A 56,058-nucleotide genomic window follows, 5' to 3' on the forward strand; every position below is an offset into this window, starting at 1 on the left:
CGCGCGTCCGAACCCCCGGGACGCGCCGGTGATGATCCAGGTCTTTGTCGTCATGCCGGCGACGCTACGACTTCGAGCGCGCTCGAACGCAAACCCGTAGCCGCTCCGAAGGAATCCATAACTCCGCCGCCCCAGGGTGAGGGTCAACCGATCGCCGCACCGCGGTGTTCTTGCCGACGTCCCTCCCCCGGTCCCCTGGAGCCCTTCATGACTACCCGCCGCTGGGCGGCACTGCCCGTGCTGCTGGTCGCGGTGTTCGTGACCACGCTGGACTTCTTCGTCGCGAACCTGGCCGTCCCGTCCATCCGCGCCGACCTGCGGGCCGGTGACGCCGCGGTGCAGTTCGTGGTCGCGGGGTACGGGCTGGCGTACGCTGCCGGGCTGATCACCTCCGGGCGGCTCGGCGACCTGTACGGGCACCGGCGGATGTTCCGCGCCGGGCTGGCGCTGTTCACGCTGGCGTCGGCGGGGTGCGGGCTCGCGGGAGACGCGGCCTGGCTGGTGGCCGCCAGGGTCGCGCAGGGCGTGGCCGCGGCGCTGCTCGCGCCGCAGGTCCTCACGCTGCTCGGGGATCTCTACCGGGGCGCCGACCGGGCCACGGCCTTCCGCTGGTACGGCACGGCCGTCGGCCTGGCCGGGGTCAGCGGCCAGGTGATCGGCGGCGTGCTGGTGGCCGGCGATCCACTGGGGCTGGGCTGGCGGGCCTGCTTCCTGGTGAACGTACCCCTCGGCGCCGCGGCGCTGGCCATGACGGGACGGCTGCTCCCCCGGCCCCTGCCGTCGCCGCCCCGGCGAGCCGCGCCCCACACGCCCCGAGCCGGGCTCGACCTGGGCGGGGCCGGGCTCGTGACCGCCGGGCAGGTGGCGATCGTGCTGCCCCTGATCGAGGGCCGCGAACAGGGCTGGCCGCCGTGGGCCTGGTGGTGCCTGGCCGCCTCCGGCCCGATCCTGGCCGCGTTCGTGCGCCGTCAGCGGCGGCTGGCGGGCTCGGGGCGGATCCCGCTGCTCGACCTCGACGTGTTCGCGGACCGGGCGTTCGCCTGGGGCCTGGTCGCCGTGGCGCTGCTGTTCGGCACCTCGGCCGGGCTGTCGTTCGTGCTCGCCCTCTACCTGCAGGACGGCCTCGGCCTTGACCCGCTCGCCGCCGGAGCCGTGTGCACCGCGCTCAACGCGGGCTTCTTCGCCGCCTCCCTCCGACCTGGACGCTTCGGCGCACCCGTACTGCTGCTCGGGCTCTGCCTCCTGTACGACGTCGTGGCGCGCGCGGCGCAGCCGTACCAGGTGGCCATGGCCCTCCTCGTGGTCGGAGCCGGGATGGGACTGATCATGTCGCCGCTGCTCTCCTCGGTGCTGTCGGCCATACGCCCCGAGCGGGCGGGAGCCACGGCCGGGGTGCTCGGAACCGTTCAGGAGACCGGGGGCGTGCTCGGCTGCACGATCACCGGCACCGTCTTCTTCGGCACGCTGGCCGGCGGCGACTGGCGGTCCGCGACGCTGGCCGCGCTGTCCGTGCTGGTCGCGGGCGCGCTGGGCATGCTGGCCCATGCCGTGCTACGTCCCCGCGCCCGCACCCCGGTGACGGCGACGTCAGGCGGGCAGCACGATCGCCGGCCGGACGGCCTGGAATGCGGGCGACCATAGCCGAGACCGTGCTGCCCGATCATCCATCGGGCGTTCAGGGTGTCGCGGTTGAGGACGGCGCAAGCGGGTGCCTTGGGCTGGATCAGTCATGGTCTGCGCCGCTGAACTCAGCTGGGACGAGTTCGCAAGGTGCGACCGGTCCGCGGATGACCCCGACGCCGCCTCCATAGCTCTTGTTCAGGTCGCCGTTGGCGGAGTGCATCACGACGACGAGCGTCTCGTCCGGCCCGAAGTCCTTCGGGTCGATCCAGAAGTCTCTCGAGTCCTCGGCTCGTCTCAGCGGCATCCGGTCCGGCTGGGGCACCGTCTGCCCCCGGGGCTCGCGACAGGCCTGGCCGTAGGGGACATAGTCGATCACCGCTCGCACACCCTCTTCCCGCAGCCTTTTCTCCAGGTCCTTCGGCCTGACGAACTCGTTGATCCGTACGGTGACGGTCCCGTCGGGGTTCTTGACGACGGCGAATGCCGGCGCGTCCGACATCAGCGGTACGGCGACCGCCACCGCTGCGGCCACCACCACGGCCAGCCCCACCGCGGCCACCAGATCGCGTGCGGGCCGGCGAGCCGGCCCGGCCTCCCACGAGACCGTGGCGGCCTCCGCACGCAGTTCCTCGAACAGCTTGTCCCTGAACGACACCGCCATCACAGTCCTTCCGTCACGAGAGCCGCCGCCACGCCGGGTACCTTCCGCAGAGTCCGGCGGGCGCGATGCAGCCGGACCCTGGCCGTCCCGACCCTGATGTCCAGGGCCTGGGCCGCCTCCGCCACCGTCAGCTGGTCGATGACCACGAGCTCGATCAACGCCCTTTCGCCCTCCGGCAGGTCGGCCATGGCCGACAGTGCCCGCCGGGCGGGCTCTTCGGCGTCGATGCGGTCGGTCAGGTCGGCGATGTCGTCGCCGTCCAGCAGCCGGCGCGCGACGATCCGTTCGACCGCTCGGGCCTCGCGCTCACTGCGACGTCGTTGGGTCGACAGCACGTTGCGCGCCACCCCGTACAGCCATCCGGTCTCGCTGCCCCGTCCCGGCCGGTAGGTGTGCCGGGAGTGCAGCGCCGCGAGGAATATCTCCGCCGTCAGGTCAGCCACCGCGTGCGGGTCGGCCACCCGCCGTGCGACGAACCGTGTCATGGCGTCGAAATTCCGCAGGTAGAAGGCTTCGAACGCCTGTGTCCGGGCTAACGGGTCCGCCGGTTGCGCCTGGTCGAGCCGCACGAGCCGGGCTCCCTTCGTTCAACAGTGCTTACACCTTGTACTTGGCCGAACCTCGGAATGCATTACGAGGCGGTGCGGGGCCGAACACGTGGATCTCGTTCGACGACGGCCGCTCACCGGACCGATCTGATCGCCTCGATCACCAGGTCGGGCTGGGCGTGCTGCACGTAGTGGTCTGTGGTGCCCGCCACGACGACACGGCCGCGGCTGGACAGCGCGGCGAGACGTCCGGCCTGATGGGCCGCCGTCGCGGGCTGCCCCGCGGGGATGACGACCACGACGGGCAGGTCGCGCCAGGCGCCTGGTCGTACCGTCGCGCGGACCTGGGCGGCGCTGTCCGCCGCGGCCCAGGCCTCGGCCCGGGCGGCGCCCATGCTGCCCGCGCCGTAGACGACGGGAGCGCTCGCACGCGCCGCCGCGGTGGCGTCGGCGGGCACCAGCGCGTCGCCGAACAGCCGCAGCACGCCGACGCGCGCCAGGGCCTGGTTGACGGTGAACTGCGCGGCGAGGAGCGGGCGGGAGATCTGGAGGGCTTCGGTGGCGTTCTCGTCCGTGACGTCGATCAGCACGAGCCCGGCGGTCAGCGCGGGCCAGTGATGCGCGAAGAGTCGCACGATCGTGCCGCCGTAGGAGTGTCCGACCAGGACGTACGGCCCCGCCTCGCCCGCCGCGGCGAGCAGCGCGCGCAGGTCCGCCGCGGCGCGGTCCGCCGTACGAGGGGCCGGGCCGTCCTCGCTCCAGGCGTATCCCGCGCGGTCGTACGCGCACACGCGGCCGGGCAGTCCGCGCTGGATCACGTCCCAGCTCGCACTCGACTCCGCCAGGCCGGCCTCCAGCACGACGGTCGGCGTTCCCGAGCCCGTGGTTCCCGAGCCCGTGCAGTGGACGTGCAGCCGGTGGCCGCCCACGTCCACCAGCCGCCCAGGCACGGGCGGGTCCCCCTGCCGGGCCACCGACTCGTAGCAGAACCCGGTGACGGCCGCCAGCACGACCACCGCCGCGCACCAGGCGGCGGCCCTGCGCAGCGCTCGGGCGACCACAGCTCTCTTCGACACGTCACGAATCTAGGGACGCGATCGCCCGGCCACCTCGTCCTCCAGGACGAGCCGCCTGCAGGAACAGACGCCAGAGAACCTCATCCATCAGGACGAGATCGCCGCCGCGGCACAGGCCTGGCAGGACTTCGGCGTTCACACCGCCACGCTGGTCCCCGCAAAGCGGGCGGATCCGGGAGAGGACCTGCTCAGCCGCCTGGTCACCGAGCCACTCACGGACGACGAGCTCGCCGCGATGATCATCACCATCGTCACCGGCGGCTACCTGTCGGCGAGCAATGCCATCGGCGTCGCCGCCATGCGCGTGATCATCGAAGGCCGCCTGCCCGACCTCACCCCCGCCGTGGTCGACGAGGCTCTCCGCATGCAGTCGGGCCGCACCGGCGAGCATTCACCGACCCCGACCGCTTCCTTCCGGGGCCGCCGCTCCTCCCCTGGTCTTCGGCCAACGGCCCGCACTACTGCCTGGGCGCCGTCCTCGCTCGCGCCGAGATCGGCGCAGCCCTGTCGGCGTTGTCACGTCACCTTCCCGGCGTACGGCCGGCCGAGCCGCTCGAGAGCGTGGAATGGACCACCGACAGCGTCGACGTCGGCCCGCGCGCCGTACGCGTCACCTGGTAGGCCTCGCGACCGCTCTCTTAACACGAAGCGGTGAGAGTGGCCTTCCAATAATGTTCGGAACCGGCCGGAGAATAGCTCGTGCTGATCTCCTGACAGCTACTGCTGTACGCCTGCATGGCGGCCACCGCGCTGGCATGAGCATCCGAGGGGAGATAACCGTAGCCGACGAAGGTCCGTTGATCCGCCACGGCGACGTCGGCCAGGCCGACTACGACTGCCGCCGCCAATGTCATGGTCGCCAACGCGCGGGTTACGCGTCGATGCATTGTTCCCCCAAGGGCAAACAAGATCGGTTTGACTTTTCAGTCAAACCGATCTTTCCATCAAGGTCAATGGTCACCCTGGTACGGCAGCTGCCTCCGTCATCGAGGGAGTTCGCACGATGCGCCGGTCCAGCCAGGGGCCTGGCCGACCGGCCTCAGCCTGCAGCCACCCGGCCAGGCAACGGCACGAACCCGGCAGGCAGGACCGGTGATGCGCCACGGCGGCAGGCGAGTCGAGGCCCCGGAGTCCGAGGCTGCGGCGGGTCAGGGAAGTTGCGATCGGGTGTGCGGTGTGGATTCCCGGCCGGTGCCGGACGGGCGCCGGGACACGTCGGACGGTTGCATGGCAGCAGGGCGGCATACGAAGTACGAGAGGGACAGCAGGAGAAGGGCAGCGGCGGGAACCGCACCGGCGAGCGCCAGACCGATTCGGGGCCCGAGGTGCTGGTTGATGGCGCCGATCAGGGGTCCGCCGAGGGCGCCGCAGCCAAAGAACACGAGAAGGTAGACACCTATCGCCCTGCCGCGAAGCTCGGTTCCGGCAGCGACCTGCACGGTGGCGTTGACCGCGGTGAACAACAGTGTCGTAGCCATGCCGATCCCGGCGAGGGCGCACGCGAGGCTCCACGGTGTCGGCATGGCGGCGGCGAGTAAATACGTGGCGGCCACCGCGCACCCGGTCCAGGTCAATCCGTTCATGGTGGTGCGGGTTCGACCGGCGGCGATCAGCGCGCCGAGCATGGAGCCGAGCGCGACGACGAAGGTGAGCGTCGCGTAGCCGGAGGGTCCGATGTCGAGGGTGCGGGCGTAGGAGGACAGTGTGACCGGCAGGCTGCTGGTGAACATGCTGAACGCGCCGGCCAGCGCGATGGGCCGCCAGATCTCCGGTCGCCGTACCAGTCCGCGCATCCCACCTGGAACGAGTGCGGCGGCGCGCGCCGCGGGGCGCGGGTGCGGGAGCCGGTCCGGGTCGATGCAGGCGAAGGCGATGAGCGGGACAGCGTAGGAGACGGCGTTGAGAGCAAAAGCCCAGCCGGGACCGACGGCGCTGATCAGCGCACCGGACACTGCCGGGCCGGTGAGGGCGCCGAGTTGGTACGTCGAGGAGTTGAGACTGATGGCGCTGTGCAGGTGATCGCGTTCGACGAGGTCGGTGACGAACGCCAGCCGAGCAGGCTGGTCGATCGCCGCGATGATGCCGAGCACTGCCGCCAGGAGCTGGATGTGCCAGGCGGTGACGTGGCCGGTGAGGGTGAGCACGGCGAGGATCGCGGCCAGGGCGCCGGTCGCGGCCTGGGTGGCCTGCAACACCCGGCGCTTCGGGTAGTGGTCGGCGATCCACCCACCGGCCAGGCCGAAGACCAGCATGGGGGCCAGTTGCAGAGCAGTGGTGATTCCGACGGCGGTGGCATCTCCGGTGAGGCTGAGCACCAGCCAGTCCTGGGCGATGCGCTGCGCCCACATCCCGGTGGTCGCCACTGTCTGGCCGAGCAGCAGGAGCCGGAAGTTCCGGGAACGCAACGCGGCAAGCCTGGTACGTCGCGGGATAGGTGGTTTCGGCCGGGGGCTGGGGGGCTCTGGCCTGGCGGCCGCCCTGGTCACGACGGAACTCCTCCTTCGGTAACGGGGCTGTGTCTCCATCGTTGGGCACCGGGATGAATTCACGAAAGGGAATTGATCAAATAAGTCTTATTGCGAATCATGATGAGCCGGCCTAGCGTCGGGTCGTATGTTTCCTCCCGAGCAGGTGCGGACTTTCCTGGTAGTGGCGCAGTCATTGAGCTTCAGCCGGGCTGCGGCGGCGCTGGGCCTCGGTCAGCCCACAGTGAGTCAGCACATACGCAAGCTTGAACAAGCGGTCGGTCGGCCGTTGCTGGTCCGGGACACTCGCAGCGTGACGTTGACCGTCGACGGAGAGGCGATGGTCGGCTTCGCCCGCTCGATTCTCACCGCACACGCTCAGGCGGCGGACTATTTCACCGGCGGCGGCGTGCGGGGCCGGTTGCGATTCGGGGTGACCGACAATCTCGCGCTGAGCCAACTGCCACGGATTCTGCGGGACTTCCGGCACCTCAACCCCGGCGTCACTCTGGACCTGACCGTGGTCCAGCAGGGCGTGCAACTGCAACGCCGAGTCGAATCCGGCCACGTCGACGTCGCCTTCCTCCAGACCACCGCCGGAGAGGGACGGGGCCGGCTGGTGCGCCGGGACCGGCTCGTATGGGCTGCCGTCGAAGGCAGCGGCCTGCGATGGGACGACGGACAGCGGGTGCCGCTGATCGTGTATCAGGCGCCCAGCCCCAGCCGGGCGTTGGCGGTGCAGGCGTTGGAGCAGGCAGGCGTCAAACACCGTGTGGTCTGTACGGCGCGCGGGGTCAACGCCGTGCTGGCCGCCACCCGTGCCGGCCTCGGCGTTGCGATCTTCGCCCGCAGCCTGCTGCCCGCCGATCTGGTCGAGCTTCCCAAGAGTGCCGGACTACCCGAACTGGGCGAACTCGACCTCGTCCTGCTGACCAACCCGCGCGCCCCCTCCGAACTCGCGGAGGCCTTGACCAGCGCTATCCTCGCGCACGCCAACCCCACCGGCTCCATCCACGACACCCGTCACCGGCCGGAGGCCCCGGCAGGTGCGGAGATCCGCCGAACGCGCCAGTAGAGGGCAAGGCCTCGATGTGTTCCCATGACCTGGTCGCCGGAGTTCCGGCGTGGGCACGGCGCTCCGCTCAGCGGGCTCAACCACGGCCGGACCCACGGGGATCCGGCCGAGGACCTGGAACGGCCCCGGTCCGCGTGGATGGACCGGGGCCGTTCGTCGTCGGCGGGCTTGGTCTGCCTCTCCTTGGGAGGCTGCGGGTCACAGGCTGCGGGCGGTGATGTCGCCGTTGGAGGTGGTGGCGTGGATGTCGAGTTCGGTGCTGCCGTTGTTCTTGAGGGCGTTGGTGATGCGGCCGTAGGTGGTGCCGGCGTCCAGCGCGGCCGAGACCCCGGCCGCGGCGGCGATCGCGATGTCGCCGGACTGGGTGCGGAGCACGACCTTGCCGCCGGTGGCCTCGGCGATGCGGATGTCGCCCCGTGCGGTGTTGATCTCCGCGGGGCCGGCCAGCCGGCCGACCTCGACGTCGCCGTCGGTCGCGGTCAGGCGCAGGCTCGCGGTCTCCTCGAGCGTGATCTGGCGGTACGCGCCGTCGAAGGCGACCTCGCCGAGGCGGCCGAGGGCCCGGAGTTCGGCGGCGGCCGCCTTCGCCTCGATGCGGGAGCCGGTGGGCAGCTGGACGGTCACGTCGATGGACCCGGACGGACCGAGGTACTGGTTCTTCACCGAGGTCTCGATCCGCAGGACGCCGTCGGCGTAGGCGACCGTGGTCTCCTCGGCCGCCTTCACGTCACGGCTCTTGGAGGGGTTGGTGGGCTGGATCTCGACCGTGGTGTCGGCCTGGTCGGCGGCGATGAGCTGGACGCGTCCCGCGGGGATGTGCAGGACGGCGGCGATCGGGGCGGGGGTGTCGAACTTCTGCATCGTGTGCTCCTTGTGCGGTGTTCTTTCGATGCCCCTACGATCGCCGACCGCTCTGATATGGGGCTGTCGCCGTCCTGACGCCGCCGCTGACATCCGGCAGGCCTCTTGCGTGCGTTCAGGGCGAGGCCGGAGGAACTTCGAGAGGGTCAGGGTCGTCATCTCTAACATGGGCGACAAGGAACATAACGATCGGTTCCGGCACCTGCCGGAGCGGCCGGACCCGGCGACGTGGCGGTCTGGTCGGGATGAATCGCCGTTGCCGCAGGCGATCGCCGAGCCGGCGGAAGTGAAGGACACCGGCCTGCGCTGGGTGGCGCCCGAGCTCGAAGCGGCACGGCAGATCAGCGATGCGATCGTACGCCGCCGCGGTTCCCGCGACTGAGCCGCCGCTGTCCACCATCACCGCCTCTCCCGCGGCGGGCCACCGGTGCCAGGCCATCGTGGCGACGGTGACGGCTCGGGCCGTCATTTCAAGACCGGGGTGTGATCCGGGCCTCGATGGCGTCCAGCAGCGCGGCCAGGCCGAACTCGAACTCGTCACGGCTGCCCACGCGTGACAGCTCCTCGGCGTGAGCGACCAGGACGGGATACTGGTGAGGGGCCAGACTCCCGTAGAGCCTCCGGCGCATCCGCTGCTCCTCCGGGTCCCCGGAGTCCACGCCCAGGTTGAACTGCACCGAGCCGACGCACAAGGCGCGATGAGCGCCCGCCATCTGCGAGACATCGTGGCGGCCTACTTCGCGACGTTCGTGAGGAGCTTGTCGAATTCGCGGTCCGGCAATGTCCTGTTGAGCTCCAGGAGCCTTTCGGCCATGTAGCCGACCGCGTAGCGCGTCTCGGGCTTGCCGGCTTCGATGGCCTGCCGGATGGCGGTGGCGACGACACCTGGGGCGCTGGCCGGGGTGTTCTCGCCGAGCTGTGTCTCGGCGCGTTGGGCCATGGCTTCGGCCATCTCCCCGTACGCGGTCGTGCCGGAGATCTCACGGAGGTCCTGTGCCGTGTGGTCTTCGAACTCGGTCTTGATGATGCCGGGTTGGATGATCACGACGTCGATGCCGAACGGCTCAACCTCCATGCGCAGGCTGTCGGAGTAGGCCTCCAGCGCGTGCTTGGTCGCGTAGTACCAGCAGCCGAGCGGCAGCGCGATCTCGCCGCCGATGGAGGAGACGTTGACGATCGTGCCGGACCCCTGCTCGCGCATGTACGGCAGGGCGAGCTGGGTCAGCCGGGCAGGGGCGAAGACGTTGACCTCGAACTGGTCGCGCGCCAGGTCGATGGGGATGTCCTCGGCCGCGCCGTGCAGGACGGTGCCGGCATTGTTGATCAGGACGTCGATGCGGCCCTGTTCGGCGACGATGGCGCCGATGACGTGTTCCAGGTCCTCCGGCCGGCGTGCGTCCAGCGCCAGGGCGTGTCCGCCGGCGTCGCGGATGTCGTCCATCTTGTGTACGCGCCGCGCGGCGCCGTAGACGATGTGGCCGGCGCGGATGAGTTCGAGTGCGGTGGCCTTGCCGATGCCGGCGGAGGCGCCGGTGACGAGTACGACCTTTTTCATGGTGGAACTCCCTCTTCGGTCTGGGTGAACGCTAGGGTCGTGTTCTGGGATGAGACAACTCGAAGAATTCATTTGAGCAGGTCAGAGGCCATGTATTGGTGCAATGACCTTGTAGCTGAGTGCAACTGCCTTGCAGCACCGAGGGCTCGACCGGGGAGGATGACATGCCGGGAGACCGGCTGACCGCCGAGGATCGTCGCCGCATCGCCGAAGGCCTGGCGGCCGGCCTGACCTACGCGGAGATCGCCCGCCGGCTGGGACGGTCCAGGTCCACCGTCACCCGCGAGATCGCCAGGAACGGCGGCCCGCACGGCTACCGGGCGGCGCGCGCCCAACATGCGACGAACTGGCGCGCCCGCCGCCGCAAGCGCGCTCCCCACGCCGGCGTTCCGCACACCACCGACAACCGTGACGTCCGCACAGCCCGGGAGTTCGAAGAACAGTTCGTCGCCATGATGATCGAGGGCGGGATGGCGCCCATGACCGCCAAGGTGTTCGCCGCGCTGTTCCTCAGCGAGGGCGGCAGCCTGACCGCCACGGAGCTCGCCCGGCAACTCCATGTCAGCCCGGCGACGATCTCCCATGCCATCAAGTGGCTGGAGCGGCGGCAGATGGTCGCCCGGGAGCGGGAGGCGCGCCGGGTGCGGTACTTCGTGGACGTGGACGTCTGGTACCACACGTGGGCGGCCAGCGCCAGGTCGATAGCGATCTGGGCCGACACCACGCGGCACGGCGTCGGGATCTTCGGCAGCGACACACCCACCGGCGACCGGCTCCGTACCACCACCCAGTTCTTCGAGCTCCTCGGCCACGACATGGGCCAGGCGGCCGAGCACTGGCGGCAGGCCCTCTCCATGCAACGCCAGCGGTGAACTCCGGCGGTCGCGTCAGGAACCGTCGAGGCTCGACAGCCCGTTGACCGCGACCTCGATCCCTCGCCGGCCGGCGGCCAGGACGTCCTCGTTGGAGCCGCCCTGCTGCTGGGCGACGAGCCCCGCCACGGACAGCGCGCCCATGAAGCTGCCGACCGCCGCTCCCGCCGACACGGGATCCAGCTCGGGGTAGACCTCGCACAGGGCCCCGGCCAGCACGGGCTGCTCCTGGAGGATGAGCGTCAGCCCGCGTGCCTGCAGCGCGGGCTCGGTGAACACCAGCCGGGCCCGCAGCGGCGACAGCGCGAAGTCCAGCTCGTCGCCCTCGGCCAGGCTGCGCACCAGGGCCTCGAACATCCGGCCCAGCAGATCCCCCAGGGGCTCCCCCGGTTTCCGCCCGGCGATCACCTCGAGCATGCTCTGCCCGCGATCCCCGGCGTTCAGGAAGAGCACTTCCTCCTTGCTCGCGAAGTACGCGAAGAAGGTCCGGGGTGCCACGTCGGCCGCCGCGGCGATCTCGGCGACAGTGGTCTGCTCATAGCCCCGTTCACTGAACAGCCGCACCGCGGCCTCCAGCAGCGCACGACGAGTGCGGGCCTTCTTGCGTTCGCGATGACCTTCCACAGCGCAACCCTACAGCATGCTCTGCGTTTATGCATAGCTTGTAATTTCGCAGTCTATGCGCTTTTCTGGCAGGCATGGACATCCTCGAGAGTCTGCCGGTCGAACGGGAGGACCCGTTCGAGCCACCTGCTCTACTGAAAGAGCTCCACGGACCGCTGCACCCGATGACCTACGCCGACGGGCGGCTCGGCTGGCTGGTCACCGGCTACGCCGAGGCACGCGCGGTGCTCGACGACCCGCGCTTCAGCAACACCCAGCAGGGCGCCGCCCCGCCGATCAAGGAGCTGGCGCCGCCCGAGGGGCTGACGGATCTGGTGATCCCGCCAGGCTTCTTCATCGCGATGGACGACCCTGAGCACTCCCGTTACCGCAAGCTGCTGACCGGGCACTTCAGCATGCGGAAGATGCGAAGGCTGGAGCCCAGGATCCAGGAGATCATCGACGGCCAGCTCGACGAGATGGCCCGCTCCGGGGCTCCCGCGGACCTGGTCAGGACGTTCGCACTGCCGATCCCGTCGCTGGTGATCTGCGAGCTGCTCGGCGTGCCGTACGGCGAGCGTTCACGCTTCCAGGACGCCACCGCGCGGGCGGTGAACCTCGACAACCCCATCGAACAGCGGGGCGCCGCGAGCGCCGAGCTGATGGGCTACCTGTCCGAGCTGGTCGGGCGCAAGCGGGCCGAGCCCGGCGAGGACCTGCTCAGCGAGCTGGTCACCGGCGGCGAGCTCAACCACGAGGAGCTCACCGGCGTGGCCACGCTGCTGCTGACCGCCGGGCACGAGACCACCGCGACCATGCTGAGCCTGGGCACGTTCCTGCTGCTGTGCCGCCCCGAGCAGGCCGACCTCGTACGCACGGATCCCGCCGTCGCCGAGACCGCGGTCGAGGAACTGATGCGCTACCTCAGCATCACGCACATCGGCCCGATCCGGGTCGCCAGGGCCGACGTGCCCCTCGCCGGGCGGACGATCAAAGCCGGCGAAACCGTGACGATCTCCCTCCCGGCCGTCAACCGCGACGCGACCCGCTTCCCCGCCCCCGACCGCTTCGACGTCACCCGCCAGGCCACCCAGCAACTGGGCTTCAGCCACGGCATCCACCAGTGCCTGGGCCAGCAGTTGGCCCGGCTGGAGATGCGGCTGGCCTATCCGGCGCTGCTGCGCCGCTTTCCCGGGCTGCGACTGGCCGTACCCGCGAAGGAGGTGCCGCTACGGCCTCGGGCCGCCATGTACGGCGTGGCCGCCCTGCCGGTCACCTGGTAGTGGCGCCCGCCGGCAGCCTCCTCCGGCGCTGCGACTGACCCGGGGGCCTCGGCCGGCAGGCTGGCGACGGCCGCGACGTCGGTCCGGCCGAGACCGTCGCCGCCGAGATCCGCGCCCGCGGCGGCGACGCGATCGCGGACACCGGCGACGTGGCGACGCCGGACGGCGGCGCGGCACTCGTCCGCGCCGCGCTCGACACGTACGGCAGGGTCGACATCCTCGTCAGCAACGCGGGCATCCTGCGGGACGCGCTGCTCGAGGACACGACTCCCGGCGTGCTGGACCCGGTCCTCGACGTGCACGTCAAGGCTCTGTTCCACGTGACCCGGCCGACGTGGAAGGTCATGCGCGAGCAAGGTTACGGCCGAGTCGTCAACACCACCTCGGCGGCCGGACTGCTCGGCAGCCCGCACAAGAGCAACTACGGCACGGCGAAGGCGGGAGTGGCCGGCTTCACCCGCGTCCTCGCCGTCGAGGGCGCCGAGCACGGGATCAAGGTCAACGCCATCGCCCCCATCGCCGCCACCCGCATGCTCGTCAAGCACCTCGGCGAAGGCTCCCGGCTCGACCCCGCGAACACGGCCATGGTCAACGCCGTCCTCGGCAGGCTAGATCCCGAGCTGGTGGCGCCGGTGGTGGCGTTCCTCGCGCACGAGGACTGCCCGGTCACCCGCGAGATCTACACCGCGGGCGCCGGGCAGATCGCTCGCTTCTTCATCGGCAGGACGCCCGGCTACCACCACCCGGAACTGTCCGTCGAGGACGTCCGGGACCACCTCGCCGAGATCCGCGACGAGACCGGCTACACCGTCCCGGCCGGTCCCGGCAAGGAGATCGCGCAGTTGCTGCGGGTCACCCAACCGGGCGTCGTGCCCGACACCCTTCCGATCCTCGGCGCGTTCGCGTCACCTGACGTTCCGCGCGCACCGAGTTCACCGAGGACGTGTTGTCATGACCACCGATATGCCCGTTTTCCCGGCACGCGGATGCTGCGTGCGAACGGCGAGGGCGCGCCGGACGCCTTCCCTCGTTCCACGGCGTCAGGTTCCGACATGACATGTCCGTCTACGGCGTCCACGAACTCCCCGTCACCTGGTGAGGCGATGCGTACCGACATAACCTGATCCTGATCGCTCTCGCCATGACGGGGGTCGCGTTCGGTGTCCCGGCATCCCCCGTCCGCGCTCCGGGCCGCATCGACGTGCCGGGGGTGCTGCTGCTGTCCGCCGGTCTGGTCTGCCTGCTGCCGGCGCTCAGCAAGGGCGGCGGCTGGGGCTGGGCGAGCGGCCTGTTCCTCCTGCCCGCGACCGTGGCGATGGTGGTGTTCGCGCCGCTGTCCGGTGCCCTGAACCGCCGCTTCGGCGCCAGACTCCCGCTGGTGACGGGCATCCTCATGGCGACGTCCTCGTTCGCGCTGCTCGCCGTCGCTCACGACGCGGCGTGGCACATCCTCACCGCGGTCACCCTCATGGGCATCGGTATCGGTCTGGCGTCCGCCGCCATGACGAACGCGATCCTCGCCACCGTCCCGCCGTCCCGGACCAGCGTCGCCACGAGCATCGACACCCTCGCCCGCACCATCGGCACCGCAGTCCTCGCCGCGGCCGGCTCGGCGGCAACGACTTGCCTGCCGAAGCCGAACGCGCCGCCACCGGATCGCTCACCATCGACGTCGGCGACCGCTACCCGATCGAAGAGGTCGCCAAGGCACGCTGTCGGCAGGACGCCGTGGATCTTCGACCGCCGGCCGTCGCATAGGAACCTCATGAGGTCCCCGTCCGGAAACGTCTGGTGGCGCGTGGTCAGTCGGCGGAGTGCCGGAAGCCGCGCAACATCGCGGTGACCCCCATCTCGAAGTGGTCGTCGAGGGTGGTGGCGTCGGCGGCTTCGGCGAGCACGTTGTAGTCGGGACTGCCGGGCCGCGGTTTGCGGCTGCGCCGCTCCGCGCCGAGCCGGGTCACGGCGATGGCCAGAGCATGGCCGATGGTGAACTCGCGCAGGCAGCGGGTTATGCGCAGGGCGTGTGCCGGGGGGATGCCGTCGGCATGGAGTTTGGTGAGCATCTTGACGCCGGTGTCGATGGAGGCGGGCGAGCGCACCGGCCGGGTCGCGAACACCTGCACGGCGTGGGGGTGGCGCAGGAGGGTGTCGCGCAGCCGCAGGCAGTATTCGCGCGCCAGGTCCTGCCAGGGGCCGTCCCAGGGCAGGGTGTCGACGTCGATCTCGGTGAACAGCGCCTCGGCGACGCCGTCGAAGAGCGCCTCCTGGTCGTCGTAGTAGCGGTAGGCGGCCATCGGGTCGAAGCCGACCGCGGTGCCGAGCTTGCGCATGGAGAACTTGCGCAGGCCGTGGGCGTCGATGAGGGTGAGAGCGGCGACGGCGAGGTATTCGCGGGTGAGAGTGGGCCGGGTGGGCGGCTCCGGCAGCGTGCCCGGCGGTCTGGGGTCGGCCGTCATGCTGCGAAGCCCTCCAGGATCGTGGTGAGTGTCTTGGTGAATTCCTCCGGGTGCTGCATGTACGGGACGTGGCCGCCGGGGAACTCCTGGCAGGGTATGCCAAGGCGCTCGGACAGCACGTGCGCGGGAGTGTAGTAAGGCTTGCCGACGCTGTCGCGCCCGGTGGCCAGGCACCACGGCGCCGTGGTGGCGGCCGGCGCGGACAGGTCGGGCTGGTAGTCGAAACAGAAGGCGGGTAGCTCGCGGCGCAGCATGAGCTCCGCGTTGTGGAGTTGGCGGGTCATCGCATCCGGCTCGCGCCGGGTGAGCCTCCGCGCCAGGTCGCCGGCGGCGAGCACGAGCTGGGTGCCGGCGGCGATGACGGTCTGGCCGGTGGGCGACAGGAAGATGCGCGGGGGGTCGGGCAGCGTCATCGCGCCGAAGGCCGCGAAGGCCCGCATCAGGTGCCCGTCCTGGCCGAGGCGGCCGATGTGTTCGATTTCCCGCCGTTCGGCGGAGCCGGCCGGCAGGAGCTGGACCAGCGGCGCCTCGTGCACGACGGCGCCCAGCAGGCGGCCGGGATGCCTGATCACCATCTCCAGGGCGATGATCGCGCCCCCGCTGTTGCCGAAGACGTAGGCGCGTTCGAGGCCGTGGTGGTCGAGGACGGCGACCGCGTCGTCCGCCTGCGTGGCAGGCGTGATCGAGGCATCCGGGTGGGTGAACGGGCTGCGTGAATTGCCGCGCCGATCGTAGGTGATCACGGTGTACGTCCGCGCCAGCAGCGGGACCACGTCCGCATACATCCCGGCATCGCCTCCGCCGCCGGAGATCAGCAGCAGCGGGGGCCCGTCACCGGCAAGTTCGACGTGTAGCCGAGCCCCGGGCACCTCAACCGTGTCGCTCGTCATGGCTCTCCTTCCTGATGACGTCAAGCACGCGTCTACACTGTAGCGCCTGTCTACAGCGTAGACAGATGACAGACGGGAGCTTCGCCCTTGCCCGGCCACTGCTGACCCGCCCGATCTCGCGGCGAACAACAGGAGGGCTGCCGTCGTGTTCCAGGGATTCAAGGCGAGTGCAGCACTACGATCTTGAAGGTCTCCCACCCCCTGTGAAAGAGGCCGCCAGTGGTCACGCACTCCGAACTCGTCCGGGTCTTCGGCACGGACGGCATCGTCACGCTCGACCGCGACCAGGTGGAGGAGCGCGGCTTCCGGCCAGAGGACGTCGAGCTGCTGTGCGAGGTCGGCCTGCCGGTCACCGCCGACATTCTCTTCACGATGCACGTGAACGGTCCGTTCGATGCCTTCACGGTCTTCGATGCCGAGACCCCGAACCGACCCGCACGCTTCATGATCCTCGGTAGGGGCCGTACCGACGACCGGATCCGCTACGCCGTGGAGCTGGAGAGCAGCAACGTCTACCTGCTCGCGCTGGAGGACGGCGTGCCCACCCCCGAGCCCGAGACCATCAACACCTCGCTCGGCGCGTTCGTGGAGTTCCTGTACCGAATCGAGCTGTGCGCGCAGGAAATGGGCGGGGCCGACCTCGAAGAGTCGCGCCCGTACCTCGAGAAGCTCGTCGCCGACCTGAGGACACATGACGAGCGCGCTCTCGCGCCGGACACGTTCTGGGGCGGGCTGATGGACGCCTACCTTCACGGCGGTGTCCCGCGAGGGCGCAAAGGCAGCCGACAGGCGATCGTCACCGCGCTGGAGGCGCACCTCCCCGATGACGAGCCGCTGCGCTGGGCGACCGACATCCCGGTGGGTGAGGGCGTCCAAGAGCTGAGCGCGCACCGCGCGGACGGCTACTGGCTGCTCGTCACGTGGGGTTTCAGCGACCTGGACGGTCTGCTCGACGTCGACCCCGAACCGGGTGCCAGCGGCCTCGGTTTCGAGCTGACGATGCGCGTCCCGCGCGACGAACTGCCGCCTGGCTGGGCACTGGCGACGCTGCAGAATCTCGGCACGTACGTGTTCGGCGAGGGCTACCCGTTCGCCGATGGGCACCGGATGGGTGTCGGCGGGCAGCTCGGCCCCGAGACCAGCAGACTCAACGCGCTGGTCTTCGTCACCGACCCGCACCTGGGCGTGATCGATGCCCCTGACGGCCAGATCGCGTTCATCACCGCCGTGGGCGTCACCCGAGAGGAACTCGCCGAAGCGAAGGCCACCAGCAACGACGCGGTGCTCGCCCGCCTCACCGGGGCGAACGGTGTCCCGCTCACCGACGTCACTCGGTGAGCCACGATCGACGTCGATGGCGACCGTTCATCATGAGGAACCGCCGGAGTCCCCGAGCGGCCCTCCGAGAAGTGGATCCGGCCGGCCCCAGCGCAAGACGGTGACCTCGGTGCTCGGGTCGCCGGCCCGCGACAGGCCCTCGGCCGCCTGGCCGCGGACATCGCCCGTGGCCGGCGCGCAGCGTAACGCGATCTCGTGCGTGGTGTGCCATTCGTCGTAGAGGCCGCGGGTCTCGAACAGGTGCATGGCGGTGGAGGCCAGCTCCCAGCACAGCGGGCCGGCGCCCAGGGCGGCGCTCTGTCGTACGGCGGCGACGATGCCGGCGCGCTCGGCGTCCACCCAGTCGAGCGGGTCGCGGCGGACATGGCGGTCGGCGGCCTTCGCCTCCGGTGGCCCGAGCGGGCCGCGGCCGTGCGCCAGCCGGTGGTCGCCGCCGCGCAGCCGGATGTGCGCTTGCCGGGTCAGGGCGAGCCAGGCGCTCAGCGCGCGGCGCACGGCGGCGTCGCGCTCGTGTTCGCGCTCGTCGGCTTCGGCGCACTCGCGGGCGTAGACGCGAGTCAGGTCGTGGAAGCGGAACCGGGTCCGGCCGGAGGGGTCGCGCCGGGCGTCGAGCAGGCGTACGTCCACGAGCTCCTCGAGGAGGTCCTCGGCCTCGGCGTCGGGCAGGTCGAGCAGGGCGGCGGCCACCCAGGCCGCGAAGTCCGGCGCCTCCAGCATGCTGAGCAGGCGGAACAGCCGCCGCGCCGGGGCGGTCAGCCTGTGGTAGCCGACCGCCAGGCTGGCGCGTACCGTCTGGGAGCCGTGCGAGAGCTGGCTCAGCCGGTCGCGGGTGTCGCTCAGCCGCGTGACGAGCTGGGCCAGGGCCCAGTGCGGGCGGGCGGCGAGCCGGATGCCGGCGATGCGCACCGCCAGGGGCAGCCCGCCACACCATTGGACGAGCAGGTCGGCGTCCGTGGGCGCCCCGGCTGCGCGCTCGGCGCCGATCAGGCCGCGCAGCAGTTCGAGCGAGTCGCCGGGCGGCATCACCGGCAGGTCGATCAGCCGTGCCGCGGGCAGGGCGGTCAGCCGGCGCCGGGCGGTGACCAGCACCGCGCATTCGGGCGTGCCCGGCAGCAGCGGCTGGATCTGGCTCTCGTCGGCGGCGTCGTCGAGCACGACCAGGTAGCGGCCTTTGGCGAGGATGCTGCGGTACAGCTCGGCCCGCTGGTCCAGGCCCGCGGGGATGGCGGTGCCGTCCACTCCGAGCGCGCGCAGGAACCGGCCCAGCGCCTCCTCCGGATCGACGGGACGGGCGTCGCCGCCGCGCAGGTTGACGTAGAGCTGCCCGTCGGGGAACTCCGGGCGGACCTGATGCGCGGCATGCACGGCGAGGGTGGACTTGCCGATGCCGCCCTGACCCGAAACCACGCACAGCGGCAGGGGCGTTTGATCGCCGCCGGGGCACAGTGCCTCGACCGCCGCCGCCAGCTCGTCCTCCCGGCCGACGAAATCGGCGATGTCCGCCGGCAATTGGCAGACACCTCCTTCGAGCGGCGCGCGGTCAGGCTCGCCGCCCACGACCCTCAGCCGCCGCGGATCCCGGCCCGGCTCGACGCCCGGCTCCTCCACGAGCACGCCCCGCGCCCGCTGCTCTTCCTGCGCCAGGGTGAGCATCAGCAGGTCCCCGGCCCGCTCCCCCCACGGCTGGTCGCCGATGACCTCGTGGGCATGACCGAGACCAGGCGTCGTCTCGGCGCGGTCGAGCCGGTCCTGTGTGCTGCGGCCCGGCGCCCACTCCAGGGCGGACTCCCGCTCGCCCTTCTCGGCCGCGAACCGGGCAAGCCGCGCTTCCTGCTCGAACGTGAGCGGATCGGCTTCTTCGGCGTCGCCCGAGGAGTTGAGCTCCGGGGGAGCCTGGCCCATCGGCGATGCGCGCCTGGCCGTAGGTTCGGTGCCTGCCAGGACCGCGACGTGGAGCTGCTGGAGTTCTTCACCCGGCTCCACACCGAGCTCGTCGACGAGCACCGATCGGGCGCGCCGAAAGGACTCAAGGGCTTTGTCGCGTTGCCCCGCTCGTGCGTACCCCAGCATGAGCAGCCACCAGGCGTGCTCGTTCATCGGCTGCTCGGCGACGAATGGACGCAGGTCCTCGATCACTTCCTTGGGCCGGCCGAGGGCGAGTTTCGTCTCGGCCCAGTCGAGTCTCGCGATGGCAAGTCGCTCCTCCAGTCCGCTGATCTGAGCGGCCAGGAAACCGGCGAGCCAGGTATCTTCCGCGGGCCTCCCACGCCACAATGCGAGAGCTCTGTGAAACTGCCGGTCCGCGGCGTGCAACTCTTCCTGTGCGGCATGGCTGCGGGCCGCACCTATCGCCTCCTCGAACTGCAGGAAATCCACTTCCGCGACGTCCGCCTCGAGAAGGTATCCATGCTCCTTGGTGAGCAGTCGCGAGCCGAATGGCGCCACTCTTCGTAACTGAGCGATGTAGGTATGCAAGTTATGGACGGCCGAGGCGGGAGGGGTGTCCCACAACGCCTTCACCAGCCGTTCCTTGGACACCCGGGTGTTGGCGTTGATGACCAGAGCGGCGAGCACCGCCCGCTGCTTGCCGTTGAGATGGACCGGCCGCCCGTCGGCCCCGCACACCTGTACGGGCCCCAGAACCTTGATCGTCATGTCCACCTAGGTGATTCCTCTCCAGCGGCAGGTTTTCGCGAAGAGCGGGTGGATGAATTTCTGTTCGGTGCCAAGAAAGCGTGTTTTGCGCAGGCAATTCGGCGCTCCCGGACGACCCGTCGGCGGGTGGGCCGGGAAACCCCGGCCCACCCCAGATGGGAATGGCGGCTCGGTCAGATTCCGTCGATCAGCCGGATGGCGATGTCCGGGCTGAACGTTCCGGCGGGCACGTTCGGCGCGATGCCGCAGTTGCCGTCCGAGTCGCCGGGGACCTTGACCCAGAGCAGCATCTCGGCGCCGCCGCCGACCTGTGCGGTGGTGCCGAGCTTGCGGCCCGACGGGTTGCACCATTCGCCGTTGGAGCCGTTGCCGTTGCGGCTGGTGTCGATCACGAATTTGGCGGTGCCGCCGAGCGCGGAGTTGATCGCGTTGGCGTAGGTGGTCGACTGGCTGGTGGTGTAGTAGTTGGAGACGTTGACCGAGAAGCCGCGGACGTTGGCGACGCCCACGCTCTGCAGCCGGGAGGCCATGGTCGCCGGTGCCGTCCAGCCGGCGTTGCCGGCGTCGAGGTAGGCCCAGGTGTTGGCGGCCTTGTCGCGGAACTGCTCGGTGGCGTAGGTCAGCATGCGGATGCGTTCCTGCCGGGCCGTCTCGCTCATGCAGTCGAAGTCACCCAGCGAGTCGGGCTCGATGACGACGACCGCGGGGCGGTTGCCGATGCCGGAGGCGAACGCGGAGATCCACGTCTTGTACGCGGCTTCGGTGCCGGCGCCGCCGCCGGAGTGGCCGCCGCACGCGTCGCGGCCGGGGATGTTGTACGCGACCAGGACCGGCAGTTTGTCGGCGCTGTCGGCCGCGCCCACGAAGCTGGAGACGGCGGCGGCGATGTCACCGCTCCAGTTGCCGAACCACCGGGCCATCGGCTTGGAGCCGATCGAGGACTGGATCCGGTTCGCCCGGGAGTCGCCGGAGTTGTTCCTCACCCACACCGCGGGGTTGGAGTTGGGATCGACGTAGAAGCCGCTCGTCATGCTGATCGGACCGGACCCCGACGTCGTCTCGGTGAGGGAGACGTTGTCGAGGTAGACGGTGTGGGCGGCGTTCTTGCCGAGCTGGAACGACACCTGTCCGGCCGCCGTGCTCAGGCTGGAGGTGAAGGGGAAGCTGAAGCGCTTGCTCGTCGTGGTGAGCGCGATCGGCTGCGTCAGGGTGTTGGTGTACGGGCTGTCGGCCAGTTGCACGGTGGTGACCGCGCCGACCGAGGCGGAGGCGGTGGCGTCGAAGGACAGCGTGTAGGACTTGCCGCTGGTCAGGGCGATGTTGTTCTGGGCCACCATGGCGTCCCACGGGTTGACCGTGCCACCGGTCACGTTGACGCGCAGCCGCCCCGTGTCCACCGCCATGGAGGTGTTGGCGGAGTTCCACCACGGCGTGGTGCCGGAGCTGAAGGTGCCGTTGACCACCAGCTCGGTCGCGGCTGTGGCGGGCGTCGCGACGGCCACCGACAGGGCGGTCACCGTTGCGGCCGTGATGGCCGCCAACCGGGTTAATACTCGCATGTACTGCTTTCCTTTCTGGGATCCCCTGTCACAGGGAGTCGGCGAAGGCGGCGATCCAGGCGAGGGATGAGTTCCAGTTGATCGCCACCTCGTTGGTGGACCAGGAGCCGATGTCGTCGATGTAGCACTTGGCCGGTGCGCAGCCGGCGAGGTTGCGCTGGGCGACCGGGTCCTGGAGACCGGAATTGGGGCCTCCGGCCAGGGAGCCGGGGGCGGGGTTGGGCAGGCTCGGGTCGATCTGGTGGGCCCAGAATCGGTGGTGCTGGTTGTGGCTGGCCCGCTCGCCGTACCCGGTGACGTAGGACTGGTTGAGCGCGTTGCGCCCGAGCAGGTAGTCCATCGACTCCAGGACCGCTTGGCGGTAGCGGCGGTCGTGGGTGAGGTCGTAGGCCGTCGCCATGATCACTGCGCTGTTGGTCGTGGCGCTGGTCGAGCCCCAGACGTACGTGCCGTCGGCCGGAAGGTAGGGGTTGGCGTACCCCTGGGCGTTCATGTCGCGCACGTAGCCGTCGGCCACGGACAGCACCCGCTTGCGCGCCGCGGCGAACATGGCGGAGGGGAAGCGGCCGGGCAGCCGGGCGACGGTCAGGTCGGCCAGCGCGCCGGTCGACTGCCAGGAGAAGCCGTCCGCGGTCAGTTTCGTGGTGACGAAGGGCAGGTAGGAGCGCTTGCCGGTGGTCGCGTACAGCTCGGCGGCGGCCCAGGAGAACTCGTCGGAGACGTCGGTGTCGTCGTAGGCGCCCCCGCCCTCGCCTCCCGGTGGTGCGAAGAGGTCGGGATGCGCGCGGGCCGCACGCCAGGCGGTCTCGGCGGCCTCAAGGCAACGCCGGGCGAACGCGCGGTCCCATGCCTTCCAGATCCGGGCGCACTGGGCGCCGGCGGCGGCGAGGTTGAGCGTCGCGGCGGTGGAGGGCGGATAGAGGTAGCGCGGCTGTGCGTCCAGATGCGGGATCGTCGGGTGCCCGGTCCACGCGGCGTCGTGCACCTTGTGGTGGACCAGGCCGCTGCCGGGCACCTGCATGCGGAGCAGGAACTCCATCTCCCAGCGGGCCTCGTCGAGCACGTCCGGGACGCCGTTGCCGGCCTCGGGGACGCGCAGCAGGCCGTCGCGCGTCCCCTCCCGGTCGCCCTGCCCGCGCGAGCGCTCGTAGAGATCCATGAGCTGCCAGGCGGCCAGAGCGCCGTTCACGACGTATTTGCCGTGGTCTCCCGCGTCGTACCAGCCTCCGCGCACGTCCAGCGTGTGGTCGCAGGTGCCGGACAGGCACGGGACACGGGTGTCCCCCTGGTTCGGTGCGACGCCGAGGTGCCCGGCGGGCCTGGCGTAGGCGTCGCCGACGTACTCGGCCTCGATCGGGATGCCGCTGCGGTTGTGGTAGAAGTACGCTAGCGCGTCCCTGCGCAGCCCGTCGTACACGTCGTCGCCGATCTCGAACGGCAGGCTGACCTGGTCGCCGACCGCGAGCGTGTAGCCGGTGCCCGCCTTGCGGACCGACGAGAAGTCGGCCACGTGCACCTGGTCGCCGGACATCGCGTCGGCGCCGTGCACCCGGGTGCGGCCCTGGGCCACGGCGGCGCCGCTCGGGTCGAGCAGGCGCCAGTCCAGCGGCTCAGTTCCGGGGTTGACGATCGTGGCGCGCTTGGGGCCCGAGATCGCGTAGCCGTGCTGGTTGACCCGCACCGGCGAGCCCAGGTCCCGGCCGCCACCGGGTGGGAGCACCCCGCCGACCAGGGAGATCTCGTCCAGGCAGAGCGTGTACGGCTCCGTCGCGCCGCCCATCTGGAAGGTCACCTGTCCGTGCGCGTCCGAGACGTTCGACGTCGCGGTGTACTCGAACGTCCGCGGCGTGGCCGTCAGCTCGGGCCGCCGGTCCAGAGGCGTGGTGTACGGCGGGCCGGCGAGCTGGACGGTGGTGCGGATGGTGACGTCCCGGCTGGCGGAGGCGGTGAAGCGGAGCGTGTACGGCTGGCCGTCCTCCAGCGGGACGTCGTTCTGGCCGATCATCGAGTCCCACGGGTTCGTCGTGCCGGCGGGGACGTCGGCGCACAGCCGGCCCGATTCGATGCGTGACGGGGTGTTCTGGCCGCTCCACCAAGGGTCTTTGCCGGCGTCGAAGCCGCCGTTGAGTAACCGTTCGTAGGAGTCGGCGTGCGCGGGGGTCGCGAGGCCGGCGAGGAGGAGGACACAGGCTGCGGACAGCCTGAGTATGGCGGACATACCGGGACCTTTCAGGTCGCTGGACAGATCGTCCCCGGCACACCGCGGCGTCAGTGCCGGATCTTCCGCCACGGCGTAACAAGCTGTCAACCGTTTCGCGGAGATTGATCCTTGTTCTCTCCGCCCTCTTCTCAGCCGTGCGACAATCCCCTAACATCGGCTGGGAGCGCTCCCAATAATGCACGGATTTCGCACAGGAACACCGGCACAATCCGCGGCGTCAACGCAGGTAGTCGAGTGTATCAAGCGGATCAGTCCCCACTGGAACCGCTCCCGGAAGCAGGGAGATATGACATGACGACAAGGCTGGCGCGGCCGCTGCTTGCCGCCACCCTCACCGGCCTGCTCGCGGCGTGCGGCACCGGCGCACAGACGCCGGACACCGCGACCCAGGGAAAGATCACCCTGGTGGTCAAGACCTTCAGCGAGTTCGGCTACGAGGAGCTCTACAAGCAGTACGAGGCCGCTCATCCCGGGATAACGATCAAGCAGGAGAACATCGCCCAGCTGGGCGACTACCTGCCCAAGCTGCAGCAGTGGATGGCCTCGGGCAGCGGAGCCGGAGACGTGGTCGCGCTGGAGGAGGGCATCCTCATCCAGTTCATGGCCAAGCCCGAGCAGTTCGTGAACCTTCTCGACCACGGAGCCGGGTCGCTGAAGGCCGACTTCCTGGAATGGAAGTGGAAGCAGGCGCTCACGAACGACGGCTCCAAACTCGTCGGGCTCGGCACCGACGTCGGCGCGCAGGGCATGTGCTACCGGACGGACCTGTTCGCCAAGGCCGGGCTGCCCACCGACCGCGAGAAGGTCGGCGAGCTCTGGCCGACCTGGGACGCCTACCTCGCCACCGGGCAGAAATTCGCTCAGGCCAAGACGGGAGCGCACTTCTTCGACTCGGCCGGCGGCATCTATCAGAACATCCTGATGCAGCAGGGCGACCACACCTACTACGACACCTCCAACAACCTGGTGATCGACACCAATCCCGGGGTGAAGGCGGCCTGGGACCAGACGGTCAAGATGATCCAGGGCGGGCTGTCGGCGAACCTCGCGCAGTGGAGCCCGCAGTGGAACGCCGGGTTCAAGAAGGGCACGTTCGCCACCATCCCGTGCCCGTCCTGGATGCTCGGCGTCATCAAGGAGCAGGCCGGGCCGGAGAACACCGGCAAGTGGGACGTGGCGCGCGTGCCAGGCGACGGAGCCGTTCGCGGCGGCTCGTTCCTGGCGGTGCCGACGCAGAGCAAGCACCAGAAGGAAGCGGCCGAACTGGTGAAATTCCTCACCAGCCCGAAGGGCCAGATCGCGGCGTTCAAGGCCAAGAGCAACTTCCCCTCGTCACCGCAGGCCATCGACGACCCGGCGGTGCAGAGCTTCGTCAACGACTACTTCAACAACGCCCCCGTCGGGAAGATCTTCGGATCGAGCGCGAAGGCGCTCAAGCCGGTCTACCTGGGGCCGAACAACAACCCGGTCGGTGACCGCGTCGGCAACGCGCTGATGGCCGTCGAGCAGGGCAAGCTCCAGCCGGCCGAGGCGTGGACCAAGGCAGTCGAGGACGCCAAGCGTGCTGCTAAGTAGCAAGGTGCCATCCGCCGCGCACGCGAGGTCGCGGGCGGGGCTGCTGTCCCGCCTCGACCTGGTGGGCTCGCCCTACCTCTTCGTGGCGCCGTTCTTCGTGATCTTCGGGGTCTTCGGGCTCTTCCCGCTGCTGTACACCGCGTGGGTCTCGCTGCACGACTGGGACCTGGCGGGGGACGCGGGGTTCGTCGGGCTGGCGAACTACGCGGATCTGTTCGCCGACCCCGACTTCTGGAACGCGGTCGTCAACACGCTCGGCATGTTCGTGCTGGCCACGGTGCCGCAGCTGCTCCTGGCGCTGGTCGTGGCGAGCCTGCTCAACCAGCGGCTGCGCGCGCTGACGTTCTTCCGGATGGGGGTGCTCGCGCCGATCGTCACCTCGGTGGCGGCGGTGGGCATCGTCTTCAGCCAGATCTTCGACCGCGACGCCGGCATGGCCAACGGCCTGCTCGCCCTGCTGGGCGTGGACCCGGTGGACTGGCGGGCGGACAAGTGGTCGTCCTGGCTGGCGATCTCGGTCATGGTCGACTGGCGATGGACCGGCTACAACGCGCTGATCTTCCTGGCCGCGATGCAGTCGGTGCCGCGCGACGTGTACGAGGCGGCGGCCATCGACGGCGCCTCCAAGGTCAGGCAGTTCTGGGGCATCACGGTGCCGCTGATCCGGCCGGCGATCCTGTTCACCGTGATCATCTCGACCATCGGCGGCATGCAGCTGTTCACCGAGCCGCTCATCTTCGGCCAGGGCGGCTACGCCATCTCCGGGGGCAGCCTGCGGCAGTTCCAGACCGTGGCCATGTACATGTTCGAGAAGGCCTTCAAGGACTTCGACTACGGCTACGGCTCGGCGGTCGCCTGGATGATCTTCCTGCTCATCGTCGTCTTCGCCCTGGTCAACTTCCTGGTCACGCGGAGAGCGAGATAGCCCATGCGAAACTCCGGCCCCCTGGTCTACCTGACCCTGCTGGCGGCGATCGCGCTGTCGGTCTTCCCGCTCTACTGGCTGTTCGTCGTGGCCACCAGGGCCAACGACGTCGTCGGCGACTGGCCGCCGCCGCTCACCCCGGGCGGCAACCTGGGCGAGAACGTCACGCGGCTCTTCGCGGCCGAGGACGCCAATTTCCTGCTGGGGATGGTCAACTCCGCGATCGCCTCCGGCACCGTGACCGTGTCGGTGGTGTTCTTCTGCTCGCTGGCCGGCTTCGCGTTCGCCAAGCTGCGCTTCCGCGGCAGGAACGCGCTGCTGCTCGTCATCCTGGCCACGATGATGATCCCGGTCCAGATGGGCATCATCCCGCTCTACATGATCATGGTGGAGCTCGGCTGGCAGAACCGGCTGCAGGCGGTCATCGTGCCGTTCCTGGTCTCGGCGTTCGGCGTCTTCCTGATGCGGCAGTACGCCGAGCGGGCCGTCCCCGACGAGCTGGTCGAGGCGGCGCGGGTGGACGGCTGCTCGACCTTCGGCATCTTCTGGAAGGTCGTGCTGCCGGCCCTGCGGCCGGGCGCCTCCGTGCTGGGGTTGTTCACCTTCATGGGCACCTGGAACGACTTCCTGTGGCCGCTGGCCGTTCTGGAGGCCGACAACCCGACCGTCCAGTTCTCGCTCAGTCAGCTGTCCAGCACTTACTACACGGACTACACGCTCATGTTCTCCGGAACGCTGATCGCCACGCTGCCGCTGCTGGCCGTGTTCCTCGTATTCGGCCGCCAGATCATCGGCGGCATCATGGAAGGAGCCGTCAAGGCGTGAACACGTTCGATCCTGGCTTTCTCTGGGGGGCCGCCACCTCGAGCTACCAGATCGAGGGGGCGGTCGCCGAGGACGGACGCGAGCCCTCGATCTGGGATGTCTTCTCCGCGCAGCCCGGCAACGTGCGCGAGGGCCACACCGGCGACGTCGCCTGCGACCACTACCACCGCTACCCCGACGACGTCGCCCTCATGGCCGAGCTCGGCCTGCGCGCCTACCGCTTCTCCGTGGCCTGGCCGCGGGTGCAGCCGCTCGGATCCGGGGCCGTCAACCAGCGCGGCCTGGACTTCTACCGGCGTCTCGTGGACGAGCTGCTGGGGCGCGGGATCGAGCCGTGGCCGACGCTGTACCACTGGGACCTGCCCCAGCCGCTGGAGGACGCCGGCGGCTGGCCCGTGCGGGAGACGGCCCTGCGCTTCGCCGACTACGCCGCCGCCGTACACGACGCGCTGGCCGACAGGGTGACGCACTGGACCACGCTCAACGAGCCCTGGTGCTCGGCCTACCTCGGGTACGCCACCGGAGAGCACGCGCCCGGCCGGCGCGAGCCTGCCGCCGCCATCCGTGCCGTGCACCACCTGCTGCTCGGTCACGGCCTGGCCGCGAGCGCCATGAGCGGCTCGCGGGTCGGCATCACGCTGAACCCCACCCAGGTCAGCCCCGCGACCGGTTCGGCCGAAGACCTGGAGGCCGCGCGCCGCATCGACGGCGTGGCCAACCGGATCTTCCTGGACCCGCTGTACCGGGCCGCGTACCCGGCGGACGTCATCGCCGACCTCGCCGCCGTGACCGGCTTCGAGCACGTCCAGGACGGCGACCTCAAGACGATCGCCGCGCCGCTGGACTTCCTCGGCGTCAACTACTACACCCCGGCCATCGTCTCTGGCGACGGTCCCGCCGACCCGCCGGACAAGCCGACCCCGTACGTCGGATCGGAGACGGTGCGGTTCGTGGACGGCGGGCGGCCGCGGACCGCCATGGGATGGGAGATCGACGAGAGCGGGCTGTCCGACCTGCTCCTGCGGCTCGCCCGCGACTACCCCGTGACCGCCCTCTACGTCACCGAGAACGGGGCGGCCTACGACGAGGAGGCGCACGACGCCGACCGGATCGCCTACCTCGACGGCCACCTGCGCGCCTGCCATGACGCCGTCGCGCAGGGAGTGCCGCTGCGCGGCTATTTCGCCTGGTCCCTGCTGGACAACTTCGAGTGGGCACACGGGTACTGCCAGCGCTTCGGCCTGGTCCACGTCGACTTCGCCACGCAGCGCCGTACCCCCAAGGACAGCGCGCGCTGGTACGCCGAGGTGATCAGGCGCGGTGGGCTGTGAGGCCCACGATCGAGCAGGTGGCCGCACACGCGGGGGTCGGCCGGAGCACGGTCTCCCGCGTGGTCAACGGCTCCTCCAAGGTGGGCCCGAAGACCAGGCTCGCCGTGCAGAAGGCCATCGAGGAGTTGCGCTACACCCCCAACCGGGCCGCGCGCTCGCTGGTCACCCGGCGCACCGACACGGTCGCACTGGTCATCTCCGAGTCTCCCGAGCGGGTGTTCAGCGACCCGTTCTTCGCGGGAGCGGTACGCGGCATCGCGGCGCAGCTCACGACGTCCGGCAAGCAGTTGCTGATCACCATGGCCCGGTCGGGCAGCGAGCGGCCGGCCTTGGAGGCCTATCTCGGGGGCGGCCACGTGGACGGGGTCCTGCTGCTCTCGCTGCATCACGAGGATCCACTCCCTGCCCGCCTGGGGGAGCTCGGCGTCCCGGCGGTGGTGGGTGGCAGGCCGCTCGATCCCGCTCTCGCCGCCCATGTCGTGGACGTGGACAACCAGGCCGGAGCGTACCTGGCGGTACGGCACCTGATCGAGCGGGGACGGCACCGGATCGCGACCATCACGCGGCCCATGGACATGCTCGTCAGCGTCCACCGGCTGGGAGGCTACCGCGACGGCCTGATCGCCTCCGGGCTCGAGGAGAGTCCCGATCTCGTGGCGGGCGGGGACTTCAGCGAGCAGAGCGGCGCCGAAGCCACGCGGGAGCTGCTGGCCCGCAGGCCCGACCTTGACGCGGTGTTCGCCGCCTCCGACCTGATGGCCCTGGGCTCGCTGCGGGTGCTGCGCGAGGCAGGCCGCGCCGATGTGGCCGTCGTGGGCTTCGACGACTCGCCGTTCGCCGAGCAGGCCGGGCTCACCTCGGTCCATCAGCCGGTCGAGGACATGGGGCGGGAGATGGTCCGCCTGCTGCTCATGCTGATCGACGGCGGGACGCCGAGCCGATCCGTCCTCGTCCTCACCCCACACCTCGCGATAAGGGAGACTTCATGAAATTTCGCCATCTAGGGCGCAGCGGGCTCATGGTCAGCGAGATCGCCTACGGCAACTGGCTGACCGAGGACACCGTCGAACCCTGTGTGCACGCCGCCCTCGACGCCGGGATCACCACGTTCGACACCGCCGACGCCTATGCCGAGACCCGCGCCGAGGAGGCGCTCGGCCAGGCGCTGCGGGGCGTCCGCCGCGATTCGGTGGAGATCCTCACCAAGATCTACTGGCCCACCGGCACCGGCCCCAACGACCGCGGGCTGTCCCGCAAGCACATCATGCGCTCGATCGACGGCTCCCTGCGCCGCCTCGGCACCGACTACGTGGATCTCTACCAGGCGCACCGCTACGACTACGCCACCCCTCTGGAGGAGACCCTGCGGGCCTTCGACGACCTGGTGCGAAGCGGCAAGGTCCTGTACGTCGGCGTCTCCGACTGGACGGCGGAGCAGATCGCCGACGCGCTGCGGATCGCCGACGACCTGGGCCTGGACCGGATCGTGTCCAACCAGCCGCAGTACAACCTGCTCCGCAGGGTCATCGAACCGGAGATCCTCCCGCTGTGCGCCAAGGAGGGTGTCGGCCAGCTCGTCTACCAGCCGATGGCCCAGGGTGTGCTGGCCGGGCGCTACTCCCCCGGTCAGGCGCCGCCCGCCGAGGCGCGCAGGGAGTTCGTGGGCCGCCTGCTCACCGACGACGTCCTGACGCGGGTGGAGCGGCTCCGCCCGATCGCGGCGGACCTCGGGCTGACCATGGCGCAACTGGCGATCGCCTGGGTGCTGCGGGGCCCCGGGGTCTCGGCCGCGATCGTCGGCGGCTCACGGCCCGAGCAGGTGCGCGACAGTGCGGCGGCGTCCGGGGTGCCCCTCGCGGACGACGTGCTCGGTACGATCGACGAGATCCTGGACGACGTGGTGGAACGAGTGGCCGACGGGCCGTTCAGCCCGCTCACCAGGCCCTGATCAAAATTGGGAGCGCTCACAGACTGGAAGCCTGGTACGCTCCGCATGACCAGCAGGTACATACTTGGGAGCGCTCCTAAAGATGACGGATCGGCAGCCGACGCTGGACGAGGTGGCCAGGCGGGCGGGAGTGTCCAGGGGCACGGTGTCCCGGGTGATCAACAACGCCCCGCATGTCAGCCGGGCCGCTCGGCAGGCCGTGGAACGAGCCATCAAGGATCTGGGCTACGTGCCCAACGTCGCCGCCCGCTCGCTGGCCACCCAGCGCAGTGGCGCGGTCGTGCTGGCGGTCTCCAGCGACGACCAGGCCCTGTTCACCAACCCCTTCTTCGCCGAGGTCATCGTCGGGGTGAACGCCGTCATGGAGGAAACCGACCTTGAGCTGCTGCTGATCCTGGCCGCCTCCGAGCGCGGCCGCAACCGCCTGGCCCGTGTCCTGCAGTCACGCAGGGCCGACGGTGTCATGCTGCTGGCCCTGCGGGAGAACGACCCCCTGGCGAAGGTGGCCGCCGAGGGCGGCGTCCCCGTGGTCTACGGCGGACGCTCCCTCGGCGGGTCCAACGACTGGTACGTGGACGCCGACAACCGCGACGGCGCTCGCCAGGCGGCCGAATACCTGATCTCCACCGGCCGCACCCGGATCGCGACCATCACCGGGTCGCTCGACATGCACGTCGGCGTCTCCCGCTACCTGGGCTTCCGCGACGCGCTGGCGCTGGCCGGACTCGGAGACGAGCGGGTCGCGCACGGCGACTTCACCGAGGCGAGCGGAGCCGCTGCCATGGCTCACCTCCTGAAAGAGCACCCGGATCTCGACGCCGTGCTGATCGCCTCCGACGAGATGGCCGCGGGCGCGCTCGGCGTGCTGAAGGAGCACGGCCGGGCCGTGCCCGATGAGATCGCGGTCGTGGGGTTCGACGACGTGGTGACCGCCCGGCACACCCATCCCGCCCTGACCACGGTGCGCCAGCCCATCAAGGCCCTCGGCCGCGAGATGACCCGCATGCTGCTCGCCCTGATCCGCGGCGAGGAGCCCACCCCGCTCATCCTCCCCACCGAACTGGTCATCCGCGAATCCGCCTGAGCTGCCTGCTCACCGTGAATGCGCCGGGGTGCGCCGTCGGTAGACGACGTAGGGGCGCCACAGGTAGGCGATGGGCGCCGACCAGACGTGGACGAGTCTGGTGAACGGCCAGATCGCGGCGAGCAGCCAGGCGGACAGCGCGTGAAGTCGGAAGATCAGTGGTACTCCGGCCATCAGACCGGGGTCGGGGTGGAGGGTCAGGATTCCGCGGAACCAGACGGCGATGGTGGCGCGGTAGTCGTAGCCGCCGCCGAGCAGGTTCTTGCCCACGGTCGCGCTCATGCCGAGCAGGATGACCACCGTGAGGACCGCGAACAGGAGCTTGTCGGCCCGGGTGATGGTACGGCGTACCCGCGGGCTGGTGAGCCGGCGGGCCAGCAGCAGCCCCAGACCCGCGACCACCATCAGCCCGGCCACGGTTCCGGCGCTCACCGAGACCAGGTGGTAGAGGTGCTCGTCGACGCCGGTCGCCGCGGTCCAGCTCTTGGGGATGAGCAGGCCGAGCACGTGGCCGCCGATGGCGGCGAACGCGCCGAGGTGGAACAGCGGCGAGCCGAGCCTCAGCAGCCGGCTCTCCAGTAATTGGGTGGTACGGGTGGTCCAGCCGAACTGGTCGACGCGCCAGCGCCAGACATGCCCGACGACGAAGATCGTCAGGGCGATGTAGGGGATGACGACCCAGAGCGCGACGTTCACGGCCGCGCCTCCATCTCGTTGAGCGGCGGGCCGAACGGGGCCAACCCGACCTCCTCGACGGGCGGTCCGGCCAGCGCGAGGTCGGCGACGGCAGAGCGCTCGGCCGCCGACAGGCCGGGCAGCATCGCGCACAGCGCGTCCAGGACGAGCGCATACGGTGAGCCGCTGTCGTGCAGCGCGGTCCGGATGAGTTCGAGGCCCTTGCGGTGCCGGCGCAGCGGCGCCTCGCCCGCGGCAGGGCCGGCCAAGGCGGCGAACTCGCAGGCGACCGGCAGGAAGTCGGGCAGCTCGCCTTCCGGTGGGGTGAGTCCGGCGAGCCGGTAGCGCTGCTTGAGGGTGAGCAGGGCCATGCCGCGGCGGCGGGTGTCGCCGTGCAGGTAGTAGGTGAGGTAGAGGCTGGACTTGCGGCGCAGGTCGAACGTCTCGACGTAGTGGCGGGCCAGCCCCATGGGCCGCCGGTCGCGGAACCACCACAGGAACTGCTCCAACGCCTGGCGCGGGTGGCCGGTCGGGTGGAACTCGCCCATGCCCGGCCCGCCGTCGCCGTCGAGGCTGCATCCGTCCGCCTGGGCGGCCAGGGCGGCGGCGTCCTCGCGGTGCGCGGTGGGTACGACGTAGCGCTCGTCGTACTTGGCGATGGCCAGCAGCCCGTACATCTGCTCCATGTCGGCCGCCGTCATCCCCACGGCGTCCAGCAGGTCTGTGGCCACGGTGCCGTCGACGGTGCGGGCCCGCATGTACGCGCGCATGGCCGACAGTTTCATCAGCACCCCGGCCACGACCTCGGTGTCCCCGGCCGAGAACAGGCTCGCCAGGTATTCCAGCGGGATACGCAGGTCGGTGACGGCGTGGAAGACGTTGTCCGGGTCGTCGGCGTCGGCGCCCGTCCCTGTCACGGCGTCGAGCACCGGCGACAGCGGCGGGATGTACCAGACCATGGGCAGCGTGCGGTATTCCGGGTGCAGCGGCAGCGCCACCCGGTAGCGCATGGCCAGCCGGTAGATCGGCGAGCGCCGCGCGGCCTCGATCCAGTCCTCGCTGGTCAGCTCGTCACCTGCCCGCACGGTGGTGTGCAGCAGCGTGGACACCGCGTCCGGAGTCTCCTCCCGGCGGGCGACCACCCGCCGCTGCCGCCACGTGACGCCGTTGCGGGCGCCGGCCTCGGCGTCCTCGGAGATGGCACCGAACAGGTACGTGTGCACGGTCGGAGCTCCGAGCTCGGTCGTTCACGGCAGGGAGACTGACTCGACAACCTCGGACAGCGGGCGGCGGACCGCGACTTTGGCGTCGAACGTGATGCCGAGCCGCATGATCATCTGCGGGTACTCTCCGAAGCAGAGCTCTTGGCGCAGGAACTCCCGCAGATGCCGCATCTCCAGCGCCTGGGTGTGGAAGGCAGCGCTCACCCCGGATGCGCCGGCGTGCAGCAGGACCCGTTGGAGGGCCTGTCCCGCGGCGATCCATTCCCGGCGGCTGTCGCCGGGGGTGGTGAGCAGAGCCACGACTCCGGTGGAGGTCGACGCGGCTTGGCCGGCCGTCGTACCCCAGTCATGCCGCCAGGCGTAGTCGCGTTGCGCGAAGGCCGGATGGGTGTTCGCGGGCTCGGCGGGGTAGGCGCCGGCGGGCACCCCGTCGGTGCGGGCGCTGCCCGGCGGGCGGGCCCAGCGGATGACCTCGAGGAGGAGCAGCCGGTTCTGCGACTGCACGTTCTGGGCGGCGTCGGTCAGCGAGGCGACGACCCGTACGGCTTCCGGCTTGCGCACTGGCGTCAGCCGGGCTCCTTCGGCGGCCGCCTGCTGGACCAGCGTCTCCACCAGCCGATCCGGGACGGGCAGATCGGTGAAGGCCGCCCGATGGGTCCGGCGCTGCTCGATCTCGGCGTTCAGTGCCGCGGTGTGCTCGTCAGGAGTACTGCTCCCGCCCAGCCGCACCGTGGCCAGCAGCGCGAGCCGATCCGGGTCGGGCAGCACCCGCACCACGGGCTCGTACCCGTGGCAGCGCAGCGCCGTGGTGAGGTTGAACAGCGCGGCCCCGCAACTGATCAGCTGCTGCCTGCCTTCGGGGTCGCTGAAGCGTAGTTTCCTGTTGGCGTCGGCGCGTACGCTGATCTCCTCGCCGGAGACGGCGAACGTCCACGGCTGGGTGTTGTGCACGGACGGGGCCCAGGCGGCGGCCTTCAGCGCCGCGTGGATGGCGAGGGCGTTCTCCTGTGTCGTACGGGTGCTCATGGCGATCCACCTCCTACGGGATCCAGCACATCACCGTGCGTCAACCGAGGTCAGGGACGAAGGTCCCGCGTCCGGCGGACCAATGGACACGTCGGACGGTCCGGTCAGGCGGCGGCGGAAGACCCAGTAGGTCCAGGCCTGGTAGGCCAGCACCACAGGGGTGAAGATGACAGCGACCCAGGTCATCACCGTCAGCGTGTACGGCGTGGAGGCGGCGTTGGTCACGGTGAGACTGTTGGCCGGGTCCAGGGCCGGCAGCACGTTCGGCCACAGACCGGTGAACAGCGCGGCCACGACCGCGACCACGGCGAGCGCGCTGGCGGTGAAGGCCCACCCGTCGCGGCCGCGCAACGTCGCGGCCAGGGCGCCGATCAGGCCGAGCGCGACCAGCGTGACAGCGGTCCACCAGACCGGCCTGCCGCCACCGCCCGCGGCCAGCAGGAACGCCATCACCACCAGAATCGTCACCGGGCTCAGGCTCTTGGCCGTACGCGTGGCGCCTCGGCGCAGCTCGCCCGTGGTGCGCAGAGCCAGGAAGATCGCGCCGTGCAGGGTGAAGAGCAACAGTGTGGCCAGCCCTCCGAACAGCGCGAAAGGGTTGAGCAGGGTGAGCAGGGTGCCGGTGTACTCGTGGTCGGCGTCCAGGGGAACGCCGCGCACGATGTTGGCGAAGGCAACGCCCCACAGGAAGGCCGGGCCGAGCGAGCCCCAGAAGAAGGTCCGGTCCCAGCCGCGCGTGCTGTCGGATTTGCTGCGGTACTCCAGTGCCACCCCGCGCGCGATCAGGGCCAGCAGGATGAGGAACAGCGGCAGGTAGAAGCCGCTGAACAGGGTTGCGTACCACTCGGGGAACGCGGCGAACGTGGCCCCGCCCGCCACCAGCAGCCACACCTCGTTGCCGTCCCACACCGGGCCGATCGTCTTGACGATGATGCCCCGCTCCGCCTCGCCTCGGCCCAGGACCGGCAACAGGATGCCGACCCCGAAATCGAAGCCCTCCAGCACGAAGTAACCGGTCCACAGCACCGCGATCAGCACGAACCAGACAGTGGTCAGTTCCATGGCGCAATCCCTCAGTAGCTCAGGGCGGGCAGGGCGGCTTCGGACTCGGCCTGCTCGTGCGGCCCGATCCGGATGAACTTCAGCAGAAGCCGCACCTCGATGATGGCCAGCACGGCATAGACGAGGGTGAAGCCGGCCAGCGTGATGGCGACCGAGACGACGTCGGCACCCGGAGAGACCGCCGCGGCGGTCCGCATCAGACCGAAGACGGTCCACGGTTGGCGGCCCATCTCAGTGAAGATCCAGCCCATGGAGTTGGCCAGGAACGGCAGGCCGATCCCGGCGATGGCCAGGCGGTAGGCCCAGCGGCCCGCAGGCAGCCGGCCGCGCCGGGTCAGCCAGAGTCCGGCCAGCGCGAGCAGGGCCGCCAGCGCGCCGAAGCCGATCATCAGCCGGAACGACCAGTACGTCAGCCCGACGACCGGCCGGTAGTCGCCCGGGCCATAGACCGCCTGGTAGCGGGCCTGGATGTCGTTGATGCCCTCGACCTTGCCGTGCAGGGTGTTGGTGGACAGCAGGCTCAGTCCGTACGGGATCTGCAGGTTGATGTGGTTGCGGCCGTGCTCGACATCACCTACGGCGAACAGCGAGAAGCCCGCCGAGCTCTCGTCCTCCCACAGGGCCTCGGCGGCGGCCATCTTCATCGGCTGCTGCTCGGTCATGATCTGCGCCTGCCAGTGACCGGAGAACGACACCCCGATTGCGGAGACGAGGCTGACTACCAGGGCCAGCCGGGCGGAGGTGCGGAAGAGATCGATGTCCCTTTTGCGGAGCAGAAACCAGGCGCTGATGCCGAGCACGAACGCGGCGGCTGTCAGGAACGCGCCGAAGATGACGTGGGGAAAGGTGACGAGCGTGGTGGAGTTGGTGAGCACGGCCCAGATGTCGGTCAGCTCGGCCCGGCCGTTGTTGATTCGGTAGCCGACCGGGTGCTGCATCCACGAGTTCGCCGCGAGGATGAAATAGGCCGAAATATTAGTACCGATCGCCGCGAGCCAGATCGTGGCCAGATGAAGCTTCGGCGATAGTTTGTCCCAGCCGAAGATCCACAGTCCGAGGAACGTGGACTCCAGGAAGAACGCCATCAGCCCTTCCATGGCCAGCGGCGCGCCGAACACGTCGCCGACGAAGCGTGAGTAGTCACTCCAGTTCATCCCGAACTGGAACTCCTGCACGATCCCCGTCACCACGCCCATGGCGAAGTTGATGAGGAACAGCCGCCCCCAGAACCGGGTCAGCCGCAGATACTCCGGTTTCTTCGTCCGATACCAGGCCGTCTGCAACCCGGCCACGATGATCGACAGCCCGATCGTGAGCGGCACGAACAGGAAGTGGTACACGGTCGTGATGCCGAACTGCCAGCGGGAGAGATCGAGCACATCCATGCGGCCAGATTGGAGGACGGCCGTTCCGCCGCGTAGGGCCGAGCGGCTCTGCCCGGGAGGGACCTTGGTCCCACGCGTGCCGCTCGTCCCACCGCGCGTCCTGCACCGGTTCGCGGGCTTCCGTCCTGACGATCTGGGCCGAATGGGCTCCTCAAGATCGGTCCCAGATCAGCGGAAGCTCGAGCCGGTCGTCCCGTTCCCAGACGAGGCTCTCGCGAACGCCGACGACACCGCCGAGTCCTTTGGCCATGTGCACGGCCGCCGCCGCCTCGGTGCGCGTCGAGGTACAGCCGGACAGCGTCACGATGCTGTCCTGCACCTGCACCACGATCCCGGTGTGGTCGTTCCACCGAGCCTGCTCGGGGATGGCCTCCTCGACCCAGCTCTTGAGCTCCGCGTCGTCCCGTACGTATGCCTTGAGCAGGTCTCGCCTGCTCACGACGCCCATCAGCCGCCCCTCCGCGTCCACCACGACCAAGCGCTTGACGTCGTGCTCGTCCATGAGCCGGGCGGCGGTCACGGTGGACACGTCCGGCGCGACCGTCATCGCCGGCGCCGACATCAGCTCGGCCGCCGTGGCGGCGTCGGCCTTCTCCTGACCGTGCTCACCGCGCCCGGCCAGCCTGCGGCGCAACCGGGCACGCAGCCGGGGCTGATAGTCCTCCCCGTAGTACTGCTCCCGGAACTCCTCCTTACGCAGCAGATCCGCCTCCGACACCACGCCGGCGACCCGCCCGTCGTCCTCCAGCACGGGCACGGCACTGACCCCACGCCGCACGAGCAACTCGGCGACGTCCTTGAACGGCGTGTCGGGTTTCACCGAGGCCACATGCGTGGTCATCACGTCTCTCACGCTGATCCGCACCATCGGATGCTTCCCTTCCTCTGAACGTCCATGGCACCATCGCGCCGAAGGCGACCTGTAGGGCCGGAAGTCCCCCATGCCAACGCTTTGGTCAGGGTGCTTTCCGCGGCAGGACCCAGCTGGACTTCCGTGAGGGCAGAACAGCCTCGGAAGACAGGTCCAAAGTCCCTCCCGGGAGGTGACCTATGGCCGTGACAGCAGGTCCGGCTTCGGATCTACTGTTCGGTCATGTCCGATGAGCGCCACCTGATCGGCCGCCTGCCTGGCAGGTGGTCGGTGGCGTCCATGACGGGCCTGCACCCTGACGGGCGGCGGGTCACACTTGTGAAAGCCCATCCCCAGACCCGCCGCCCGTTCGGCCCGCAGGCACAGGTCGCCGGCTTCGCGACTCCCATGACCGGCTTCCACGTCCGACGGGTCTTAGACGAGCGCCGTCCCGTGGCCTGATCCGCTCATGACGGCCCTCAGCCGCACTTGCGCGGTTCGCACCCACCAGAGGCGATCGCCTCCAGGCCACTCGCCGCCCCGACACTCTTCCCCGGGTGGCCCCTCCCAGCTGACCAGAGTGTCCAGGTTGCGCTGCCTGTGGCGGCGCGCTCGGAGGCAGCGGTGTCGCCACGACCTGTCACGCGGAAGTCAGCGGGCGTTGGCTTGCTGAGCCTTGCGATGACCAGCCACCGAGCGGATCACGGTCACCGTCAGAGCCAGCGGGAGCGCGGCGGTGACGGCCGGCAGACCCAGGCCGAGGCCGTAGGAACCGAGCCGTCCGTAGATGAAGCCCATCACCAGCGGGGGTACGAAGCCGCCGAGGCCGCCGGCGGCGCCGACCAGGCCGGTCACGGTGCCGACCTTGTCCGAAGGTGCGACCTGGGCGACGAGAGCCAAGGTGGCGCCGCTGCCCGCGCCGAGCGCGGCGGCCATGGAGAGGAAGGCGACCGTGCCGAGCGGCACCAGTCCCGGTGTGAGCGCCTGCACCCCTGCCATGACGGCGATGAGGACGAATACCCCGGTCAGCACAGGAATGGGGCCGATGCGGTCCGACAGCCAGCCGCCGAGTGGCCGGGCCAGGACTGCCAGCGCCACGAACCCGGCCATGCGGTTGGCGGCGTCGGCCTGTTCGAGCCCGTAGCCGCTCTGCAGGTAGGCGGGCAGGTAGACGGAGAAGGCGACATAGCCGCCGAAGGCGACATAGCCGCCGAAGGCGACCGCGTACAACACGCACGCCTGCCAAGTGATCGACAACTTCAGCGTGGCCGCCATGCGTGCCATCAGGGGCTGGGTCAGGACGGCGCGGCCGGGGGCGTCCCGCAGCACCAGCCAGGCCACGACGGCATAGGCGGCGAGAACCGTGGCGGTGATCAGGAAAGGGGCGGCCGCGCCGCCGGTTCTCACCAGGGGGACGGTGGTCAGCGCGCTGATCGCGGTGCCTCCCATCCCAGCCCCGAAGACGCCCACCGCCAGGCCGCGCCGCCGCGGCGGGAACCAGGCGTTGACGAACGGCACGCCGACGGCGAAGACGGTCCCGCCGATGCCGAGGAAGAACCCGCCGACCAGCAGCGCCTGCTGCCCGGCCGACAACCGAGCAGGTCCTTGAAACGCGGCCCTAACGGGCTGAGCAGCGCCCACGCCCAGAAGTCACCGCGAAGCCCACGGTCGCCAGGCCGAGCATCAAAGCGGGCCTGCGGCCGGTCGGTGCGTTCGTCATGCCGCGGCGCCCGCCTCGCGCAGCCGAGCCAGGTTGCCCGCCGGCCTCCGGGCGCTCGGTCATACCCGCGCTCCCAGCAGGATGTGGGCGACCACATCGGCGGCCGAGTGGTCATCCGGGAGGTCGTCGAGGAAGGCCGCGTCCTGGCCGAGCGTGAGCAGTGGGGGCTCGTCGTATCCGTCGGCGCGGTGCTGCCCAAGGCCGATGGAGGCGAGCAGGCCGTTGCACAGGCAGCGCCGGTCGGCCGCCTCCTCCGCAGGGCGCCCCTTACGCACGTAGGTGTCCACTGGCTCGGCCGGGCAGCGGTAGCCGATCGAGCCGTCCGCCTTCTGGTACGGCGTGCGCAGGTAGCCCAGGTCGCACAGCCGCGGGCGCGCCTCGTACACCTCCTGCTCCGACAGCGTCCCCGCCACGGCGGCGACCTTGAACGGGAACCCGGTGGGCGAGGCACGCGGGTCGTTGCGTACCTGAAGGGCGCCGCTCGCGGCCTGCTCGCGCAGGCGTCTGCGCAGGCCGGGGTCGAGGCCGGACTCCCGGCACAACGCGAAGGCCGACCCCACCTGGACCCCCTCCGCGCCTGCCTTCCAGGCCCGCTCGAGCCCACCGGGCGTGCCGTATCCGCCCGCCAGCCAGAACGGCAGCCCGAGCGCGGCGACCTTGCCCAGGTCGACCTCGTCGCGCGGCCCGTACACCGGCTCCCCCGCCGGGTCGAGCGTCATCCGGCCACGCGGCGGCGCACTGTGCCCGCCCGCCGCCGGGGTCTCGATCACGAATCCCTCCGGCCTGGTCACCGGGGAGCGGGCCAGGTAGGCGGCCAGCACGTGCGACGACACGACCGCCAGCAATCTGGGCCGCGGCAGCGGCGTCAGGTGGTGGCCGAGCAGCTGTACCGGATCGATCCCGATCGTGTGTCCGTCGCCACCCGCCACAGCCACCGAGATCCGCGCGGGACGGTGCTCGGCCAGGTCGTCGAGCAGCCGCGGGATCTCCGCAGGGATGCCGGCGCCAACCAGCACGTAGTCGGCGCCGGCCAGCATCGCGCCGTAAACGGCGGCCGGGGTGGCGAGCTGGATCTTCTCCAGGTAGTTCACCCCGACGGGCCCGTCGTGGCCCTCCTTGGCGAGAAAGACCTCGGCGAAGTTGGCCACCACGGCCAATTCGTCCCGGGCGCGGTTCGCCCGCAGCCCAAGTCGGGGCACGGGCCGGTACGGCACCTTTCGGCCGGTGCCGCCGGGCACGAAATAGCGGCCGAGCACCCGCTCGGCGATCCCGGGCACAGGAAAGCAGGCCAGCGCGCGGCGCAGGTGGCCGCCCGGGTCGCCGCGCTGCAGTCTTCTGGCCAGAGTGACGTCCAGCGCCGTGCCCGACACCACACCCAATTGCCCGGTCGCGGCGACCGCCCGGGCCAGCCGCCAGCCGGACACGCCCACGCCCATCCCGCCCTGGATCAGGACGGGCCGCACCGGCTCAGCCACGCCGGGCCTCCCGCGTGCGCCTGACGGCCGGCAGCCGGTCGAGGTCGGCGTACAGGTCCATGGTCGCGTCGTCGACACGGCGAAAGCGCCACGGTTGGGTGTTGCGCACTGGGTGCGCCGCGGCGGCGGCGTGGACCGGCCTGCGCACGCCGGCTCGCGTGGCGAAGGGCTTCTTCCCGTCCTCGGGCTGCGGGACGGCGTAGAGCGCGGCGCCGGTTCCGGTCATAGGGGCATTCCCAGCGCAGAGGTAAGAACGGACATGGACCCAAGATCCCGCGTTGCGCCGTGTTCACGGCAGGGACCAAAGTCCTTCAGAGCGCGTCCGATGGACCGTTGCCGCCAAGACACCTGTTGACCGTCGCCGGCTGCGTGGGGATCCGGAACCATGTCGCCCGGCGAGGTCGGGACCAAGGTCCCTAGGCCGGTTCCGACCGATCCGAGATATTCGGACCCATGACACCCATGCAGAAGATCGATGCGTACTGGCGTGCCGCGAACTATTTATCCGTGGGCCAGATTTACCTCCTCGACAACCCGCTGCTGACCGAGCCGCTGCGGCCCGAGCACGTGAAGCCGCGCCTCCTCGGCCATTGGGGCACCACGCCGGGGCTGAACTTCTGCTTCGCCCACCTCAACCGGATCATCGCCGAACGCGGCCAGGACATGATCTACATCGCCGGCCCCGGCCACGGCGGCCCGGCGGCGGTCGCCCACGCGTGGCTGGAAGGCACCTACAGCGAGAAATATCCAGACATCTCACAGGACGCCGCCGGTATGCGGCGGCTGTTCCGCCAGTTCTCCTTCCCGGGCGGCATCCCCAGCCATGTCGCGCCCGAGACGCCCGGCTCCATCCACGAGGGCGGCGAGCTCGGCTATTCACTCGCGCACGCCTTCGGTGCGGCCCTCGACAACCCGCGCCTCGTGGTCGCCTGCGTCGTCGGCGACGGCGAGGCCGAGACGGGCCCGCTTGCCGCGAGCTGGCACTCCAACAAGCTGCTCGACCCCTACCGTGACGGGGTGGTGCTGCCCATCCTGCACCTGAACGGCTACAAGATCGCCAACCCCACCGTGCTCGCCCGCATCCCCGAGGAAGAGCTGGTCAAACTCATGGAGGGCTACGGCTACCGCCCCCACGTGGTGGGGCCGGACCACGAGCAGATGGCCCGGACCCTGGATGAGGTGTTCGACCGGATCACCGCCTACAAGGACGGCCACGCGAACCGCCTCCCCATGATCATCCTAAGGACGCCGAAGGGCTGGACAGGACCGCGCGAGGTCGACGGGCTGCCGGTGGAGGGCACCTGGCGAGCCCACCAGGTGCCGCTGTCCGGCGTCCGCGACAACCCCGAACACCTGGCCATGCTGGAGGCGTGGATGCGCTCCTACCGGCCGGAAGAGCTGTTCGACGCCGACGGCAGGCCGCTGCCCGCGCTGCTGCAGACGGTGCCCGAAGGGCCGCTGCGGATGAGCGCCAGCCCGCACGCCAACGGCGGCGAGCTGCTGAAGCCGCTGCGGCAGCCGGACTTCCGCGACTACGCCGTGGAGGTCAAATCACCCGCGCAGCAGACCAGCGAACCCACCCGAGTGCTCGGCCAGTTCCTCCGCGACGTGATCGCCGCCAACCCGCACAACTTCCGGCTGATGGGCCCCGACGAGACCGCCTCCAACAGGCTGCAAGCCGTCTTCGACATCACCGACCGCGCGTGGAACGCCACCATCGAGCCGACTGACGAGCATCTGGCCGCCGGCGGCCGGGTGATGGAGGTGCTGTCCGAGCACCTGTGCCAGGGCTGGCTGGAAGGCTACCTGCTGACCGGCAGGCACGGCCTGTTCAACTGCTACGAGGCATTCATCCACATCATCGACGCCATGTTCAACCAGCACGCCAAATGGCTGCAGGCCTCCAAGCGGATCCCGTGGCGGCGGCCCGTCGCCTCGCTCAACTACCTGCTGTCCTCACACGTGTGGCGGCAGGACCACAACGGCTTCAGCCACCAGGACCCCGGCTTCCTCGACCTGGTCGTCAACAAGAAGGCCGAAGTCGTCCGCGTCTACCTGCCGCCGGACGCCAACACCCTGCTCTCCGTCGGCGACCACTGCCTACGCTCCCGCGACTACATCAACGTGATCGTCGCCGGCAAGCAACCGGTGCTCGACCTGTTCACCATGGACGAGGCCATCGCGCACTGCACCCGCGGGCTGGGCATCCTGCCCTGGGCCTCCACCGACTCCGGCAACGAACCGGACGTCGTGCTGGCCTGCGCCGGCGATGTCCCCACCCTGGAGACCCTCGCCGCCGCCGCGATCCTGCGCGAGCATCTGCCGTCCCTGAAAGTACGGGTCGTCAACGTCGTGGACCTCATGCGGCTGCAGCCCCCGTCGGAGCACCCGCACGGCATGCCGGACGCCGAGTTCGACACCCTCTTCACCACCGACAAGCCGATCATCTTCAACTTCCACGGCTACCCGTGGCTGATCCACCGCCTCACCTATCGCCGTCACGGCCACCGCAACCTCCACGTGCGCGGCTACAAGGAAGAAGGCACCACCACCACGCCCTTCGACATGGCCATGCTCAACGACATCGACCGCTACCACCTCGTCATGGACGTCATCGACCGCGTCCCCGGCCTCGGCACCACCGCCGCGCACCTGCGCCAGCGGATGATCGACGCCCGTCTCCAAGCCCGCGCGTACACCCGCGAGCACGGCGAGGACCCCGTGGAAACAGGCTCGTGGACATGGCCGGCCACATTCTCGTCCTGAACACCGGATCCTCGTCGATCAAGTACGAACTGGTGGACGTCGAGACCCACGAACGTCCGGCCGGCGGCCTGGTCGAACGCATCGGCGAGGAGACCGGGCGGCTCATCCACCGGACCGGGGACAGGCCGCCGTACGTGCGGGAGCGGCCCTTCCCCAGGCATGGCGAGGGGCTGGACGCGATGATGGAGGCGTTCGCCGCGGCGGGGCCCGAACTGGAGCCCGTCGCGGTCGGGCACCGCATCGTCCACGGCGGCACCCGCTTCACCGAGGCCGTGCTGATCGACGACGACGTGGTCGCAGCCATCGAGGAACTGGCCCCGCTCGCTCCCCTTCACAACCCGGTCAATCTCACCGGCATCCGGGTCGCGCGCAAGGCGTTCCCCGAGGTGCCGCAGGTGGCCGTGTTCGACACCGCCTTCCACCGCACCCTGGCGCCCGAGGCCTACACCTACGCCGTGCCTCGGGAGTGGGGCGTGCGGCGCTTCGGCTTCCACGGCACCTCTTGCGCGTACGTCTCCCGCCGCGCCGCCACCTTCCTCCGCCGCGACCTGGCCGACCTCAATCTGATCGTGCTGCACCTGGGCAACGGCGCCAGCGCCACCGCCGTCTCCGGCGGGCGCAGCATCGACACCTCCATGGGCATGACACCCCTGGAGGGGCTGGTCATGGGCACCCGCTCCGGCGATGTCGACCCGGCCCTCACCGGTTACCTCGCCCGCGTGAACGGGCTGGACGCCCAGCAGGTCGAGCACGCGCTCACCCACCACAGCGGCCTGCTCGCCCTGGCCGGCACCGGAGACATGCGCGAGGTACGCGCCCGCGGCGACGACACCGCCCGTTTGGCCCTGGACATCTACACCCGCCGCATCCGCAAATACGTCGGCGCTTACTACGCGCTGCTCGGACGGGTGGACGCGATCGTGTTCACCGGCGGCGTGGGCGAACACGACCCCGCCACCCGGGCCGAATCCCTGACCGGGCTCGAACGGCTCGGCATCGCCGTGGACCAGGCACTCAACCAGGCCGACACGGCCGGCGAGCGGCCCGTCTCCACCGCGGGTGCCGAAGTGCCCGTGCTGGTCATCCCCACCGACGAGGAATGGGAGATCGCCCGCCAGGCCCACGCACTCGTTTCGCCGATTGCGGTCCCGCCGGCCGGCCGTCCTCCAGTCCAAGGGGACGTGCCGGCGTAGCCGGGTGCCGCCCTCCTCAGGAGCGTCCAGTTCGCTGGAGTCGTTCGGCAACCCGCGCAAGTTCGCCCGCTGCGCCCGCCGGGTCGGCAGGCGCAAGCCGGTGCTGCTGGTCAAGAGCGGCCGCGGCGAGGCCGGTGGCCGGGCGGTGCGCTCGCACACCGCCGCCGCGGCCTCCCCGGACGTGGCGGTGGACGCGCTCACCCGGGCCGCCGGTGTGATCCGGCTCGACAGCGTGCACGAGCTGATCGACACTGCCAAGCTGCTGGCCGGTCAGCCGTTGCCGGCCGGTCGCCGGGTGGCTGTCGTGGGCAACTCGGGCGGGCCGCAGGCGATGGCCGCCGACGCCTGCGAGGCCCACGGCCTGATCGTTCCGGAACTGCCGCCCGGACTGCTGGAGGCCCGTGCCGGCCTGCGTCGTCGGCCACGACGATCTGATCGACGGCCGCGTCCCCAGCTACGCCTTCCCCGAGCAGGCCCGGCTGCTCGCCTGCTACGGCGTGACGCCGGAGGAGTCCGCCGGGGCGGCGGCCTCCCGCGTGGGCTGCCCGCCGTGCTCAAAGCCACAGGTCCCGTGCACAAGAGCGAGGTCGGCGAGGTCCGGCTCAACCTTCAGACCCCCGACGAGGCACGGCAGGCATATCACGACATGTCAGCGCGCATAGGCACGGAGATGACCGGCGCGATCATCCAGCGCTGCGGCGGACGCGCTGACCAACGGCCGTCCCGTTCGGGACCTCCGCCCCTAAAGCTCCGGCCATTCGCGAGATGCGATGGAAGTGACACAACAAGGAGGAAGGCATGAACGCCATCGTGCACCGGGAGCGAGGACTCTTCCCGGAGATCCTCGACCCGCTCGAAGTCCCGCTCGCCGAGCGTAAGCCGGCCGGCACCCGCATCCTCGTGCAGAAGCCGGAAAAGAGCTGACCGGCGATGCGCATGACCGTCGAAGACGTGATGACGACCAAGGTCGTCTCCGTCACCGCCGCCACCCCGTTCAAGGACATCGCCCAGGCGCTCATCGCCGGCGGCATCAGCGCCGTCCCGGTGCTGGACGACGACGACCACGTGATCGGCATGGTCTCCGAGGCCGACCTGCTCCGTAAGGAGGAGTTCCGCGAGGAGTTCTACCGCGAGGGTTACCGCCCGCCGCTGCGCGCGCGGCTGCGCCACCCCAAGGGCCGCCAGAAGGCCGAGGGCGACACCGCCGCAGATCTGATGACCACTCCCGCGATCACCATCACCCCCACGGCGACCGCAGTCTCGGCGGCCCGCCTCATGGACGCCCACGACGTCAAACGTCTGGCCGTAGTCGACCACGAAGGACGCCTGCAGGGCATCGTCAGCCGGCGCGACCTGGTCAAGGTGTTCCTGCGCGGGGATGAGGAGATCGCCGCCGAGATCCGCGACCACATCCTCGACCATGCCCTGTGGGTGGACACCGGCGGGGTGCAGGTCGAGGTGCGCCAAGGCATCGTCACCCTGTCCGGCTGGATGGACCGTCGCACCGAGACCGCCATCGCCGTCCGCATGAGCGGCCGCGTCAACGGTGTCGTCGACCTCGTCGACAAGCTGACCTGGAAGACCGACGACTCCACGTGGGAGGCCAGATAGCCATGCTCGTGCGCGAGGTGATGAGCAGCCCGGCCATCACGGTCCGCCGCACCGACCCGGTGCGGCGGGCCATCCGGCGGCTCTACGGTCACAACATCACCGCTGCTCCGGTCGTCGACGAAAGCGACCGCCTCGTGGGCGTGGTCAGCGAGCTCGACCTGCTGCGCGGCGAGTTCGAGCCCGACCCCCGCGCCACCGTACGGCCCGTCCCGAGATCCTACGAAGCTCCACCGCGCCAGGTGATGGAGGTCATGACCAGTGACGTCGTGACCGTCACCGAGACCACCGACGTCACCATCGCCATCGACCTCATGGTCGGCAAGCGCATCAAGAGCCTGCCCGTGCTCCGCGGCCAGGAGATCGTCGGCATGGTGAGCCGCTGCGACCTGATGGCCATGCTCGCCCGCCCCGACATGGACCTGCGCAAGGCGGTCGTCGCCACGCTGCGCGAACACTATCCCTTCGGCCCGAGCTGGGACGTCTCCGTCCACGACGGCGTGGCCGAGCTGAGCGGGCCACCCCACGAACACGCCGACCACATCGCCGACGTGCTCGCCCGCACCGTACCCGGCATCGTCCGGGTCAGACACCTCAGGAGATCCCCATGAGAACCACCGTCGAGAACGTCATGACCACCGACGTGGCCGCCGTCAACCAGACCGCTTCCTTCCACGCCGTGGCCGAACTGCTCATCAGCAAGGCCGTGAGCGGCGTGCCCGTGCTGGACGACGACAACCGCGTCGTGGGCGTGGTGTCCGAGGCCCTCCTGCTGGCCAAGCAGGAGTTCAAGGAGCGCTACTACGGCGACGGCTACCGTCCGCCGCTGCGCGCCCGCCTGCGCCACACCGTCGGCAGCGAGGGCAGCGGCTTCTACAAGGCCCTCGGCGAGACCGCCGGCGAGCTGATGACCGCCCCCGCTCACACCACCACCCCCGACGCCTCCGTCGTGCTCGCCGCTCGGCAACTGGACAAGTACGGCGTCAAGCGCCTGCCCGTGGTCGACACCGGCGGCAGGCTCGTCGGCATCGTCAGCCGCCGCGACCTGATCAAGGTCTTCCTCCGCGACGACGCCGACATCGCCGCCCAGGTTCGGGAAACCCTCCACGGCGACACCCTCGGCGTGGAGGTCACCGTGGCCGACGCCGTGGTGACCCTGTCCGGAGCTCTCGTCGAGCACAGCCAGGCCGTCAAAGCCGTCCGCCTGACCGAGAACATCGACGGCGTCGTAGCCGTGCACGACAACCTCAGCTGGAAGAACGACGACCTCGTCAACTACCCGGTGTGGGGCGGCGCCTGACATAGAACCGGCCGTCCTCTACTCGCTGAAGCTGCTGATCGGCGTCCTGCGCGAGCGCGGATCACGCCGTCGTGGGTCCGAACGTCCACGACGGCGTGATCCGCCAGAGTCACATCGCGATCCACTGCGCCGACCGGAAGGCCGGCGACGGCGCGTCGCCCGTCAAGTGCCTTGCACCGTACGCGCGGGTCGAGCGCTGCCGGGCCCGGCGCCCGCCATCATCGGAAGGGCGTCGAGCAGGCGCCGGCGCATCAGCAAGAGTGAGATCAGGCATTCACCGAGGAGGAACGATGACGGTCACCGGCCTCGACGTTCCCGTCAATGACGATCACGGCGATGCCGGGCAGATGCCCGTGTGATAGCCATGGCGTCGTCATCGTGTCCCATCCTTTCCCGGCACGGTCACCGCAATGCCTTCACAAACGGTAATGATCTGCTACGCTAAGTATCCAAAGACGGAGTTGCGAAAATACGCAATTACTAAGAAGATGAGGGTTGTATGCCGACGACAGTGTGGAGGTGGTCACGTGAGCGGGGCGTTTGCCGAAGCGGTCCGAGAGCGAGCCCGGCTGGCCCGGGTGGCGTTGCGCGCTGCCCATCGCGAGCAGGATCCGAACGAGACTCTTGTGGCAGAGGCGGAGTGGGAGCACATCGCGCGCGTTGCCCGCACTCACGGGGTCGGCCTGGCGGAGGATCTCGCGGCAGGCATGGGGCCCGTCGCGGAGGAAAGCCTGCCGGGTGAGCGGGAGCAGGGGCCGCAGCGCTGATGTCGGTACCACTGTATGAGGCCAAGGCGGAGCTGTTTCGGCTGTTGGGCCACCCGGTGCGGATCCGGGTGCTGGAGCTGTTGCAGGACGGGCCGAAACCGGTGCGGGAGCTGCTGGCCGAGATCGAGGTGGAGCCGACCGGGCTGTCGCAGCATCTGGCGGTGTTGCGCCGGTCAGAGCTGGTGACCGCTCGCCGAGAGGGCTCGACCGTGGTGTACGCGCTGTCCGGCGGGGACGTGGCCGAGCTGCTACGCGCGGCCCGCCAGCTGCTGAGTGCCAAACTGTCGGGTCAGCACGCGTTGCTGAGCGAGCTGCTGCAGGCCGATACCGGGCGTGGCTGACAATCACCAGGGCCGAGGGGGCCGGCTCGGCCACGCGTCAGGCTCTCCCGCCCGCCGCGCGATCGCTGGACGAGGTGAGCTCCTCGCCGAACCGCGCGACGCCGACGCCGGACGACCCCGGCCTGGATGATCCCTGCGGCATGTACCCAACGTTGGAGCACCAAGCAGGGAGTGATCGTGGCGAGGTTGTGGCGGAAGATCAAGAAAACGGGGCGGGTGGCCGAGCCGGCGCCGCCGAAGCCGAGCTCGGCCGTCAAGGTCGGCGAGCTGGCCGGGTCGGTGCAGCTCCGGCACGTGGACGCGGGCTCGTGCAACGGCTGTGAGGTGGAGATCGCCTCGGCGTTCGGCCCGGTCTATGACGCCGAACGGTACGGGGCACGGTTGGTGGCCTCGCCCCGACACGCCGACGCGCTGGTGGTCACCGGTCCGGTGACGCGCAACATGGAGGTGGCACTGCGCCGGACGTTCGAGGCGGTGCCCGAGCCGCGGCTGGTGGTCGCGTTGGGTGACTGCGCGCGCAACTGCGGGGTGTTCGCGGGCGCGTACGGCGTGGCGGGAGCCGTCGGCGACGTGGTCCCGGTCGACGTGGAGGTGCCGGGCTGCCCGCCGCGTCCGGAGGAGATCGTCGCGGCGCTGCGCGATCTGACCGGTAGATGACGGGTACCTTGCTGGCCGGGGCGGTCGGCCTGTGCGTGGTGACGGCGGTGGCTGCCCTGCTCGTGCCGGATCGGGCCCGCGCGCTGGTCACGGGCCTGGGGACGGCGGGCGCCGGCGGATTCGGCGTGGCTGCCGGTGTGGCGGCCGCCCTGGGCGGGCAGTGGAGCGTCTGGCTGCCGGAGCTGCTGCCGCTGGCCGGGGTGCGGTTGTCGCTGGACGGGCTGGGCGGGCTGTTCGTCGCGGTGACGGGCGGCGTGGCGGTGTGCGCGTCCCTGTACGCCATCGGATATGCCCGCGAGCACGGCCGCGTCGTGCACGGCGTGCTGCCGTTGTTCGTCGGTTCGATGCTGCTGGTCCCGGCGGCGGCGAGCGTGAGCACGCTGCTGCTGGCCTGGGAGCTGATGGCGCTGACCTCGCTGCTGCTGGTGCTCGCCGAGCACGCCCACCGGCCGCAGGTGGGGCGGGCCGGCATGTGGTACGCGGTGATGACCCACCTGGGGTTCGCCGCGATCCTGGCCGGCCTGGCCTTGTTCGCCGCTCACGCCGGCGGCGAAACCTTCGAGCAGTTGCGGACCGCGGAGCTGCCCGCGGCGGCACGGAACGCGGTGTTCCTGGCGACGCTGATCGGGTTCGCCTCCAAGGCGGGCATCGTGCCCTTGCACGTGTGGCTGCCCCGGGCGCATCCGGAGGCGCCGAGTCATGTCTCGGCGCTGATGAGCGCGGCCATGGTGAACATGGGGGTGTACGGCATCGTCCGGGTCGGCCTGGACCTGCTGGGCGGCGGAGCGGCGTGGTGGTGGCTGGTGACGCTGGGCGCGGGCGCGTTGTCGGCCCTTTACGGCATCTTGCAGGCCGCCGTCTCCTCCGACCTGAAGCGGCTGCTGGGCTACTCCACGACCGAGAACATGGGCTTGGTCCTGGTCGGGGTGGGCGCCGCCGGGTTCTTCGCCCGCTCGGGAATACCGGTCCTGGCGGGGTTGGCGTTGACGGCGGCGCTGTTGCACGTGGTCAACCATGCGGGCTTCAAGACGTTGCTGTTCCTGGCGGCGGGTTCGGTGCTGCGGGCTACCGGCGTGCGGGATCTGGACGCGCTCGGCGGGTTGCGGGCCCGCATGCCCGCCACCTCCGTGCTGTTCGCGATCGGCGCGCTGTGCGCCTCGGCGCTGCCTCCCGGTAACGCCTTCGTCAGCGAGTGGCTGCTGCTGCAGAGCCTCGTCCACGCGCTGCCCGCCTCCGGGGTGGCCGGGGCGGTGACGATGCCGCTGGCCGTGGCGGTGATCGCGTTGTCGGCGGGGCTGGCGGTGGCCACGTTCGTCAAGGCCTTCGGCATCGGCTTCCTGGCCCGGCCCCGCAGCCCGGGGGCCGAGCGTGCGGCGGAGAGCCCGGCCACGATGCTGGCCGGTATGGGCGCCACCGCCGCCTGCTGCGCCGTGCTGGCGCTCGCCCCGGCCGTGGTGCTGCCCGCCCTGTCGGCGGCCGTGACCGTCGTCCTGCCGGGGCAGCCCGCGGTGTCCGGCCGGGTGGCCCTGCACCTGAACGGGGTGATGGGGACGATCTCCCCGGCGCTGATCACGATCGCGCTGGTGGCCGCCGTCGCCCTGGTGCCGGCGGCGCTGCGGCTGGTGGCCGGCCGGCGGGCGCGGCGCAGGGCCAGGTTGTGGGACTGCGGTGCCGGCCCGATGACGGCCCGGATGGAATACACCGCCACCTCGTTCGCCGAGCCGCTGCAGCGGGTCTTCGACAACGTGCTCGCCCCGGAAAGGGATGTGCATGTCACCCCGGCGAAGGAGTCGGCCTATCTGGTGGCGCGGGTGCGGTTCCAGGCGCGGATCCCCGACCGCGTCGAACACCGCCTCTACCAACCGGTCCTGGCGGCGATGGAGGCGCTGGGCGGTTCGACGCGCAAACTGGCCAACGGCAGCGTGCACCGGTATCTGGCCTACGGCTTCTACGCGCTGATCGGCGCCCTGATCGTGCTGGCGGTGATCCGGTGACCGCGCTGATTCAGGTGATCCTCGTCGTGGCGGGCGCGCCGCTGCTGGCCGGCATGATGCGGCAGATCCGCGCCCGGCTGGAGGGCCGGGCCGGCCCCGGGGTGTTGCAGCCGTGGCGGGATCTGCGCAAGCTGGCCCGCAAGCAGCCCATCACCGGCGATGGCACCGGCTGGGCGTTCCGTCTGGCGCCGCTGCTGCTGGCCGCGACCGCGCTGGTGGCGGCCGCGGCGGTGCCACTGGTGGCCACGGACTCGCCGCTGGAGGGCGTCTCCGAACTGTTCGCCGTGGTCGCGCTGCTCGCGCTCGGGTCGGTGGCGCTCATCCTGGGCGGCCTGGACACGGGGACGGCGTTCGGCGGCATGGGCGCCAGCCGCGAAGTGACCATCCTGGCCCTGGTCGAGCCGACCATCTTGGTGTCGGTCTTCGCGCTGTCGGTACGGGCGGGCTCGACGAACCTGGCCGCGATCGTCACCTCGGTCGCCGAGAACCCGTGGGCGGTGCTGTCGCCGGTGAGCCTGCTGGCCGCCGCGGCTCTGGCGATCGTCACCATCGCCGAGACAGGCCGCATCCCCGTGGACAACCCCGCCACCCACCTGGAACTGACCATGATCCATGAGGCGATGGTGCTGGAGTACGCCGGCCCCGACCTCGCGCTGATCGAGTGGGCGTCGGCGGCCCGCCTGTCGGTGCTGCTCGGGCTGCTGGCCAGCCTGTTCGCACCATGGGGGATCGCCACAGCCGACGCGGGGCCGATCGGGCTGATCGCCCTGCTGGTGGCGTGCCTGGCCTTGGCCGTCAAGGTCGCGGTGCTGGGCGCGTTGCTGGCGGCCGGCGAGGTGTTCATGGCCAAGCTGCGCCTGTTCCGGGTGCCGGAGCTGCTGGCCGGATCGTTCCTGATGGCGCTGCTGGCCGTGGCCGCGTCCTTCTTCCTGGCATGAGAGGGCCGGTATGAGTGATGCGGTGTACGTGCTGCTGCTGGACCTGGCGTGCGGCGCGTTCCTACTGACCGGGGTGCTGGTGCTGTGGCGCAGCGCCCTGTCGGCCATCGTGGGGCTGTTCGCCCTGCAAGGACTCGCCCTGGCGGCCCTGATCGTCGTGCTCGGCCTGCACCAGGGCGAGATCGAACTGGTCGCGGTGGGCGTGGGGGTCGGAGCGTTGCGCGCCGGGCTGCTGCCCCACCTCATGCGGCGCGCCCTGTCCGGCGGCGGCGACGCGCGCGAGAGCCGGCCGCTGGTCAACGTGACCACCTCACTCCTGGTCGCCGCCGTGCTGGCGATGCTCGCCTACGCGGTCTCCCAGCCGCTCATACGGCTGGCGCCCAGCCCCGCCACCCAGGCCGTGCCCGTCGCGCTGACCGTGCTGCTGGTCGGCTTCTTCGTCCTGGTCACCCGACGGCGGGCGTTGTCGCAGGTGGTGGGCTTCCTGCTGATCGACAACGCGGTCACCGCCACCGCCTTCCTGACCACCAGCGGCGTCCCCCTGGTGGTCGAGCTGGGCGTCTCGCTGGACGTGCTGCTGGCCGTCCTGGTGCTGCAGGTCCTCACCACCCGGATGCGGGCCGCGTTCGGCGGCACCGACCTCGACGAGCTCAGGGAGCTGCACGACTGATGACATTCGCAGTGCTGGCGCCGGTCCTCGCGCCCCTGCTGGCGGCGTGCGGCTACGCCGTCCTCGGCTGGAACAAGGTCACCGCCTGGCTCGGCGCCCTGGCCGCCGGCGCCCTGCTCGCCTCCGCCATCCTCCTGTCGGGAACGGAGCGGGCCATGACGGTGTGGGGGCTGCTGCGCGTGGACGCGCTCAGTTCCTTCATGCTGGTCGTCATCGGCGCCGTGGCGCTGCTGGCGATGCTGGCCAGCCCTGCCTACCTGGCCGCCGAACCGGCCACGGGACACACGCAAGCCCGGGCCGCCCGCCGGTTCGGCGTACTCACCCAATCCTTCATCGCCGCGATGGCGCTCGCGGTCCTGGCCTCCAACCTCGGGGTCATGTGGGTGGCCATCGAGGCGACCACCATCCTGACCGCCTTCCTGGTCGGCTTCCACCACAGCAAGCAGGCCACCGAAGCCGCCTGGAAGTACGTCGTCATCTGCTCCGCGGGCATCGTCCTGGCCTTCCTGGGCCTGGTCATCGTGCACTACGCCGCCCTGCACGCCGGCCTTGCCCCGTCCGACGCGCTGGACAGCGCGGCCCTGGCCCACCACGCCGCCGGCCTCGACCCGGGCGTGATGCGCATCGCCGCCGTGCTGCTCGTGCTGGGCTTCGGCGCCAAGGCCGGGCTGGCGCCGATGCACGCCTGGCTGCCCGACGCGCACAGCCAGGCCCCGGCGCCGGTGTCGGCGCTGATGTCCGGCGTGCTGCTGTCCGTGGCCTTCTACGCCATCCTGCGCGTCAAGGTCATCGCCGACGTGGCGCTCGGCCCTGCGACCATGCGCGTCCTGCTGGTCGCCGCCGCCCTCGCCTCGCTGGCTGTGGCCGCGCTGCTGCTGCTCGCCCAGCGCGATTACAAGCGGCTGCTGGCCTACTCCAGCATCGAGCACATGGGACTGCTCGCCCTCGGGGCCGCGATCGGCACCCGGCTGGCGCTGGCCGCCGTCCTGCTGCACATCCTCGGCCACGGGCTCGGCAAGTCTGCGCTGTTCCTGTCCTCCGGCCACCTCCACCAAACTCTCGGAAGCAGCCGCATCGACGCGGCCCGCGGCCTCGTCCAACGATCGCCGCAGCTCGCCGGCGCCTTCGGGCTCGGGTTGCTGGCTCTGCTGGGCATGCCGCCGTTCAGCCTGTTCGCCAGCGAACTCGGCATCGTCCGGGCCGGGTTCGCCGCGGGGCTCGGCTGGGCGATCGCCCTGGCGCTGCTGCTCATGCTGGTGATCGTCGCCGCCATCGGCCGACACGGGCGCCGCATGCTCCTCGGCACGCCCGACCCCGCCCTACCGCCCGTCACACCGCCCGCCACCATGCAGCCCACCGCACCAGCCACAGCCCTGCACAGGACCGCCACCGTCACGGTGATCGCGGCGCTGGTCGCCTGCGCGCTCCTGGGCATCACCACGGGCCCGCTGGGCGACCTGCTCCACGGCGCCGCCACCATCGCCGGAGCGACCCCATGACCGACCCGACGCCGCACCGCACCATCGCCGACATCACCGCCGCCGAGCTGGCCCCGGCCGCCGCCAAGCTGCTCGCCGACGATCACCGGCTCGCCCTGGTGTCGGCCCAGCAGCAGGAGCACGGCTTCGGCGTCGTCTACCTGTTCGTCGCACCGAACCCCGACCGGCGCACCGAACTGCGCCTGCACCTGCCCCTGAACGACCCCACGGTCCCCAGCCTCGCTGCCCTGTCCTTCCCCGCCGGCCGCTTCGAACGCGAGATGCACGATCTGTACGGCATCACGCCCGTCGATCATCCGCTTCCGCGTCGGCTGGTGCGCCACCACCACTGGCCGCGCGGCTGGTACCCGATGCGCGCCGACGCCGGCCCCCCGCCCGCCTTCGGCGACCCCGAAGGCCCCTACCCCTTCGTCACCGTCGAGGGACCCGGCGTGTACGAGATCCCGGTCGGCCCCGTGCACGCCGGGCTCATCGAACCGGGGCATTTCCGCTTCTCCGTGGTCGGCGAGACCATCCTCAAGCTCAAGGCCCGACTGTGGTTCGTACACAAGGGTCTCGAGAAACTCTTCGAACGCCGTAGCCCCGCCGATGCCCTGGCCCTGGCCGAACGCGTCAGCGGCGACACCACGGTGGGCCACACCCTGGCCTACTGCCTGGCCGTCGAGGAGGCCACCGGCACCCACGTGCCGCCGCGGGCCCAGGACGGCCGGGCCGTGCTGCTGGAGCTGGAACGCCTCTACAACCACGTCACCGACCTGGGCGCACTGTGCAACGACGTCGCCCACTCCATCCTGCACGCCCACGCCGGACGCATCCGCGAACAGCTGCTGCGCATCAACGACGAGGTCACCGGGCACCGCCTGCTGCGCGGCGGCATCACCCTCGGCGGCGCCCGGCTGCGCGCCCTGCCCGACCCCGCCCGGCTCGCGGCCATCGGCGCCGACGTCGCCGAGATCGTCGAGCTCGCCCTCGGACACAGCGTCGTGGCTGACCGCTTCACCGGCACCGCCATCCTGTCCGAACAGGCCGCCCGCGACCTCGGCACCCTCGGTTACGTCGCCCGGGCCAGCGGCGTCGACCTCGACGCCCGCCGCGATCACCCCTTCACCGACCTCTGCCCCGTCCCCACCGCAACCCGTGCCGGCGGGGACGTGCTGGCCCGCTTCCAGATCCGCGCCGACGAGATCGCCGCCTCCATCGACCTGATCAGCCGCCTGGCCGACGGCACGTCCCCCTGCGAGACGAGCGGCCCGCTCGCCGACGGAGTCTCCTACGGTGTCGGCATCGTCGAAGGCTGGCGCGGAACCATCGCCCACCGCGTCCAATTGGCCGCCGACGGCACCCTGGCCCGCGTGAAGATCGTCGATCCGTCCTTCTTCAACTGGCCCGCCCTGCCCGTCGCCCTGTCCGGCGCGATCGTGCCGGACTTTCCCCTCGTCAACAAGAGCTTCAACCTCTCCTACGCCGGCAACGACCTCTG

At 70.4% G+C, this 56,058-nt stretch carries 53 protein-coding genes and 1 pseudogene (1 of these 54 only partly in view); 31 read left to right on the forward strand and 23 right to left on the reverse strand.

What is annotated here, in order from left to right:
* Nucleotides 1-207 precede the first annotated feature (207 nt).
* Complete coding sequence (locus AB0J87_RS13525) at nt 208-1,641, forward strand: MFS transporter (RefSeq protein WP_363965084.1); 1,434 nt, start codon at nt 208-210, stop codon at nt 1,639-1,641.
* A gap of 82 nt (nt 1,642-1,723) precedes the next feature.
* Here the strand turns inward: AB0J87_RS13525 and AB0J87_RS13530 are convergent, their stop codons facing one another.
* From AB0J87_RS13530 to AB0J87_RS13550, 5 genes are all read right to left on the reverse strand, one after another.
* The gene (locus AB0J87_RS13530; RefSeq protein ID WP_363965086.1) at nt 1,724-2,284 is read right to left on the reverse strand and encodes a hypothetical protein; all 561 of its coding nucleotides are present in this window, start codon (nt 2,282-2,284) and stop codon (nt 1,724-1,726) included.
* Nucleotides 2,284-2,853 carry an RNA polymerase sigma factor gene (locus tag AB0J87_RS13535; RefSeq protein ID WP_363965088.1) on the reverse strand — a complete coding sequence of 190 codons (570 nt, stop codon included), beginning with the start codon at nt 2,851-2,853 and terminating at the stop codon, nt 2,284-2,286. The genes AB0J87_RS13530 and AB0J87_RS13535 overlap by 1 nt, the downstream gene beginning before the upstream one ends.
* 113 nt (nt 2,854-2,966) lie before the next feature.
* The gene (locus AB0J87_RS13540; RefSeq protein ID WP_363965089.1) at nt 2,967-3,908 is read right to left on the reverse strand and encodes an alpha/beta hydrolase; all 942 of its coding nucleotides are present in this window, start codon (nt 3,906-3,908) and stop codon (nt 2,967-2,969) included.
* A gap of 1 nt (nt 3,909) precedes the next feature.
* A complete protein-coding gene (locus tag AB0J87_RS13545; protein WP_363965091.1) occupies nt 3,910-4,299 on the reverse strand; it encodes a hypothetical protein in 390 nt (129 codons plus the stop codon).
* A gap of 757 nt (nt 4,300-5,056) precedes the next feature.
* Complete coding sequence (locus AB0J87_RS13550; protein WP_363965093.1) at nt 5,057-6,433, reverse strand: MFS transporter; 1,377 nt, start codon at nt 6,431-6,433, stop codon at nt 5,057-5,059.
* Between the two features lie 88 nt (nt 6,434-6,521).
* Between AB0J87_RS13550 and AB0J87_RS13555 the strand changes: the two genes are divergently transcribed.
* Entirely contained in the window at nt 6,522-7,448 is a 927-nt protein-coding gene (locus tag AB0J87_RS13555) for a LysR substrate-binding domain-containing protein (RefSeq protein ID WP_363965095.1), read from the forward strand.
* A 198-nt stretch (nt 7,449-7,646) separates the two neighbouring features.
* Here the strand turns inward: AB0J87_RS13555 and AB0J87_RS13560 are convergent, their stop codons facing one another.
* Nucleotides 7,647-8,309: a DUF4097 family beta strand repeat-containing protein gene (locus tag AB0J87_RS13560; RefSeq protein WP_363965097.1), complete on the reverse strand. Its 663-nt coding sequence runs from the start codon at nt 8,307-8,309 to the stop codon at nt 7,647-7,649.
* 166 nt (nt 8,310-8,475) lie between these two features.
* Here AB0J87_RS13560 and AB0J87_RS13565 point away from each other — a divergent pair, with 166 nt between their 5' ends.
* Entirely contained in the window at nt 8,476-8,691 is a 216-nt protein-coding gene (locus AB0J87_RS13565; RefSeq protein WP_363965099.1) for a hypothetical protein, read from the forward strand.
* Nucleotides 8,692-8,779: 88 nt separating this feature from the next.
* On the opposite strand, the gene AB0J87_RS13570 is transcribed toward AB0J87_RS13565, so the two are convergent.
* Nucleotides 8,780-9,022, reverse strand: coding sequence for a TetR/AcrR family transcriptional regulator C-terminal domain-containing protein (locus AB0J87_RS13570; RefSeq protein ID WP_363965101.1), 243 nt, complete (start codon nt 9,020-9,022; stop codon nt 8,780-8,782).
* Between the two features lie 20 nt (nt 9,023-9,042).
* Nucleotides 9,043-9,864 (reverse strand): oxidoreductase, encoded by an 822-nt coding sequence (locus AB0J87_RS13575; protein WP_363965103.1) that lies wholly within the window; start codon nt 9,862-9,864, stop codon nt 9,043-9,045.
* Between the two features lie 164 nt (nt 9,865-10,028).
* Between AB0J87_RS13575 and AB0J87_RS13580 the strand changes: the two genes are divergently transcribed.
* The gene (locus tag AB0J87_RS13580; RefSeq protein WP_363965105.1) at nt 10,029-10,736 is read left to right on the forward strand and encodes a helix-turn-helix domain-containing protein; all 708 of its coding nucleotides are present in this window, start codon (nt 10,029-10,031) and stop codon (nt 10,734-10,736) included.
* A 15-nt stretch (nt 10,737-10,751) separates the two neighbouring features.
* Here AB0J87_RS13580 and AB0J87_RS13585 read toward each other — a convergent pair whose 3' ends face one another.
* Nucleotides 10,752-11,360, reverse strand: a complete 609-nt coding sequence (locus tag AB0J87_RS13585) for a helix-turn-helix domain-containing protein (protein WP_363965107.1) — start codon at nt 11,358-11,360, stop codon at nt 10,752-10,754.
* Between the two features lie 74 nt (nt 11,361-11,434).
* On the opposite strand from AB0J87_RS13585, the gene AB0J87_RS13590 reads away from it, so the two are divergent.
* From AB0J87_RS13590 to AB0J87_RS13600, 3 genes and pseudogenes are all read left to right on the forward strand, one after another.
* Nucleotides 11,435-12,622 carry a cytochrome P450 gene (locus AB0J87_RS13590; RefSeq protein WP_363965109.1) on the forward strand — a complete coding sequence of 396 codons (1,188 nt, stop codon included), beginning with the start codon at nt 11,435-11,437 and terminating at the stop codon, nt 12,620-12,622.
* An 86-nt stretch (nt 12,623-12,708) separates the two neighbouring features.
* Nucleotides 12,709-13,746 (forward strand): annotated as a pseudogene (locus tag AB0J87_RS13595) (SDR family NAD(P)-dependent oxidoreductase); the annotation flags it as partial.
* An 86-nt stretch (nt 13,747-13,832) separates the two neighbouring features.
* Nucleotides 13,833-14,465: an MFS transporter gene (locus AB0J87_RS13600; RefSeq protein ID WP_363965111.1), complete on the forward strand. Its 633-nt coding sequence runs from the start codon at nt 13,833-13,835 to the stop codon at nt 14,463-14,465.
* On the opposite strand, the gene AB0J87_RS13605 is transcribed toward AB0J87_RS13600, so the two are convergent.
* Together AB0J87_RS13605 and AB0J87_RS13610 are read right to left on the reverse strand one after the other, a co-directional pair.
* Entirely contained in the window at nt 14,425-15,078 is a 654-nt protein-coding gene (locus AB0J87_RS13605; protein WP_363965113.1) for a TetR/AcrR family transcriptional regulator C-terminal domain-containing protein, read from the reverse strand. The two genes, AB0J87_RS13600 and AB0J87_RS13605, sit on opposite strands and share 41 nt — an antisense overlap.
* Complete coding sequence (locus AB0J87_RS13610) at nt 15,075-15,968, reverse strand: alpha/beta hydrolase (protein ID WP_363965115.1); 894 nt, start codon at nt 15,966-15,968, stop codon at nt 15,075-15,077. The genes AB0J87_RS13605 and AB0J87_RS13610 overlap by 4 nt, the downstream gene beginning before the upstream one ends.
* 219 nt (nt 15,969-16,187) lie before the next feature.
* Between AB0J87_RS13610 and AB0J87_RS13615 the strand changes: the two genes are divergently transcribed.
* Nucleotides 16,188-17,306 (forward strand): suppressor of fused domain protein, encoded by a 1,119-nt coding sequence (locus AB0J87_RS13615; protein ID WP_363965117.1) that lies wholly within the window; start codon nt 16,188-16,190, stop codon nt 17,304-17,306.
* A gap of 30 nt (nt 17,307-17,336) precedes the next feature.
* Here AB0J87_RS13615 and AB0J87_RS13620 read toward each other — a convergent pair whose 3' ends face one another.
* From AB0J87_RS13620 to AB0J87_RS13630, 3 genes are all read right to left on the reverse strand, one after another.
* Nucleotides 17,337-19,961 (reverse strand): BTAD domain-containing putative transcriptional regulator, encoded by a 2,625-nt coding sequence (locus AB0J87_RS13620; RefSeq protein ID WP_363965119.1) that lies wholly within the window; start codon nt 19,959-19,961, stop codon nt 17,337-17,339.
* Nucleotides 19,962-20,134: 173 nt separating this feature from the next.
* The gene (locus AB0J87_RS13625; protein WP_363965121.1) at nt 20,135-21,520 is read right to left on the reverse strand and encodes a glycoside hydrolase family 6 protein; all 1,386 of its coding nucleotides are present in this window, start codon (nt 21,518-21,520) and stop codon (nt 20,135-20,137) included.
* Between the two features lie 28 nt (nt 21,521-21,548).
* Nucleotides 21,549-23,738: a glycoside hydrolase family 9 protein gene (locus AB0J87_RS13630; protein WP_363965123.1), complete on the reverse strand. Its 2,190-nt coding sequence runs from the start codon at nt 23,736-23,738 to the stop codon at nt 21,549-21,551.
* 294 nt (nt 23,739-24,032) lie between these two features.
* Between AB0J87_RS13630 and AB0J87_RS13635 the strand changes: the two genes are divergently transcribed.
* The 7 genes from AB0J87_RS13635 to AB0J87_RS13665 all read left to right on the forward strand — a co-directional run bounded on the left by AB0J87_RS13635 (nt 24,033) and on the right by AB0J87_RS13665 (nt 31,429).
* Nucleotides 24,033-25,316, forward strand: coding sequence for an extracellular solute-binding protein (locus AB0J87_RS13635; protein ID WP_363965125.1), 1,284 nt, complete (start codon nt 24,033-24,035; stop codon nt 25,314-25,316).
* On the forward strand, nt 25,303-26,241 hold the full coding sequence (locus AB0J87_RS13640; RefSeq protein ID WP_363965127.1) for a sugar ABC transporter permease: 939 nt from the start codon (nt 25,303-25,305) through the stop codon (nt 26,239-26,241). The genes AB0J87_RS13635 and AB0J87_RS13640 overlap by 14 nt, the downstream gene beginning before the upstream one ends.
* A gap of 3 nt (nt 26,242-26,244) precedes the next feature.
* Nucleotides 26,245-27,066, forward strand: a complete 822-nt coding sequence (locus tag AB0J87_RS13645) for a carbohydrate ABC transporter permease (RefSeq protein ID WP_363965129.1) — start codon at nt 26,245-26,247, stop codon at nt 27,064-27,066.
* Nucleotides 27,063-28,397, forward strand: coding sequence for a GH1 family beta-glucosidase (locus AB0J87_RS13650; RefSeq protein WP_363965131.1), 1,335 nt, complete (start codon nt 27,063-27,065; stop codon nt 28,395-28,397). The genes AB0J87_RS13645 and AB0J87_RS13650 overlap by 4 nt, the downstream gene beginning before the upstream one ends.
* Nucleotides 28,394-29,386 (forward strand): LacI family DNA-binding transcriptional regulator, encoded by a 993-nt coding sequence (locus AB0J87_RS13655; protein WP_363965133.1) that lies wholly within the window; start codon nt 28,394-28,396, stop codon nt 29,384-29,386. The genes AB0J87_RS13650 and AB0J87_RS13655 overlap by 4 nt, the downstream gene beginning before the upstream one ends.
* Nucleotides 29,383-30,345: an aldo/keto reductase family protein gene (locus AB0J87_RS13660; protein WP_363965135.1), complete on the forward strand. Its 963-nt coding sequence runs from the start codon at nt 29,383-29,385 to the stop codon at nt 30,343-30,345. Before AB0J87_RS13655 ends, AB0J87_RS13660 begins: the two co-directional genes overlap by 4 nt.
* Before the next feature lie 82 nt (nt 30,346-30,427).
* Nucleotides 30,428-31,429, forward strand: coding sequence for a LacI family DNA-binding transcriptional regulator (locus AB0J87_RS13665; protein WP_363965137.1), 1,002 nt, complete (start codon nt 30,428-30,430; stop codon nt 31,427-31,429).
* A 9-nt stretch (nt 31,430-31,438) separates the two neighbouring features.
* Here the strand turns inward: AB0J87_RS13665 and narI are convergent, their stop codons facing one another.
* From narI to AB0J87_RS13695, 6 genes are all read right to left on the reverse strand, one after another.
* The gene (gene narI / locus AB0J87_RS13670; protein WP_363965139.1) at nt 31,439-32,125 is read right to left on the reverse strand and encodes a respiratory nitrate reductase subunit gamma; all 687 of its coding nucleotides are present in this window, start codon (nt 32,123-32,125) and stop codon (nt 31,439-31,441) included.
* On the reverse strand, nt 32,122-33,327 hold the full coding sequence (gene narJ / locus AB0J87_RS13675) for a nitrate reductase molybdenum cofactor assembly chaperone (RefSeq protein ID WP_363965141.1): 1,206 nt from the start codon (nt 33,325-33,327) through the stop codon (nt 32,122-32,124). Before narJ ends, narI begins: the two co-directional genes overlap by 4 nt.
* A gap of 24 nt (nt 33,328-33,351) precedes the next feature.
* The gene (locus tag AB0J87_RS13680; protein ID WP_363965143.1) at nt 33,352-34,353 is read right to left on the reverse strand and encodes a hypothetical protein; all 1,002 of its coding nucleotides are present in this window, start codon (nt 34,351-34,353) and stop codon (nt 33,352-33,354) included.
* Between the two features lie 30 nt (nt 34,354-34,383).
* Nucleotides 34,384-35,415: a cytochrome d ubiquinol oxidase subunit II gene (cydB, locus tag AB0J87_RS13685; protein ID WP_363965145.1), complete on the reverse strand. Its 1,032-nt coding sequence runs from the start codon at nt 35,413-35,415 to the stop codon at nt 34,384-34,386.
* Nucleotides 35,416-35,426: 11 nt separating this feature from the next.
* Nucleotides 35,427-36,800, reverse strand: a complete 1,374-nt coding sequence (locus AB0J87_RS13690) for a cytochrome ubiquinol oxidase subunit I (RefSeq protein WP_363965147.1) — start codon at nt 36,798-36,800, stop codon at nt 35,427-35,429.
* A gap of 151 nt (nt 36,801-36,951) precedes the next feature.
* Nucleotides 36,952-37,641, reverse strand: coding sequence for a CBS domain-containing protein (locus AB0J87_RS13695; RefSeq protein ID WP_363966582.1), 690 nt, complete (start codon nt 37,639-37,641; stop codon nt 36,952-36,954).
* A 252-nt stretch (nt 37,642-37,893) separates the two neighbouring features.
* On the opposite strand from AB0J87_RS13695, the gene AB0J87_RS13700 reads away from it, so the two are divergent.
* Nucleotides 37,894-38,112 (forward strand): hypothetical protein, encoded by a 219-nt coding sequence (locus tag AB0J87_RS13700; RefSeq protein WP_363965149.1) that lies wholly within the window; start codon nt 37,894-37,896, stop codon nt 38,110-38,112.
* 189 nt (nt 38,113-38,301) lie between these two features.
* Here AB0J87_RS13700 and AB0J87_RS13705 read toward each other — a convergent pair whose 3' ends face one another.
* The 3 genes from AB0J87_RS13705 to AB0J87_RS13715 all read right to left on the reverse strand — a co-directional run bounded on the left by AB0J87_RS13705 (nt 38,302) and on the right by AB0J87_RS13715 (nt 41,071).
* Nucleotides 38,302-39,243 carry an MFS transporter gene (locus tag AB0J87_RS13705; protein WP_363965151.1) on the reverse strand — a complete coding sequence of 314 codons (942 nt, stop codon included), beginning with the start codon at nt 39,241-39,243 and terminating at the stop codon, nt 38,302-38,304.
* A gap of 186 nt (nt 39,244-39,429) precedes the next feature.
* Nucleotides 39,430-40,845, reverse strand: coding sequence for a nitronate monooxygenase (locus tag AB0J87_RS13710; protein ID WP_363965153.1), 1,416 nt, complete (start codon nt 40,843-40,845; stop codon nt 39,430-39,432).
* Entirely contained in the window at nt 40,838-41,071 is a 234-nt protein-coding gene (locus tag AB0J87_RS13715; protein ID WP_363965155.1) for a hypothetical protein, read from the reverse strand. The genes AB0J87_RS13710 and AB0J87_RS13715 overlap by 8 nt, the downstream gene beginning before the upstream one ends.
* A gap of 227 nt (nt 41,072-41,298) precedes the next feature.
* On the opposite strand from AB0J87_RS13715, the gene AB0J87_RS13720 reads away from it, so the two are divergent.
* The 15 genes from AB0J87_RS13720 to AB0J87_RS13790 form a co-directional block, all read left to right on the forward strand.
* Nucleotides 41,299-43,611, forward strand: a complete 2,313-nt coding sequence (locus tag AB0J87_RS13720) for a phosphoketolase family protein (protein WP_363965157.1) — start codon at nt 41,299-41,301, stop codon at nt 43,609-43,611.
* Nucleotides 43,587-44,804 (forward strand): acetate kinase, encoded by a 1,218-nt coding sequence (locus AB0J87_RS13725; protein WP_363965159.1) that lies wholly within the window; start codon nt 43,587-43,589, stop codon nt 44,802-44,804. The genes AB0J87_RS13720 and AB0J87_RS13725 overlap by 25 nt, the downstream gene beginning before the upstream one ends.
* Nucleotides 44,805-44,808: 4 nt before the next feature.
* Complete coding sequence (locus AB0J87_RS13730; protein ID WP_363965160.1) at nt 44,809-45,606, forward strand: acetate--CoA ligase family protein; 798 nt, start codon at nt 44,809-44,811, stop codon at nt 45,604-45,606.
* Complete coding sequence (locus tag AB0J87_RS13735; protein ID WP_363965162.1) at nt 45,603-45,728, forward strand: hypothetical protein; 126 nt, start codon at nt 45,603-45,605, stop codon at nt 45,726-45,728. Before AB0J87_RS13730 ends, AB0J87_RS13735 begins: the two co-directional genes overlap by 4 nt.
* Before the next feature lie 6 nt (nt 45,729-45,734).
* Nucleotides 45,735-46,415 carry a CBS domain-containing protein gene (locus AB0J87_RS13740; protein ID WP_363965164.1) on the forward strand — a complete coding sequence of 227 codons (681 nt, stop codon included), beginning with the start codon at nt 45,735-45,737 and terminating at the stop codon, nt 46,413-46,415.
* A gap of 2 nt (nt 46,416-46,417) precedes the next feature.
* Nucleotides 46,418-47,023, forward strand: coding sequence for a CBS domain-containing protein (locus AB0J87_RS13745; protein ID WP_363965166.1), 606 nt, complete (start codon nt 46,418-46,420; stop codon nt 47,021-47,023).
* A complete protein-coding gene (locus AB0J87_RS13750) occupies nt 47,020-47,712 on the forward strand; it encodes a CBS domain-containing protein (protein ID WP_363965168.1) in 693 nt (230 codons plus the stop codon). Before AB0J87_RS13745 ends, AB0J87_RS13750 begins: the two co-directional genes overlap by 4 nt.
* 527 nt (nt 47,713-48,239) lie before the next feature.
* Entirely contained in the window at nt 48,240-48,479 is a 240-nt protein-coding gene (locus AB0J87_RS13755) for a hypothetical protein (protein WP_363965169.1), read from the forward strand.
* The gene (locus AB0J87_RS13760) at nt 48,479-48,820 is read left to right on the forward strand and encodes a metalloregulator ArsR/SmtB family transcription factor (RefSeq protein ID WP_363965171.1); all 342 of its coding nucleotides are present in this window, start codon (nt 48,479-48,481) and stop codon (nt 48,818-48,820) included. The genes AB0J87_RS13755 and AB0J87_RS13760 overlap by 1 nt, the downstream gene beginning before the upstream one ends.
* Nucleotides 48,821-48,997: 177 nt before the next feature.
* Nucleotides 48,998-49,477 carry an NADH-quinone oxidoreductase subunit NuoB gene (nuoB, locus tag AB0J87_RS13765; protein ID WP_363965173.1) on the forward strand — a complete coding sequence of 160 codons (480 nt, stop codon included), beginning with the start codon at nt 48,998-49,000 and terminating at the stop codon, nt 49,475-49,477.
* Nucleotides 49,474-51,471 carry a proton-conducting transporter membrane subunit gene (locus AB0J87_RS13770; protein WP_363965175.1) on the forward strand — a complete coding sequence of 666 codons (1,998 nt, stop codon included), beginning with the start codon at nt 49,474-49,476 and terminating at the stop codon, nt 51,469-51,471. The genes nuoB and AB0J87_RS13770 overlap by 4 nt, the downstream gene beginning before the upstream one ends.
* Nucleotides 51,468-52,409, forward strand: coding sequence for an NADH-quinone oxidoreductase subunit H (locus AB0J87_RS13775; protein ID WP_363965177.1), 942 nt, complete (start codon nt 51,468-51,470; stop codon nt 52,407-52,409). Before AB0J87_RS13770 ends, AB0J87_RS13775 begins: the two co-directional genes overlap by 4 nt.
* A 10-nt stretch (nt 52,410-52,419) precedes the next feature.
* The gene (locus AB0J87_RS13780) at nt 52,420-53,079 is read left to right on the forward strand and encodes a hypothetical protein (protein ID WP_363965179.1); all 660 of its coding nucleotides are present in this window, start codon (nt 52,420-52,422) and stop codon (nt 53,077-53,079) included.
* The gene (locus AB0J87_RS13785) at nt 53,079-54,578 is read left to right on the forward strand and encodes a proton-conducting transporter membrane subunit (protein WP_363965181.1); all 1,500 of its coding nucleotides are present in this window, start codon (nt 53,079-53,081) and stop codon (nt 54,576-54,578) included. The genes AB0J87_RS13780 and AB0J87_RS13785 overlap by 1 nt, the downstream gene beginning before the upstream one ends.
* Nucleotides 54,575-56,058, forward strand: the 5' portion of a protein-coding gene (locus tag AB0J87_RS13790; protein ID WP_363965183.1) for an NADH-quinone oxidoreductase subunit C. The gene runs 1 nt beyond the window's last position; 1,484 of the gene's 1,485 nt are visible here — the first part of the coding sequence; it begins with the start codon at nt 54,575-54,577; the stop codon is cut by the window's right edge — 2 of its three bases fall inside, at nt 56,057-56,058. The genes AB0J87_RS13785 and AB0J87_RS13790 overlap by 4 nt, the downstream gene beginning before the upstream one ends.

Source organism: Nonomuraea sp. NPDC049625 (assembly GCF_040675285.1).
Taxonomy (GTDB): Bacteria; Actinomycetota; Actinomycetes; order Streptosporangiales; family Streptosporangiaceae; genus Nonomuraea; species Nonomuraea angiospora_A.

Excerpts from the sequence above, each read along its gene's own strand:
- AB0J87_RS13525 (WP_363965084.1), top strand. The coding sequence starts at position 208 with ATGACTACCCGCCGCTGGGCGGCACTGCCCGTGCTGCTGGTCGCGGTG.
- AB0J87_RS13530 (WP_363965086.1), bottom strand. The coding sequence starts at position 2,284 with ATGGCGGTGTCGTTCAGGGACAAGCTGTTCGAGGAACTGCGTGCGGAG.
- AB0J87_RS13545 (WP_363965091.1), bottom strand. The coding sequence starts at position 4,299 with ATGCTCGCCGGTGCGGCCCGACTGCATGCGGAGAGCCTCGTCGACCAC.
- AB0J87_RS13550 (WP_363965093.1), bottom strand. The coding sequence starts at position 6,433 with ATGGAGACACAGCCCCGTTACCGAAGGAGGAGTTCCGTCGTGACCAGG.
- AB0J87_RS13555 (WP_363965095.1), top strand. The coding sequence starts at position 6,522 with ATGTTTCCTCCCGAGCAGGTGCGGACTTTCCTGGTAGTGGCGCAGTCA.
- AB0J87_RS13560 (WP_363965097.1), bottom strand. The coding sequence starts at position 8,309 with ATGCAGAAGTTCGACACCCCCGCCCCGATCGCCGCCGTCCTGCACATC.
- AB0J87_RS13565 (WP_363965099.1), top strand. The coding sequence starts at position 8,476 with ATGGGCGACAAGGAACATAACGATCGGTTCCGGCACCTGCCGGAGCGG.
- AB0J87_RS13570 (WP_363965101.1), bottom strand. The coding sequence starts at position 9,022 with ATGGCGGGCGCTCATCGCGCCTTGTGCGTCGGCTCGGTGCAGTTCAAC.
- AB0J87_RS13575 (WP_363965103.1), bottom strand. The coding sequence starts at position 9,864 with ATGAAAAAGGTCGTACTCGTCACCGGCGCCTCCGCCGGCATCGGCAAG.
- AB0J87_RS13580 (WP_363965105.1), top strand. The coding sequence starts at position 10,029 with ATGCCGGGAGACCGGCTGACCGCCGAGGATCGTCGCCGCATCGCCGAA.
- AB0J87_RS13590 (WP_363965109.1), top strand. The coding sequence starts at position 11,435 with ATGGACATCCTCGAGAGTCTGCCGGTCGAACGGGAGGACCCGTTCGAG.
- AB0J87_RS13605 (WP_363965113.1), bottom strand. The coding sequence starts at position 15,078 with ATGACGGCCGACCCCAGACCGCCGGGCACGCTGCCGGAGCCGCCCACC.
- AB0J87_RS13610 (WP_363965115.1), bottom strand. The coding sequence starts at position 15,968 with ATGACGAGCGACACGGTTGAGGTGCCCGGGGCTCGGCTACACGTCGAA.
- AB0J87_RS13620 (WP_363965119.1), bottom strand. The coding sequence starts at position 19,961 with ATGACGATCAAGGTTCTGGGGCCCGTACAGGTGTGCGGGGCCGACGGG.
- AB0J87_RS13625 (WP_363965121.1), bottom strand. The coding sequence starts at position 21,520 with ATGCGAGTATTAACCCGGTTGGCGGCCATCACGGCCGCAACGGTGACC.
- AB0J87_RS13630 (WP_363965123.1), bottom strand. The coding sequence starts at position 23,738 with ATGTCCGCCATACTCAGGCTGTCCGCAGCCTGTGTCCTCCTCCTCGCC.
- AB0J87_RS13635 (WP_363965125.1), top strand. The coding sequence starts at position 24,033 with ATGACGACAAGGCTGGCGCGGCCGCTGCTTGCCGCCACCCTCACCGGC.
- AB0J87_RS13645 (WP_363965129.1), top strand. The coding sequence starts at position 26,245 with ATGCGAAACTCCGGCCCCCTGGTCTACCTGACCCTGCTGGCGGCGATC.
- AB0J87_RS13660 (WP_363965135.1), top strand. The coding sequence starts at position 29,383 with ATGAAATTTCGCCATCTAGGGCGCAGCGGGCTCATGGTCAGCGAGATC.
- AB0J87_RS13665 (WP_363965137.1), top strand. The coding sequence starts at position 30,428 with ATGACGGATCGGCAGCCGACGCTGGACGAGGTGGCCAGGCGGGCGGGA.
- AB0J87_RS13680 (WP_363965143.1), bottom strand. The coding sequence starts at position 34,353 with ATGAGCACCCGTACGACACAGGAGAACGCCCTCGCCATCCACGCGGCG.
- cydB (WP_363965145.1), bottom strand. The coding sequence starts at position 35,415 with ATGGAACTGACCACTGTCTGGTTCGTGCTGATCGCGGTGCTGTGGACC.
- AB0J87_RS13690 (WP_363965147.1), bottom strand. The coding sequence starts at position 36,800 with ATGGATGTGCTCGATCTCTCCCGCTGGCAGTTCGGCATCACGACCGTG.
- AB0J87_RS13695 (WP_363966582.1), bottom strand. The coding sequence starts at position 37,641 with ATGACCACGCATGTGGCCTCGGTGAAACCCGACACGCCGTTCAAGGAC.
- AB0J87_RS13700 (WP_363965149.1), top strand. The coding sequence starts at position 37,894 with ATGTCCGATGAGCGCCACCTGATCGGCCGCCTGCCTGGCAGGTGGTCG.
- AB0J87_RS13715 (WP_363965155.1), bottom strand. The coding sequence starts at position 41,071 with ATGACCGGAACCGGCGCCGCGCTCTACGCCGTCCCGCAGCCCGAGGAC.
- AB0J87_RS13720 (WP_363965157.1), top strand. The coding sequence starts at position 41,299 with ATGACACCCATGCAGAAGATCGATGCGTACTGGCGTGCCGCGAACTAT.
- AB0J87_RS13725 (WP_363965159.1), top strand. The coding sequence starts at position 43,587 with ATGGCCGGCCACATTCTCGTCCTGAACACCGGATCCTCGTCGATCAAG.
- AB0J87_RS13735 (WP_363965162.1), top strand. The coding sequence starts at position 45,603 with ATGAACGCCATCGTGCACCGGGAGCGAGGACTCTTCCCGGAGATCCTC.
- AB0J87_RS13740 (WP_363965164.1), top strand. The coding sequence starts at position 45,735 with ATGCGCATGACCGTCGAAGACGTGATGACGACCAAGGTCGTCTCCGTC.
- AB0J87_RS13745 (WP_363965166.1), top strand. The coding sequence starts at position 46,418 with ATGCTCGTGCGCGAGGTGATGAGCAGCCCGGCCATCACGGTCCGCCGC.
- AB0J87_RS13750 (WP_363965168.1), top strand. The coding sequence starts at position 47,020 with ATGAGAACCACCGTCGAGAACGTCATGACCACCGACGTGGCCGCCGTC.
- AB0J87_RS13760 (WP_363965171.1), top strand. The coding sequence starts at position 48,479 with ATGTCGGTACCACTGTATGAGGCCAAGGCGGAGCTGTTTCGGCTGTTG.
- AB0J87_RS13770 (WP_363965175.1), top strand. The coding sequence starts at position 49,474 with ATGACGGGTACCTTGCTGGCCGGGGCGGTCGGCCTGTGCGTGGTGACG.
- AB0J87_RS13780 (WP_363965179.1), top strand. The coding sequence starts at position 52,420 with ATGAGTGATGCGGTGTACGTGCTGCTGCTGGACCTGGCGTGCGGCGCG.
- AB0J87_RS13785 (WP_363965181.1), top strand. The coding sequence starts at position 53,079 with ATGACATTCGCAGTGCTGGCGCCGGTCCTCGCGCCCCTGCTGGCGGCG.